The organism is Acidovorax sp., assembly GCF_046314175.1.
In the GTDB taxonomy this organism is placed as follows: domain Bacteria; phylum Pseudomonadota; class Gammaproteobacteria; order Burkholderiales; family Burkholderiaceae_C; genus Acidovorax.
This window is the reverse complement of sequence record NZ_JBKBXG010000033.1, coordinates 1-53,227: the sequence shown is the minus strand read 5'-3', so window position 1 is coordinate 53,227 and position 53,227 is coordinate 1. Positions and strand designations below refer to the sequence as shown.

The 53,227-nt window shown below is 64.8% G+C and carries 52 protein-coding genes, 1 pseudogene and 2 riboswitches; of the genes and pseudogenes, 44 read left to right on the top strand and 9 right to left on the bottom strand.

Annotation, left to right across the window (positions count from 1 at the left end):
* The first annotated feature begins 153 nt into the window (after nt 1–153).
* From ACK4OE_RS11595 to ACK4OE_RS11570, 6 genes are all read left to right on the top strand, one after another.
* On the top strand, nt 154–1,386 hold the full coding sequence (locus ACK4OE_RS11595) for an amidohydrolase family protein (RefSeq protein ID WP_409884959.1): 1,233 nt from the start codon (nt 154–156) through the stop codon (nt 1,384–1,386).
* 55 nt (nt 1,387–1,441) lie between these two features.
* A complete protein-coding gene (locus ACK4OE_RS11590) occupies nt 1,442–2,662 on the top strand; it encodes an ABC transporter substrate-binding protein (RefSeq protein ID WP_409884958.1) in 1,221 nt (406 codons plus the stop codon).
* 76 nt (nt 2,663–2,738) lie between these two features.
* Nucleotides 2,739–3,614, top strand: coding sequence for a branched-chain amino acid ABC transporter permease (locus ACK4OE_RS11585; RefSeq protein ID WP_409884957.1), 876 nt, complete (start codon nt 2,739–2,741; stop codon nt 3,612–3,614).
* A 12-nt stretch (nt 3,615–3,626) separates the two neighbouring features.
* Nucleotides 3,627–4,508, top strand: coding sequence for a branched-chain amino acid ABC transporter permease (locus ACK4OE_RS11580; protein ID WP_409884956.1), 882 nt, complete (start codon nt 3,627–3,629; stop codon nt 4,506–4,508).
* Nucleotides 4,505–5,275: an ABC transporter ATP-binding protein gene (locus ACK4OE_RS11575; RefSeq protein WP_409884955.1), complete on the top strand. Its 771-nt coding sequence runs from the start codon at nt 4,505–4,507 to the stop codon at nt 5,273–5,275. The genes ACK4OE_RS11580 and ACK4OE_RS11575 overlap by 4 nt, the downstream gene beginning before the upstream one ends.
* Nucleotides 5,272–5,985 carry an ABC transporter ATP-binding protein gene (locus ACK4OE_RS11570; RefSeq protein ID WP_409884954.1) on the top strand — a complete coding sequence of 238 codons (714 nt, stop codon included), beginning with the start codon at nt 5,272–5,274 and terminating at the stop codon, nt 5,983–5,985. Before ACK4OE_RS11575 ends, ACK4OE_RS11570 begins: the two co-directional genes overlap by 4 nt.
* A gap of 134 nt (nt 5,986–6,119) precedes the next feature.
* On the opposite strand, the gene ACK4OE_RS11565 is transcribed toward ACK4OE_RS11570, so the two are convergent.
* Nucleotides 6,120–6,563 carry a universal stress protein gene (locus ACK4OE_RS11565; protein ID WP_409884953.1) on the bottom strand — a complete coding sequence of 148 codons (444 nt, stop codon included), beginning with the start codon at nt 6,561–6,563 and terminating at the stop codon, nt 6,120–6,122.
* A 107-nt stretch (nt 6,564–6,670) separates the two neighbouring features.
* Between ACK4OE_RS11565 and ACK4OE_RS11560 the strand changes: the two genes are divergently transcribed.
* The 9 genes from ACK4OE_RS11560 to ACK4OE_RS11520 all read left to right on the top strand — a co-directional run bounded on the left by ACK4OE_RS11560 (nt 6,671) and on the right by ACK4OE_RS11520 (nt 14,773).
* Nucleotides 6,671–9,139 carry a heavy metal translocating P-type ATPase gene (locus ACK4OE_RS11560; protein ID WP_409884963.1) on the top strand — a complete coding sequence of 823 codons (2,469 nt, stop codon included), beginning with the start codon at nt 6,671–6,673 and terminating at the stop codon, nt 9,137–9,139.
* The gene (gene ccoS, locus ACK4OE_RS11555) at nt 9,139–9,276 is read left to right on the top strand and encodes a cbb3-type cytochrome oxidase assembly protein CcoS (RefSeq protein ID WP_409884952.1); all 138 of its coding nucleotides are present in this window, start codon (nt 9,139–9,141) and stop codon (nt 9,274–9,276) included. The genes ACK4OE_RS11560 and ccoS overlap by 1 nt, the downstream gene beginning before the upstream one ends.
* A 65-nt stretch (nt 9,277–9,341) precedes the next feature.
* Complete coding sequence (gene ccoN / locus ACK4OE_RS11550; protein WP_409884951.1) at nt 9,342–10,781, top strand: cytochrome-c oxidase, cbb3-type subunit I; 1,440 nt, start codon at nt 9,342–9,344, stop codon at nt 10,779–10,781.
* A gap of 21 nt (nt 10,782–10,802) precedes the next feature.
* Nucleotides 10,803–11,444, top strand: a complete 642-nt coding sequence (ccoO, locus tag ACK4OE_RS11545; protein WP_409884950.1) for a cytochrome-c oxidase, cbb3-type subunit II — start codon at nt 10,803–10,805, stop codon at nt 11,442–11,444.
* A gap of 15 nt (nt 11,445–11,459) precedes the next feature.
* Nucleotides 11,460–11,597: a cbb3-type cytochrome oxidase subunit 3 gene (locus tag ACK4OE_RS11540; RefSeq protein ID WP_409884949.1), complete on the top strand. Its 138-nt coding sequence runs from the start codon at nt 11,460–11,462 to the stop codon at nt 11,595–11,597.
* A gap of 27 nt (nt 11,598–11,624) precedes the next feature.
* Nucleotides 11,625–12,539, top strand: coding sequence for a cytochrome-c oxidase, cbb3-type subunit III (gene ccoP / locus ACK4OE_RS11535; RefSeq protein ID WP_409884948.1), 915 nt, complete (start codon nt 11,625–11,627; stop codon nt 12,537–12,539).
* A 79-nt stretch (nt 12,540–12,618) separates the two neighbouring features.
* Nucleotides 12,619–14,064: a cytochrome c oxidase accessory protein CcoG gene (gene ccoG / locus ACK4OE_RS11530; RefSeq protein ID WP_409884947.1), complete on the top strand. Its 1,446-nt coding sequence runs from the start codon at nt 12,619–12,621 to the stop codon at nt 14,062–14,064.
* Nucleotides 14,065–14,137: 73 nt separating this feature from the next.
* Entirely contained in the window at nt 14,138–14,410 is a 273-nt protein-coding gene (locus ACK4OE_RS11525; RefSeq protein ID WP_409884946.1) for a FixH family protein, read from the top strand.
* A 66-nt stretch (nt 14,411–14,476) separates the two neighbouring features.
* Nucleotides 14,477–14,773, top strand: a complete 297-nt coding sequence (locus ACK4OE_RS11520) for a hypothetical protein (protein ID WP_409884945.1) — start codon at nt 14,477–14,479, stop codon at nt 14,771–14,773.
* 47 nt (nt 14,774–14,820) lie between these two features.
* On the opposite strand, the gene fnr is transcribed toward ACK4OE_RS11520, so the two are convergent.
* The gene (fnr, locus tag ACK4OE_RS11515) at nt 14,821–15,543 is read right to left on the bottom strand and encodes a fumarate/nitrate reduction transcriptional regulator Fnr (protein ID WP_409884944.1); all 723 of its coding nucleotides are present in this window, start codon (nt 15,541–15,543) and stop codon (nt 14,821–14,823) included.
* Nucleotides 15,544–15,741: 198 nt separating this feature from the next.
* On the opposite strand from fnr, the gene hemN reads away from it, so the two are divergent.
* From hemN to ACK4OE_RS11495, 4 genes are all read left to right on the top strand, one after another.
* The gene (gene hemN, locus ACK4OE_RS11510; RefSeq protein WP_409884943.1) at nt 15,742–17,124 is read left to right on the top strand and encodes an oxygen-independent coproporphyrinogen III oxidase; all 1,383 of its coding nucleotides are present in this window, start codon (nt 15,742–15,744) and stop codon (nt 17,122–17,124) included.
* A gap of 164 nt (nt 17,125–17,288) precedes the next feature.
* The gene (locus ACK4OE_RS11505; protein WP_409884942.1) at nt 17,289–18,008 is read left to right on the top strand and encodes a sulfite exporter TauE/SafE family protein; all 720 of its coding nucleotides are present in this window, start codon (nt 17,289–17,291) and stop codon (nt 18,006–18,008) included.
* Nucleotides 18,009–18,244: 236 nt separating this feature from the next.
* Nucleotides 18,245–19,543, top strand: a complete 1,299-nt coding sequence (locus ACK4OE_RS11500; protein WP_409884941.1) for an HD-GYP domain-containing protein — start codon at nt 18,245–18,247, stop codon at nt 19,541–19,543.
* Nucleotides 19,540–21,984, top strand: coding sequence for an EAL domain-containing protein (locus tag ACK4OE_RS11495; protein ID WP_409884940.1), 2,445 nt, complete (start codon nt 19,540–19,542; stop codon nt 21,982–21,984). The genes ACK4OE_RS11500 and ACK4OE_RS11495 overlap by 4 nt, the downstream gene beginning before the upstream one ends.
* A gap of 34 nt (nt 21,985–22,018) precedes the next feature.
* On the opposite strand, the gene ACK4OE_RS11490 is transcribed toward ACK4OE_RS11495, so the two are convergent.
* The 3 genes from ACK4OE_RS11490 to ACK4OE_RS11480 form a co-directional block, all read right to left on the bottom strand.
* Nucleotides 22,019–22,834 carry a sulfite exporter TauE/SafE family protein gene (locus ACK4OE_RS11490; protein WP_409884939.1) on the bottom strand — a complete coding sequence of 272 codons (816 nt, stop codon included), beginning with the start codon at nt 22,832–22,834 and terminating at the stop codon, nt 22,019–22,021.
* Between the two features lie 474 nt (nt 22,835–23,308).
* On the bottom strand, nt 23,309–23,668 hold the full coding sequence (locus ACK4OE_RS11485) for a cell division protein ZapA (RefSeq protein WP_409884938.1): 360 nt from the start codon (nt 23,666–23,668) through the stop codon (nt 23,309–23,311).
* Entirely contained in the window at nt 23,665–23,892 is a 228-nt protein-coding gene (locus ACK4OE_RS11480) for a DUF904 domain-containing protein (RefSeq protein ID WP_409884937.1), read from the bottom strand. The genes ACK4OE_RS11485 and ACK4OE_RS11480 overlap by 4 nt, the downstream gene beginning before the upstream one ends.
* Before the next feature lie 36 nt (nt 23,893–23,928).
* A riboswitch (cobalamin riboswitch) is annotated at nt 23,929–24,166 on the top strand.
* A gap of 82 nt (nt 24,167–24,248) precedes the next feature.
* On the opposite strand from ACK4OE_RS11480, the gene ACK4OE_RS11475 reads away from it, so the two are divergent.
* The 19 genes from ACK4OE_RS11475 to cobT all read left to right on the top strand — a co-directional run bounded on the left by ACK4OE_RS11475 (nt 24,249) and on the right by cobT (nt 46,311).
* Complete coding sequence (locus ACK4OE_RS11475) at nt 24,249–26,120, top strand: TonB-dependent receptor domain-containing protein (protein ID WP_409884936.1); 1,872 nt, start codon at nt 24,249–24,251, stop codon at nt 26,118–26,120.
* 97 nt (nt 26,121–26,217) lie between these two features.
* Nucleotides 26,218–27,585, top strand: coding sequence for a cobyrinate a,c-diamide synthase (locus tag ACK4OE_RS11470; RefSeq protein WP_409884935.1), 1,368 nt, complete (start codon nt 26,218–26,220; stop codon nt 27,583–27,585).
* Complete coding sequence (locus ACK4OE_RS11465) at nt 27,582–28,181, top strand: bifunctional adenosylcobinamide kinase/adenosylcobinamide-phosphate guanylyltransferase (RefSeq protein ID WP_409884934.1); 600 nt, start codon at nt 27,582–27,584, stop codon at nt 28,179–28,181. Before ACK4OE_RS11470 ends, ACK4OE_RS11465 begins: the two co-directional genes overlap by 4 nt.
* A 13-nt stretch (nt 28,182–28,194) precedes the next feature.
* Entirely contained in the window at nt 28,195–29,097 is a 903-nt protein-coding gene (locus tag ACK4OE_RS11460) for an ABC transporter substrate-binding protein (RefSeq protein WP_409884933.1), read from the top strand.
* An 11-nt stretch (nt 29,098–29,108) separates the two neighbouring features.
* The gene (locus tag ACK4OE_RS11455; RefSeq protein ID WP_409884962.1) at nt 29,109–30,128 is read left to right on the top strand and encodes a FecCD family ABC transporter permease; all 1,020 of its coding nucleotides are present in this window, start codon (nt 29,109–29,111) and stop codon (nt 30,126–30,128) included.
* Nucleotides 30,125–30,940, top strand: coding sequence for an ABC transporter ATP-binding protein (locus ACK4OE_RS11450; protein WP_409884932.1), 816 nt, complete (start codon nt 30,125–30,127; stop codon nt 30,938–30,940). The genes ACK4OE_RS11455 and ACK4OE_RS11450 overlap by 4 nt, the downstream gene beginning before the upstream one ends.
* Entirely contained in the window at nt 30,937–31,404 is a 468-nt protein-coding gene (locus ACK4OE_RS11445) for a hypothetical protein (protein ID WP_182119060.1), read from the top strand. Before ACK4OE_RS11450 ends, ACK4OE_RS11445 begins: the two co-directional genes overlap by 4 nt.
* The gene (locus ACK4OE_RS11440) at nt 31,401–31,790 is read left to right on the top strand and encodes a DUF2149 domain-containing protein (RefSeq protein WP_409884931.1); all 390 of its coding nucleotides are present in this window, start codon (nt 31,401–31,403) and stop codon (nt 31,788–31,790) included. The genes ACK4OE_RS11445 and ACK4OE_RS11440 overlap by 4 nt, the downstream gene beginning before the upstream one ends.
* Nucleotides 31,787–35,989: a cobaltochelatase subunit CobN gene (cobN, locus tag ACK4OE_RS11435; RefSeq protein ID WP_409884930.1), complete on the top strand. Its 4,203-nt coding sequence runs from the start codon at nt 31,787–31,789 to the stop codon at nt 35,987–35,989. The genes ACK4OE_RS11440 and cobN overlap by 4 nt, the downstream gene beginning before the upstream one ends.
* A gap of 29 nt (nt 35,990–36,018) precedes the next feature.
* The gene (gene cobO / locus ACK4OE_RS11430; protein ID WP_409884929.1) at nt 36,019–36,588 is read left to right on the top strand and encodes a cob(I)yrinic acid a,c-diamide adenosyltransferase; all 570 of its coding nucleotides are present in this window, start codon (nt 36,019–36,021) and stop codon (nt 36,586–36,588) included.
* Between the two features lie 9 nt (nt 36,589–36,597).
* The gene (cbiB, locus tag ACK4OE_RS11425; protein ID WP_409884961.1) at nt 36,598–37,599 is read left to right on the top strand and encodes an adenosylcobinamide-phosphate synthase CbiB; all 1,002 of its coding nucleotides are present in this window, start codon (nt 36,598–36,600) and stop codon (nt 37,597–37,599) included.
* Complete coding sequence (locus ACK4OE_RS11420) at nt 37,596–38,693, top strand: aminotransferase class I/II-fold pyridoxal phosphate-dependent enzyme (protein ID WP_409884928.1); 1,098 nt, start codon at nt 37,596–37,598, stop codon at nt 38,691–38,693. Before cbiB ends, ACK4OE_RS11420 begins: the two co-directional genes overlap by 4 nt.
* Nucleotides 38,690–39,484: a HipA family kinase gene (locus ACK4OE_RS11415; protein WP_409884927.1), complete on the top strand. Its 795-nt coding sequence runs from the start codon at nt 38,690–38,692 to the stop codon at nt 39,482–39,484. The genes ACK4OE_RS11420 and ACK4OE_RS11415 overlap by 4 nt, the downstream gene beginning before the upstream one ends.
* On the top strand, nt 39,471–39,863 hold the full coding sequence (locus ACK4OE_RS11410; protein WP_409884926.1) for a DUF3037 domain-containing protein: 393 nt from the start codon (nt 39,471–39,473) through the stop codon (nt 39,861–39,863). The genes ACK4OE_RS11415 and ACK4OE_RS11410 overlap by 14 nt, the downstream gene beginning before the upstream one ends.
* A 35-nt stretch (nt 39,864–39,898) precedes the next feature.
* Complete coding sequence (locus ACK4OE_RS11405) at nt 39,899–41,365, top strand: cobyric acid synthase (RefSeq protein WP_409884960.1); 1,467 nt, start codon at nt 39,899–39,901, stop codon at nt 41,363–41,365.
* Between the two features lie 375 nt (nt 41,366–41,740).
* On the top strand, nt 41,741–43,489 hold the full coding sequence (locus tag ACK4OE_RS11400) for an AMP-binding protein (protein WP_409884925.1): 1,749 nt from the start codon (nt 41,741–41,743) through the stop codon (nt 43,487–43,489).
* A gap of 36 nt (nt 43,490–43,525) precedes the next feature.
* On the top strand, nt 43,526–44,437 hold the full coding sequence (locus ACK4OE_RS11395) for a bile acid:sodium symporter family protein (protein WP_409884924.1): 912 nt from the start codon (nt 43,526–43,528) through the stop codon (nt 44,435–44,437).
* A gap of 36 nt (nt 44,438–44,473) precedes the next feature.
* Nucleotides 44,474–44,829: riboswitch (cobalamin riboswitch) on the top strand.
* Between the two features lie 45 nt (nt 44,830–44,874).
* Nucleotides 44,875–45,072, top strand: a complete 198-nt coding sequence (locus ACK4OE_RS11390) for a hypothetical protein (protein WP_409884923.1) — start codon at nt 44,875–44,877, stop codon at nt 45,070–45,072.
* 180 nt (nt 45,073–45,252) lie between these two features.
* Nucleotides 45,253–46,311, top strand: a complete 1,059-nt coding sequence (gene cobT, locus ACK4OE_RS11385) for a nicotinate-nucleotide--dimethylbenzimidazole phosphoribosyltransferase (protein ID WP_409884922.1) — start codon at nt 45,253–45,255, stop codon at nt 46,309–46,311.
* A gap of 12 nt (nt 46,312–46,323) precedes the next feature.
* On the opposite strand, the gene ACK4OE_RS11380 is transcribed toward cobT, so the two are convergent.
* A complete protein-coding gene (locus tag ACK4OE_RS11380) occupies nt 46,324–47,454 on the bottom strand; it encodes a GGDEF domain-containing protein (RefSeq protein ID WP_409884921.1) in 1,131 nt (376 codons plus the stop codon).
* 190 nt (nt 47,455–47,644) lie between these two features.
* On the opposite strand from ACK4OE_RS11380, the gene ACK4OE_RS11375 reads away from it, so the two are divergent.
* Complete coding sequence (locus tag ACK4OE_RS11375; RefSeq protein ID WP_409884920.1) at nt 47,645–47,914, top strand: hypothetical protein; 270 nt, start codon at nt 47,645–47,647, stop codon at nt 47,912–47,914.
* A gap of 16 nt (nt 47,915–47,930) precedes the next feature.
* Complete coding sequence (locus ACK4OE_RS11370; protein ID WP_409884919.1) at nt 47,931–48,668, top strand: aspartate/glutamate racemase family protein; 738 nt, start codon at nt 47,931–47,933, stop codon at nt 48,666–48,668.
* A 239-nt stretch (nt 48,669–48,907) separates the two neighbouring features.
* Here the strand turns inward: ACK4OE_RS11370 and nth are convergent, their stop codons facing one another.
* Complete coding sequence (gene nth / locus ACK4OE_RS11365) at nt 48,908–49,546, bottom strand: endonuclease III (RefSeq protein ID WP_409884918.1); 639 nt, start codon at nt 49,544–49,546, stop codon at nt 48,908–48,910.
* A 66-nt stretch (nt 49,547–49,612) separates the two neighbouring features.
* Nucleotides 49,613–50,092 (bottom strand): GyrI-like domain-containing protein, encoded by a 480-nt coding sequence (locus tag ACK4OE_RS11360; protein ID WP_409884917.1) that lies wholly within the window; start codon nt 50,090–50,092, stop codon nt 49,613–49,615.
* A 107-nt stretch (nt 50,093–50,199) separates the two neighbouring features.
* On the opposite strand from ACK4OE_RS11360, the gene ACK4OE_RS11355 reads away from it, so the two are divergent.
* The 3 genes from ACK4OE_RS11355 (at nt 50,200) to ACK4OE_RS11345 (ending at nt 52,040) form a co-directional block, all read left to right on the top strand.
* Complete coding sequence (locus tag ACK4OE_RS11355; RefSeq protein WP_409884916.1) at nt 50,200–51,390, top strand: PLP-dependent aminotransferase family protein; 1,191 nt, start codon at nt 50,200–50,202, stop codon at nt 51,388–51,390.
* Between the two features lie 7 nt (nt 51,391–51,397).
* The gene (locus ACK4OE_RS11350) at nt 51,398–51,625 is read left to right on the top strand and encodes a SlyX family protein (RefSeq protein WP_409884915.1); all 228 of its coding nucleotides are present in this window, start codon (nt 51,398–51,400) and stop codon (nt 51,623–51,625) included.
* Between the two features lie 70 nt (nt 51,626–51,695).
* The gene (locus ACK4OE_RS11345) at nt 51,696–52,040 is read left to right on the top strand and encodes a hypothetical protein (protein ID WP_409884914.1); all 345 of its coding nucleotides are present in this window, start codon (nt 51,696–51,698) and stop codon (nt 52,038–52,040) included.
* Nucleotides 52,041–52,043: 3 nt separating this feature from the next.
* Here the strand turns inward: ACK4OE_RS11345 and ACK4OE_RS11340 are convergent, their stop codons facing one another.
* Nucleotides 52,044–52,676 (bottom strand): TetR/AcrR family transcriptional regulator, encoded by a 633-nt coding sequence (locus ACK4OE_RS11340; protein WP_409884913.1) that lies wholly within the window; start codon nt 52,674–52,676, stop codon nt 52,044–52,046.
* A 98-nt stretch (nt 52,677–52,774) separates the two neighbouring features.
* Here ACK4OE_RS11340 and fadH point away from each other — a divergent pair.
* Nucleotides 52,775–53,227, top strand: a pseudogene (fadH, locus tag ACK4OE_RS11335) (NADPH-dependent 2,4-dienoyl-CoA reductase); the annotation flags it as partial.

The following is a 53,227-nucleotide window of genomic DNA, read 5'->3' as shown; positions in this document are numbered from 1 at the left end:
CCCGATAAATGCGTCCTGTGACAGCAACGTGTCAAGCGCCACACTCTGTAGATGCTGCAATGCACCAGATGGATGCTTGATGGTCTTCATGGCCCCCTGAAAAAAAAGGCTATGAGTAATTTTGAAGCCATCGCGCCCACTTTGACGAATCTCATGACCTCTTTGTTAATTGAAAACAGCCGTGTGCTGGATGTCCACGCACTCACCCTGCGCACCGGCTTGTCCGTTCTGGTGCAGGACGGCCGCATTGCGGCGATAGGCACCAACCTGGAGGTGCCCGAAGGCACAACCACGCTCGACGCCAAGGGCATGACCCTGATGCCCGGCCTGATCGACTGCCACGTGCATGTGGTGGCGTCGTCGTTCAACCTGGGCGCCGTGGCCAAGATGCCCAATGTGTTCACCATGATGCGCTCGCTGCCCATCATGAAGGGCATGCTGGAGCGGGGCTTTACTACCGTGCGCGATGCGGGCGGGGCCGACTGGTCGCTGGCCGAGGCGGTGCGCACAGGGCTGGTGCAGGGGCCGCGCATCTTCCCTGCGGGCAAGGCGCTGTCGCAAACCGGCGGGCACGCGGACTTTCGCCAGCGCAACGATGACCTGGATGTGTGTTCGTGTGCTTACAAGCTGGGCAACATTGGCCGCGTGGTCGATGGTGTGGATGCTTGCCGCCTGGCGGTGCGCGAGGAAATTTTGAAGGGTGCCACGCAGATCAAGGTGATGGCATCGGGCGGCGTGGCATCGCCCAACGACCCGATTGGCAACCTGGGCTATTCCGAGGCCGAGCTGCACGCCATTGTGGAAGAGGCATCCAACGCCAACACCTACGTAATGGCCCATGCCTACACCCCGCGCGCCATTGCCCGCGCGGTGCGCTGCGGTGTGCGCACCATTGAGCATGGCAACCTAGTGGATGCGCCCACGGCAGAGTTCATGGCCGAGATGGGCGCTTTCATGGTGCCCACGCTCATCACGTATGAAGGCCTGGCCAATGAGGGTGAGCGCTATGGCTTGCCCGCAGCCTCGGTCGCCAAGATTGACAGCGTGCGCGGGCAGGGCAAAGAGGCCATCAAGATTCTGGCCAAGGCGGGCGTGAAGATGGGCTTGGGCAGCGACCTGCTGGCCGAAACGCACTACCTGCAGTCTGACGAGCTGCGCCTGCGCGCCGAGATTCTGGGCAACGGCCCGGTGCTGCAGCAGGCCACGCTGATCGGCGCGGAGATTCTGGGCCAGCAAGGCCAGCTGGGCGAAGTCACGGCCGGTGCCATTGCAGACATCTTGCTGGTCGATGGCGACCCGCTGACCGACATCACCTGCCTGCTGAACCAGGGCGAGCGTATTCGCGCCATCGCCAAGGACGGCGTGTGGGTCAAGAACACCCTTTGATTCCTCCCACACCACACCACACAACCCCCATCCTACCCCTTCACCGGAGAACACCATGCAACGTAGAAATTTCGTCAAGCTCGGCGGCGCGGCTGCTGCCCTGCAGTGCCTTCCCTCCATCGGCTTCAGCCAGCAAGGGGACGTGTTCCGCATTGGCTCGCTCACGCCCATCACGGGCGCAGGCAGCCCCTACGGCCCGGGCATGCAGCAGGCCATTCGCTTGGCGGTGGACGAGGTCAATGCCGCTGGCGGCGCCGGTGGCCGCAAACTCGAACTCTTCACCGAAGACGACCAGACCAAGCCCGACGCGGCCGTGCTGGCCGCCAAGAAGCTGATCGAGGTGAACAAGGTGCAGGCGGTGCTGGGCACCTGGGCATCGGGCGTGACGCTGGCGGTAATGCCGCTGACCGATGCCGCGGGCATCATCCAGATGAACGTGTCGGGTGCACCCGCCATCTCCACGCTGGACACCAAGGATCTGGTGTGGCGCTTTCAGGCCACCAACGACCGCTTTGGCGCAGCCTTTGCCGAGATCTGCACCAAGCGCGGCTTCAAGCGCCCGGCCACCATGGCGTTCAACAACGCATCGGGTCTGGGCAATGTGGAAGGCTTTACCCGTGCCTGGGAAAAGCGTGGCGGCAAGGTGGCAGCGCATGTCACCTACGAGCCCAGCCGCCCCAGCTACCGCAGCGAGCTGCAGAAGATTCTGGCGGCCAAGCCCGATGTGATTGTGATGGGTTCGTACCTGCCCGACACCACCATCATCCTGCGCGAGTGGTTCCAGTCGGGCGCCGATAACAAATGGGTCATCCCCGGTTGGGCAGCTAATCCCGACTTGGTGAAGGCACTGGGCGCAGAAGTGTGCGAAGGCATCATTTCGGTGGAGACGGTGTCCAACGAGAAAAGCACGTCGTATGCGCAGTTTGATGCGGCGTTCACCAAGGCCACGGGCAAGGCCGCGTCCACCAACATCTACGCCGCCATGGCCTACGACATGGTGATCTCTCTGGCCCTGGCCATGGAGGCCGCAGGCCCCAAGGCCACGGTGGAGCAGATCAACGCCAAGCTGCGCGAGGTGTCCAACGCCCCCGGCACCGCCGTCTACTCGTTTGCCGATGGCAAGGCGCAGTTGGGCAAGAAGGCCAAAGTGAACTACGAAGGCGCGTCCAGCAAGCTCGACTTCGACAAGTTCGGTGACGCGACGCCCGACTTCGGTGTCTTCATCATCGAAAAGGGCCAGCTGGTGCGGCGCGACGTGGTGTCCATCGCGGCGTGAGCGTGTGTGCCCCAGGCTGCCATGGTGATGGCGCCTGGGGCTTTTTGACAAGGTGGGGTAAGCAAGAGATGACGCAATGACCTGGATCGATTTTGTAAACCTGTTGATCAATGGATTGATCGAAGGCCTGGTGGTGGCACTGCCCGCGCTGGCCATGACCCTGGTGATGGGCGTCAACCGCTTTCCCCATGCCGCCACGGGCGACGTGATGACCACGGGTGCCTATGCAGCGGTGGCTGTGCAGATGTTGGGTGGCTGGCCGCTGTGGGCTGCGGCCTTGGGTAGCATGGCCATCACGGCCGTGGTGTCGGCGGGCTCGTACACGCTGATTTTTCGCAAGCTGGCAGGGCGGCCCATGGTGTCTTCCATGCTCGCGGCCATTGGCCTGGGGTTTTTGCTGCGCAGCCTGATCGGCTTTTTTGCCGGGCATGACCAGCGCACGTTTGACTTGCCTTTGGTGCGCGCCTGGAACTTTGGCGGCATTCGCATCTTGCCGACTGATCTGGTGATTGCCGCCGTGGCTGCTGCGTGCCTGGTGGTGGTTTTTGTGCTGATCTACCGCACCAGTTTTGGCCGCCAGCTGCGTGCCGTGGCCGACAGCGCAGACCTGGCACGGGCCAGCGGCATCCGCGCCAATGGGCTGATGCTTTACCTGTGGCTGCTGGTGGGGGCGCTCTCGGCCCTGGGCGGCGTGCTGCTGGGCATGAAGGCCGTGGTCAGCCCCGAGATGGGGTGGGAGAGCTTGATCCCCGCGTTTGCCGCCATGGTGCTGGGCGGCATTGGCAGCCCAGTGGGCGCGGTGCTGGGTGCGCTGCTGCTGTGTGTGGCGCAAGAACTGGCGGTGCCACTGATGGGGCCGTCGTACAAGCTGGTGCTGTCGTTTGTGGTGTTGGCGCTGGTGCTGCTGGTGCGCCCAGCGGGCATCATGGGCCGCGTGCAGCTGGTGCGGTAAGGAGTCCGATTCATGATTGCTTACCTTTGTGCCATTGGCATCGTTGCCCTTATTTACTGCCTGCTGGCGCTGGGCCTGAACCTGCAGTTCGGCCTGACCCGGCTGGTCAACTTTGGCGTCGTGGCGTTCTTTGCCGTGGGAGCCTACACATCTGGCCTGCTGGCGCTGCAGGGCGTGCCGCTGGTGCTGTGCTTTGTGGCGGCGGGCGTGCTGTCGGGCTTGATGGCGTTGCCCATTGGCCTGCTGTCGCTGCGCTTGCGCGACGACTATCTGGCCATCGTGACGCTGGGCTTTTCAGAAGCCGTGCGCATTTCCATCCAGCAAGAAAGCTGGCTGACCAAGGGCGTGCAGGGCCTGCCTGGCCTGCCCAAGCTGTTTGCATCGTTGGGCAGTGGCGTGTCGGACATGGCGATTTTTGCCACGCTGCTGGCTGTGGTTGCGGTGGTGGCCTGGGGCACGGTGCGCCTGGCGGCCAGCCCGTTTGGGCGGCTGCTCAAGGCCATTGGCGACGATGAGCCTGCTCTGTCGGCCCTGGGCAAGGACCCAGCCTGGTTCAAGGTGCAGGTGTTCATGCTGGGGGCTGCGTTGGCCGGGCTGGCGGGTGCGTTTTACGCGCACTTCATCACCTTCATCACGCCAGAGCAGTTCATCCCGCTCATCACGTTTTACGTGTGGATGGGCCTGGTGATGGGCGGCTCGGGCACCGTGCGCGGTGCGGTGTTTGGATCGCTGCTGCTCATGGTGTTTCTGGAAGGCTCGCGCTTTGCCAAAGACTGGGTGCCGGGCGTGTCAGAGGTCGGCATGGCCAGCCTGCGCCTGGCGGCGGTGGGCCTGGCGCTGATCTTGGTCACCTTGTACAAGCCCAATGGCCTGTTTGGAGGCAAAACCCAATGACCGCAACAACGATGCTGAAGGTAGAGGCCGTGACGCGGCAGTTTGGTGGCTTCAAGGCGGTGGACGGGGTGTCGCTGCAACTGGCTGCGGGCGAGATATTGGGCATTGCGGGCACCAACGGTGCGGGCAAGAGCACGCTGTTTGCCGCCATTGCCGGGCAGCAGCCCGCAGACGCGGGGCAGATTCACTTTGAGGGGCAGGACATTACCCGCATGCCGCCTTACCGCCGGGCGCGGCTGGGGCTGGTGCGCACGTTCCAGATTCCGCGCGAGTTCAAGAGCCTGACGGTGCACGAGAACCTAATGGCGGCTGCCGCCAACCCTCAAGGGGAGCGGTTGCTGAACGCCTTCTTCCAGACACGCAGCCTGCGCGAGCACGAGGCGCAGCTCTCCATCAAGGCCGACCGCATCCTGCAGTTTTTGAACCTGGCGCGGGTGCGAGACGCGCGCGCGGGAGGCTTGTCGGGCGGGCAAAAGAAGCTGGTGGAACTGGGCCGGGTGCTGATGCTGGACCCGCGCTGCATCTTGCTCGACGAGCCGTTTGCCGGGGTCAACCCGGTGTTGATCGAAGAGATTTGCGACCGCGTGCGTGAGCTGAACGGGCAGGGCATTGCGTTCATCGTGATCGAGCACCACCTGCAGGCGCTCAAGGCGTTGTCTAATCGCATGATCGTGATGGACCGGGGCAGCATCCTGGCCGAGGGTGACCCGCACACTGTGCTTGACGACCCGCGCGTGCAAGAAGCCTACATGGGAGGTTTGGTATGAGCGGCGCAGACAACTTGCTGCAGATCGCGCAGTTGCGCGGCGGGTATTCCGAGGTGGACATCATCCACGGCATTGACCTGGCTGTGGCGCAGGGCGAGATCGTGACCATTGCGGGCACCAACGGGGCAGGCAAATCCACCCTGGTGAAAGCGCTGCTGGGCTTGCTGCCGCGTGTGTCGGGCAGCATTCACTTGGGCGGCCGCGACATTGCGCGGCTGTCGGCCGAAGACCGTTTTGACGCAGGTCTGGCCTATGTGCCGCAGGTGGCGAATGTGTTCCCGTCGCTCACCGTGCGCGAGAACCTGCTGGTGGTACGCGGCGTGGCAAACATCAAGCGCCGCATGGACGAGGTGCTGGCCGACTTCCCAGCGCTGATGGAGCGCCTGCCGCAACCCGCCAGCAACCTCTCGGGCGGCGAGCGTCAGCAACTGGCCTTTGCCCGCGCGCTGATGCCGTCGCCCCGCATCATGGTGCTGGACGAGCCCACGGCGGCGCTGGCGCCGTCACTCGTCGGCAAGGTGTTCGACATGGTGCAAAAGTTGCCCACTACAGGCGTGGCGGTGTTGATGGTGGAGCAGCGCGCACGCCAGGCGCTGCAGATCAGCCAGCAGGGCTACATCCTGGACCAGGGGCGCTGCGTGCTGCAGGGCCCAGCGCAGGGGCTGCTGGCCGATGAGCGCATGGCGCAGCTCTACCTGGGCAATCACTGAGCTGTCGGCAATCCAGCCGGGAATGAAAAAACCCCGAAAAGGCGTTGTGCCTTTTTGGGGTTTGCTATTAAATTAATAGCTTATAGCGCTTGTTGGGTAGGCGCTAGAGCCTGTTTTGATGCTTGAATTAGTGCTTAACGCAGCACCAGCACCGGGATGTGCGAGTGCGTCAGCACATGCTGCGTCTCGCTGCCCAGCAGCAGGCGCTTGAGGCCCTTGCGGCCGTGCGATGCCATCACGATCAAATCGCACTTGTGTTTTTTGGCCGCAGAGATCACGGCCTCTGCCACCAGGTCTGACTTGGCGATGACGGCCTTTACCGTCACACCGTGCGCGCCGCCCTGGGCCTTCACGCCGTCGACCATTGCCTGTGCTGCGTCGCCCCACTGGGCTTCGATGCGTTTAACGTCGTTCATGTCCACGGGCATGCCGCCTTCAAAGTAGCTGCGCGGGTAGCGGGGCACGACCTTGAGGGCCACCACCGTGGCGCCGGTCAGCGCTGCCAGCGACAGGCCATGTTCCACCGCTTTGCCCGAAAGGGGCGAACCATCGGTGGCGATCAGGATGCGTTTGTACATAAAGAGCTCCTCAAAGTGATGGAAGAAGCTTAGGATGAATCATGTCCCGCGGCTTGATCCAGGTCAATGTACCTGTTGGGCTGCAACGATAGGCTTGAACCATGTCAATGTTTCGACCCGGTGCGCCGACCTCTTTGCCCGAGCTCCCGCCTGACGCTCCGCTGGCCTGCGGGCCTGCGACGCAGCCCGCAGTGCTGCTGCTGGACGATCCGCAGGAGTGGTTGGCGTTTGGTCGCCCCTGCACCTCGGCGGGCAGCCCCTTGGCCGTGGCTGCCGATGCATCCATCCCGGCAGACCCAACGTCGCAGTTCTGGGACTCGCACGTGGTACTGGAAGGCATGCACTGCGCGGCATGTGCCCTGACCATTGAAGACGCATTGCGCGCCGTGCCCGGCGTACTGCAGGCCGATGTGAGCGCCGCCACGCGCCGTGCTCGCGTGGTGTGGCACCCGGGGCAGGTGCGCCCCTCGGCGTGGATGGATGCGGTGCAAAAGGCCGGTTACAGCGCCATGCCCGCCATGGATGCGTTTGCGCGCGAGCAGCGCCTGCGTGAAAGCCGCCGCGCCCTGTGGCGCTGGCTGGTGGCAGGCTTTTGCATGATGCAGGTCATGATGTATGCGTGGCCTGCGTACGTGGCGCAGCCCGGTGATCTGACGGGCGAGATGGAGCAACTGCTGCGCTGGGCCTCGTGGGTCATCACGCTGCCCATGGTGGTGTTCTCTTGCGGGCCGTTCTTTTCCAGTGCGCTGCGCGACATCCGCCTGCGCCGCGTCAGCATGGACTTGCCGGTGGCGCTGGGCATGGCCATCACGTTTGTGGTCAGTACGGCGGGCACGTTTGACCCCGCAGGCATCTTCGGCAAGGAGGTGTACTACGACTCGCTGACCATGTTCGTGTTCTTCCTGCTCACCGGACGGTGGCTGGAGCTGCGCCTGCGCGACCGCACCGCGGGCGCGCTGGAGGCCGTGATGAACCGCTTGCCGGACAGCGTGGAGCGGCGCGACGCCGACGGCACTTTTGCTCGCGTCGCCACACGCCGCGTGGTGGTGGGCGACACCATTCGCGTGCTGCCGGGTGAGGCGTTTCCGGCGGACGGGCGCATCACGGTGGGCAACACGCATGCCGACGAGGCATTGCTGACGGGTGAATCGACGCCCGTGGCCCGCCCCCTCGGCAGTACCGTGATCGCAGGCAGCTACAACCTGCAGGCGCCAGTAGAGGTGCTAGTAGAAGGCACGGGGGGGCAAACCCGGTTTGCGCAGATCGTGGCGCTGATGGAAAGCGCGTCGCTGCAAAAGCCCCGCCTGGCCCAGTTGGCCGACCGCATTGCGCGGCCTTTTTTGGTGGCGGTGCTGGTGGCGGCGGTGCTGGCGGCGGTGTACTGGTGGCCGTCGGACCCAGGCCATGCGCTGATGGTGGCGGTGGCGGTGCTCATCGTTACCTGCCCCTGCGCGTTGTCGCTGGCCACGCCAGTGGCCATGTTGACTGCGGCGGGCACGCTGGCGCGTCATGGCGTGCTGGTGCGCAACCTGCAGGGGCTGGAAGCACTGGCCCGTGTGGACACGGTGGTGTTCGACAAGACCGGTACGTTGACCCGTGACGGCATGGCGTTGCAGGCGGTGCACACCGCTTCGGGGTGGGCGGCGGATGAGGCGCTGTCGCTCGCCGCTGCGCTGGCGCGCCAGTCGATGCACCCCGCATCGCGGGCGGTGGTGGCAGCGGCACCCGCAATGGATATAAGGTGGGCTGTGAGCGAATTGCACGAAGACGCAGGGTTGGGCTTGGTCGCCACCGTACGCGACAGCAAAGGCGTGCAGCCGATGCGTACCGTCCGGCTGGGCTCCGCCACGCATGCGGGCGTCGCGGTGCAGGATGGCCGCGATGCGTTGCAGGTGGTGTTGGCCGAGCAGCTGGCAGATGGTCAATGTCTGGAGTTGGCGCGCTTCGACCTGGTGGAGCAGCTGCGTACCGAGGCCCCGGCCGTGGTTAAAGCCCTGGAGCAAGACGGTGTGACCGTGCATCTGCTGTCTGGCGACCGCATGGGTGCCGTGCAGCGTGTGGCGGGGCAGGCGGGTATTGCGCAGGCGCAAGGCGAATGCACGCCCGGCGGCAAGCTGGCGGCGCTGCAGGCATTGCAAGCTGGTGGCCGCCATGTGGCCATGGTGGGGGATGGCCTGAACGATGGGCCGGTGCTGGCTGGCGCCCATGTGTCTTTTGCATTTGGCCGCTCGGTGCCGCTGGCGCAGTCACAAGCCGACTTTGTGGTGCTGGGCGACAGCCTGGCCCTGGTGCCGCAGACGGTGTTGCTGGCGCGCCGCACGCTGCGGGTGGTGCGCCAGAACCTGTGGTGGGCGGCGGGCTACAACGCGCTGTGCGTTCCGCTGGCGGTGGTGGGCTGGATGCCTGCCTGGCTGGCGGGGCTGGGCATGGCGCTCAGTTCGCTGCTGGTGGTGCTCAATGCGGCGCGCCTGGCGCGTGATCTGCCTGCACTGCCTTCATCCATAGCTACGGGCCCCTCTGTGGCCAGCGCCGCGGTGACCATCGCCAACCCAACGACAACCCTGGAGCCCGTCTGATGGACATCCTCTATCTGTTGATTCCGCTGTCCGTGGTGCTGGTGCTGATGGTGTTGGCGGGCCTGTGGTGGGCGGTGTACCACGGTCAGTTCGAGAGCGTCGAGCAAGAAGGTGAACGGATTCTCCGAGACGATTGACTTGTGTCAATGCCCGATGGCCGCTACTGCAACAAACTCTTACTGCAATACAAAAGAGGTGCCTGATGGATTCTCAAAAAACAATGGCTGCGCACTACAACGACACGGTGGTGAGGCAGTTCTCTATTCTGGCCGTGGTCGTGGGCGTGGTCGGCATGCTGGTGGGCGTCATCATCGCCGCCCAGCTGGCTTGGCCTGAACTCAACTTCGGCGTTCCGTGGCTCAGCTATGGCCGCCTGCGACCCCTGCACACCAATGCGGTGATCTTTGGTTTTGGCGGCAGCGCGCTGTTCGCCACCAGCTACTACGTGGTGCAGCGCACTTGCCAGGTCCGGCTGTTTGCCGGGCCGTTGGCCACCTTCACCTTCTGGGGGTGGTTGCTGGTCATTGCAGCGGCTGTCGTCAGCCTGCCCATGGGCTACACCCAGGGTAAGGAATACGCTGAACTCGAATGGCCCATCGACATCCTGATCACGCTGGTCTGGGTGTCCTACGCCATCGTGTTCTTCGGCACCATCGGTGTGCGCAAGGTCAAGCACATCTATGTGGCCAACTGGTTCTTTGGTGCGTTCATCCTGGCTGTGGCGCTGCTGCACGTGGTCAACGCTGCGGCCATTCCGGCAGGCTTCATGAAGAGCTACTCGGCCTATGCCGGTGTGCAAGACGCCATGGTGCAGTGGTGGTACGGCCACAATGCGGTGGGCTTCTTCCTGACCGCAGGGTTCCTTGGGATGATGTACTACTTCATCCCCAAGCAGGCGGGTCGCCCGGTGTACAGCTACCGCTTGTCCATCGTTCACTTCTGGGCGCTGATCTTCACGTACATGTGGGCGGGCCCACACCACCTGCACTACACCGCGCTGCCAGACTGGACGCAATCGGTGGGTATGGTGTTCTCGCTGATCCTGCTGGCGCCCAGCTGGGGCGGAATGATCAACGGCATCATGACCCTGTCGGGTGCCTGGCACAAGCTGCGTGACGACCCCATCCTGCGCTTCTTGATCGTGTCGCTGTCGTTCTACGGCATGTCCACGTTCGAAGGCCCGATGATGTCCATCAAGACCGTCAACGCGCTGAGCCACTACACCGACTGGACCGTGGGTCACGTGCACTCCGGCGCCCTTGGGTGGGTCGGCCTGATCTCGATGGGCTCGCTGTACTACCTGGTGCCCCGTCTGTTCGGCAAGGACAAGATGCACTCCATCAAGGCGATCGAGTTGCACTTCTGGATGGCCACCATCGGCATCGTGCTGTACATCGCCGCCATGTGGATCGCCGGTGTGATGCAGGGCCTGATGTGGCGCGCCATCAACCCCGACGGCACGCTGACCTACACCTTTGTTGAAAGCGTCAAGGCGACCTATCCGTTCTACGTGATCCGTGTGGCCGGTGGTCTTCTGTACCTTGGCGGCATGATGATCATGGCCTGGAACGTGTGGATGACAGCGATCTCGGGTCGCTCGGTCAAGGTGCCAATTCCTGCTGTGAACGCGGCCCACGCCTGAGCCTCGAAGGAGAGATAACCCATGTCTGACAAAAAAACATCTGCTTCTACCGGCTCCACCGGTTTCACCCATGAAAAGGTGGAGACCAACAACTTCCTGATGATCGTGCTCATCCTGCTGGTGATCGCCATTGGCGGCCTGGTCGAGATCGTGCCCCTGTTCTTCCAGAAGTCCACGACCGAGGCCGTCAAGGGTGTGGAGCCCTACACCTCGGTGCAACTGATCGGCCGCGACGTGTACATCCGCGAGGGTTGCTACAACTGCCACTCGCAGATGATCCGCCCGTTCCGCGCTGAGACGCTGCGCTATGGCCACTACTCGGTGGCGGGCGAGTTTGTGTATGACCACCCCTTCCAGTGGGGCAGCAAGCGCACCGGCCCCGACCTGCACCGTGTGGGCGGCAAGTACAGCGATGAATGGCATCGCATCCACCTGGTCAACCCCCGCGATGTAGTGCCTGAGTCGAACATGCCTGCCTACCCATGGCTCGAAAAGAACCTGGTGGATCCCACTGATGTTGCTCCTCGCATGAAGGCGCTGCGCACTGTCGGCGTGCCTTACACCGACGAGCAGATTGCTGCGGCGCCTGCCGATGTGAAGGGCAAGACCGAGATGGACGCCCTGATCGCTTATCTGCAAGTCATGGGCCGCGCGCTCAAGTAGCCAAGGAGATATCCCATGGACATCACCACCATGCGCATCGTGGCCACCCTGGCTTCGATGGCCTGCTTTATCGGCATCTGGGTCTGGGCCTACAGAGGCCGCAACAAAGACCGGTTCGACGAGGCAGCCCAGCTGCCTTTCGAGACAGATTGATGACCTTCACCAGAACGAGAACACCCCATGAGTGACTTCACCAGCAATTTCTGGTCGGTCTTTGTGACCACGATGACCCTGGGCGGCATCATTGCCTGCGGCATTCTGCTTTGGTTAGCAGGCCGTAAAAAGGTAGTCGCCAACGCCGACAACACCACCGGCCACGTCTGGGACGAGGACCTGGTCGAGATGAACAACCCCCTGCCGCGCTGGTGGGTGTGGCTGTTCGTCATCACCATCATCTTCGGCCTGGGCTACCTGGCCGCTTACCCTGGCCTGGGCAGCTTCACCGGCAAGCTCAACTGGACACAGAAGGGCGAGTACGAGGCTGAAATGGCCAAGGCCAAGACTGAGCTGGAGCCGCTGTACGCACGCTTCGCCTCCATGAAGCCCGAAGACATCGCGGTGGACCCCCAGGCCCATGCCATCGGTGAGCGCCTGTTCATGAACAACTGCGCACAGTGCCACGGGTCTGACGCCCGCGGCAGCAAGGGTTTTCCGAACCTGGCGGACAACGACTGGCTGCACGGCGGTGCCCCTGACAAGATCCGTGAGACGCTGGAAAAGGGCCGCATCGGCAACATGCCCCCCATGGCGGCTGCTGTGGGCACGCCTGAAGACGTGCGCAATCTGTCGCACTATGTGCTGAGCCTCTCGGGCAGCCCACACGACTCATTGCGGGCGTCGCTGGGCAAGTCCAAATTTGGGGCCTGCGCCGCCTGCCATGGCATGGACGGCAAGGGCAATCACGCGCTGGGCGCTCCCAACCTGACGGACGACATCTGGCTGCATGGCTGGGGTGAGACGGCGATTGCCGCCATCATCAACAACGGCAAGGTCAATGAAATGCCCGCACAGGTGGACAAGCTGACCGAAGCGCAGATCGGTGTGCTGGCAGCGTACGTGTGGGGCCTGTCGAACAACAAACAGGCGGCACGTTGAGCCACCGTGGGCAGTGCCAGTCGCTGCCCACGGTTGATTTTTAAAAGACACCCACGCAGTACAACGAATCGACACCACCATGAAGCCACCCAGCGAGCCTGCTCGCAAGGTCATTCCGATTACGCCCGTTGCAGCAGATGCCTCGTCCGAGGGCGAGATTGTTTCGTTGTACGAGGCGCAAAAGAAGATATATCCCCGCTCCATCAGTGGCTTGTTTGCACGCTGGCGCTGGGGCATGGTGTTCCTCACGCAACTGGTTTTTTACGGCTTGCCGTGGCTGGAGTGGGGGCAGCGCCAGATGGTGCTGTTCGACCTGGGCGCGCGGCGGTTTTACATCTTCGGGCTGGTGCTGTACCCACAGGACTTCATCTACCTGACGGGCCTGCTCATTATTTCGGCGCTGTCGCTGTTTCTATTCACGGCAGTGGCGGGGCGTCTGTGGTGCGGGTTTGCCTGTCCGCAAACGGTGTACACCGAGATGTTCATGTGGATCGAGCACAAGATCGAAGGCGATCGCAGTGCCCGGTTACGACTGGACAAAGGCCCATGGACGTTTGAGAAGGTTCGCAAGAAGTTTCTCAAGCAAGTCGTATGGCTTACCGTGGCGCTCTGGACGGGCTTTACCTTTGTCGGCTATTTCGTGCCCATCCGCGAACTGGGCGGCGAGCTGCTCGCCTGGCAGGGCAGTTGGCAGATTTTTTGGGTGCTGTTCTACGGGTTTGCCACCTATGGCAATGCGGGCTACATGCGGGAGCAGGTGTGCAAGTACATGTGCCCCTACGCCCGGTTTCAGAGCGCGATGTTCGACAAGGACACGTTGATCGTGACCTATGACCCTGAGCGCGGTGAAATGCGCGGCCCGCGCAAGAAGAACGTCGACTACAAAGCGCAGGGCCTGGGTGATTGCATTGACTGCTCGCTGTGCGTGCAGGTCTGCCCCGTGGGCATCGACATCCGCAAGGGGCTGCAGTACGAGTGCATCGGTTGTGGACTGTGTGTGGACGCATGCGACACCGTCATGGACAAGATGAGCTACCCAAGGGGACTTATCCGGTTCTCTACGCAGAACGGTGTGGCCCAGCGCTGGAGCCAGGCTCAGATCTTTAAGCGTGTGCTCAGGCCCCGGGTGCTCATCTATTCCGCAGTGCTGGTGGCGTTGTGCGTCGCGATGCTGGCCAGCCTGGTCACGCGCACTCCGCTCAAGGTAGATGTGGTGCGCGACCGCGCGGCGCTCTCGCGCATCGTGGCCGGTGGCAAGCTGGAGAACATCTACCGTCTGCAGATCATGAACGCGACCGAAGGCGCACAGCGCTATCGCATCAGCGCACGCGGTCTGGAGGGGCTTGAGGTGGCGTCTGATGCCGAAGTGGATATTGGTGCAGCCGAGTCCCGCTGGGTGGCGGTGCGCTTGCAGATCCCATATGGCTCGGCACCGTCGGGCTCGCACGCTGTTCAGTTTGATATCCAGGCCCTGGGTGCCGCCGCCCATGTGTCCGAGAAGTCTGTGTTTCTGGTGCCGCGATAGGCGAGCACCTAGGGGCGGCGCCTTTCAAGGCGTTGCTGAATTTAATTTAGAAGCGTTTTTAGGAGTACACACCATGCCATCGACCCCCGCGATTGAGACGCCGTCCGCACCCTGGTGGAAGTTTGGCCACGTGTGGCTGGTGATCTCTGGCCCGGCGATCGTGATCGTTGCCGGCTTTGTCACCCTGTGGCTTGCAATCTCGCGCCCAGACCCTGTGATTGCGGAGGACTACTACCGCCAGGGTATCGAGATCAACAAGACGCTGGAGAACCCGGAAAAGAGCCTTGCTCCGGCCATGAAGGGTCGCAACCATGCAGCTACCCCAGTGCAGGACCAGCCTCGTTAAAGCCAGCGAATCACAACACCGGGCCACCAGCAAAGCGCTGAAATCCCTGCAAGGAGACACAACCGTATGTGGACGCAACGCCTGATGTGGATTGCATGGCCCGCCTTTTTGATGGCGGGTGTACTGGAGATGCTGGTGTTTGCCATGGTGGATCCGCAGGATCTGCACTGGTTTGGCCAGCCGCTGGCGCTGTCACGCCAGGGCGTCTACACGCTGGCATTTTTTGTGTTTTGGGCCATCACCGCGGCAGCCAGCGCGTTGACCACCATGCTTGCGATGTCACCCTTTGAGGTCAACCGCTGCCCGGTGCCAGATGCTGAGCGGCCGGATGACTGCCGCAAGACCAACCCCACCTGCCACTGAGCACCAGGGGTGTTGGGTGGGCAGAGCAGGTCGCGACGAGTGGCGGCTCAGTGGCAAGGCTGCTGGCTGTTGACGATGCGCTTGAGCGCATCGGTTTCCAGAATGCGCACATGCCGCTGCTTGACTTCCACGATGCCTTCTTCGACAAACTTGGAGAACGTACGGCTGACCGTTTCGAGCTTCAGGCCCAGGTAGCTGCCGATCTCCTCGCGGGTCATGCGCAGCACCAGTTCAGACTGCGAGAACCCGCGGGCATGCAGGCGCTGTACCAGGTTGAGCAAGAAGGCAGCCAGGCGTTCTTCGGCGCGCATGCTGCCCAGCAGCAACATCACGCCGTGTTCGCGCACGATCTCGCGGCTCATGATTTTGTGAACATGGTGCTGCAAGGCCGTGACCTCGCGCGAGAGTTCTTCGATGCGGTCAAACGGCATGACGCAGACTTCGGCGTCTTCCAGCGCCACGGCATCGCAGGTGTGGTGGTCGTTCACGATGCCATCGAGGCCGATGATCTCGCCGGCCATCTGAAACCCGGTGACCTGGTCGCGTCCGTCTTCGGTGGCCACGCAGGTCTTGAAGAACCCGGTGCGGATGGCATAGAGCGACGTGAAAGTCTCGCCATTGCGAAACAGTGTGCTGCCCCGTTTGATCTTGCGGCGCACGGCCACGATGTCATCGATGCGCTGCAACTGGTCGTCGCTCAGGCCGACGGGCATGCACAGTTCTCTGAGGTTGCAATTGGAGCAGGCGACTTTGATGGTGAGCGGGGTCATTGCGCGTGATCTGGTTGGTTTTCGAGCATATCGCGCCCGATGGTCGGAGCGGTGGCGCTCCGGGCTGCGGTGGGCGACTGACGTGAATCAAGAATGAATCAAATTGTCGCCGTTCGGTCCGCATCGTTACTTGATGTGGGTCAAGGACAGTAGGGGTAGCCTACGGCACAGTCACGGTGTACGCAAGGATATTCGCCCATGACTGCTGTAACGCCCGATCTTCTGCGCCGTTTTGACGTGCCAGGGCCCCGCTATACCTCCTACCCCACCGCTGACCGGTTTGTCGAAGCGTTTGGGCAGGATGACTATGTGCTTGCGCTGGAACAGCGCCGCCTGGGCACCACGGCCAAGGCGCTGCCGCTGTCGCTGTATGTGCACATACCGTTTTGCGAGTCGCTGTGCTACTACTGCGCCTGCAACAAGATCATCACCAAACACCACGACCGCGCCGAGGTGTACCTGCGCTACCTTAGTCGCGAAGTGGATCTGCACACTGCGCATTGCGGCACAGGCCAGGTGGTCAGCCAGCTCCATCTGGGCGGAGGCAGCCCCACGTTTTTGTCAGACGCCGGGCTGCGCGAGTTGATGGCCATGCTGCAGCGCAACTTCACCCTGGCGCCGGGAGGGGAATATTCGATTGAAGTGGACCCTCGCACGGTCGATGCAGGCCGGCTGGCCTTGCTGGCAGAGCTGGGGTTCAACCGGCTGAGCTTTGGTGTACAGGATTTCGACCCAGAAGTGCAAAAGGCAGTGCACCGCATGCAACCCGCTGAGCAGGTCTTCGCCTTGGTGGAATCTGCGCGTGCGTTGGGGTTTGATTCCATCAATGTCGATCTGATCTACGGCCTGCCGCGCCAGACGCCGGAGTCATTTGACCGCACACTGGCGCAGGTCGCGCAGTTGCGGCCAGACCGTATCGCTCTGTATGCGTACGCCCATCTGCCAGAGCGCTTCAAACCCCAGCGCCGCATTGTCCCGGCCGAGTTGCCTACGGCGTCGGGCAAGTTGTCCATGTTGTCGCGCTCACTCGACGCGTTTATGGACGCGGGTTACGTGTATGTGGGCATGGACCACTTCGCGTTGCCCACCGATTCCCTGGCTGTGGCCAAGCGGCAGGGGCGCTTGCACCGCAACTTTCAGGGGTACAGCACCCAACCCGATTGCGATCTGATTGGCCTGGGGGTGTCTGCCATCGGCCGAGTGGGCACCACCTACAGCCAGAACGCCAAGACGCTGGACGATTACTACGACTTTTTGGACCAAGGGCGTCTGCCTGTGGTGCGCGGGTTGGCCCTGACCCGAGACGACTTGGTGCGCCGCGCTGTGATCATGGCGTTGATGTGCCAAGGCGAGTTGCTGTTTGAGCCCATGGAGCAAGCGTGGCTGATCGACTTTCGCCAGTATTTCGCTAACGAGCTGGCGCAACTGGAAGACATGGCAGAGCAGGGGCTGGTGTGCCTGGGCCCAGACGGTGTGGAGGTGACTGCCACGGGGTGGTTCTTTGTGCGCGGCATTGCCATGCTCTTTGATCGGTACCTCCAGGCAGATCGCAACCGCGCGCGGTTTTCGCGCATCATCTGACGGCGATGCTGCAGAGGTGCAGATTGCTCCCAAAAGAGTAGCTGGTGGCGCTTGTATCTAGTAGGTTCTACATCGTTTTATGCATGAAAACCAATGAAAACAAGCGCTAGCAGCTATCTTTTTTGAATTCTGTGCCATTCAATTCCCTTTTTATTCATCTCTAGATGCTTGCAACGCTTGCCTGGACTGCTTTGCTGATGGGGCTCGCCGGAGGATCTCACTGCTTGGTCATGTGCGCCGCGCCTTGCAGCGTCCTGGCCGGGCAAGGCGGTGCGCCTGCGGATGGCGGCGCGCAGACCGTGCACTGGGTGCCCCGAGGCGGCGTGATGCGACGGACGGCGGCTTTCCATGTGGGCCGACTGGCTGGCTATGCGGCAGCGGGCGCCCTGGCCGCCTTGGCGATGGACAGCCTGGCGTGGCTCACACAGCGAACCACGGCCTTTCGACCCGCTTGGACTCTGATGCATGTTGCCGTCATGGCCTGGGGCCTGATGATGATGGTCCAGTCACGCCAGCCCGCGTGGGTAGAAAACGCTGGGCGCGCCGTGTGGGGTCGTGTGAGGCCTCTGGTGGGCTCGCCAGCGGGCGTGCTGGGAGCGGGTTTCCTGTGGGCGCTGATGCCGTGCGGTCTCTTGTATTCCGCTTTGCTGGTGGCCGCCCTCAGTGGCGGGCCTGTGGAAGGGGCGTTGACCATGGCCTTGTTTGGCATTGGCAGCGGGCTGTGGCTGGTCAGCGGCCCCTGGGCGTGGAGTCGGCTCAAGGGGCGCCTGGACGCCGCCCGTTCGCAATGGGGCACGCGCGTCGCGGGGGGCTTGCTCTGCGCTGTGGCCGCTTGGGCGCTGTGGATGGACCTGATCTACAAGCCGTCCCTCTGGTGCCGTTGAGTATCGGCTGTTGGGCAATCAACCCGAATGGCACTGTGCAGGGTGACCTGCGGTAGGTTGCATTGCGTAAGTGCTTTCCCTGACAAGCACGGAGCGTGCCAGCGCAGAGGATGTCACACAACTGCTGCCTCGCCGCCGGGGTGTCACAGGTGCTTCCTCAGACCGTCTTCTGAACTGGGGATAATGTGTGTAACCATTGGTGGCATTGAAGTCTCCGTGTTACGTGTGCTCTCGAAGTGAACTCATCCATCCTCATCGACATCAGCCAACTGCGTGTAGGCATGTACATCCAGCTCGATGTGGGCTGGATGCACCATCCTTTCCCGGTGAGTAGCTTCAGGGTGGCTTCGCTCGACCAGATCGCAACCTTGCGAGAGCTCGGACTCACCGAGGTGCGCTACGTCCCCAAGAAAAGTGACCCGGACCTGAAAGAGCTGGTGCCCGCCGCCTGGAGCGTTCCCGCCATGGACATGCCGGTGTCCAACGGGCTCGACGCGCCGGTTGTCAATGCACCTGTCGACCACGAAGCCGTGCGCCGCCGCGAGCTGCTCGAAGCCCAGAATCGCACGCTGGCGGTCTGCAACCAGCGTTTTACGGAGGCCACCCGGCAATACCAGTTACTGGAGCGTGCGGTGTCCGAACACCCCGACCAGGCGCGCACCAAGGGCGACGCCCTGGTGTCGGGCTGTGTGACAGAGCTGCTCGAAAACGGCGACTCGGTCATCCGCCTGCTGTCGGAAGGGGTGGGCGAGCGCAACGCCCTGCACCCCATCAATGTGATGGTGATCTCCCTGCTGCTCGGCCGCTCGTTGGGCATGAAAAGTGTCGAGCTGCACGACCTGGGCGTGGCAGCGCTGATCCATGACCTGGGCAAACTCAACCTGCCCCCGAATTTGCGGCAACCCACGCCATCGATGATTCCGAGGGAGCGGTCCCGGTACGAAACGCATGTGGGTGAGTCGGTGGCGTTTGCAATGCGCATGGGGTTGCCCGATTCGGTGCTGACCGCTATTGCGCAACACCATGAAATGGCCGACGGCAGCGGGTTTCCCCTGCGGTTGTCCGGGCCCGCCTTGGGGCGCAGTAGCCAAGTGCTGGCTCTGGTCAACCGCTACGACCGCATGTGCAATCCTTCCATTGGCGTGGACTCGCTCACGCCGCACGAGGCTCTGTCGGTTATCTTTGCGCAGCTCAAGTCGCGGTTTGATTCGGTGGTGCTGGGCGCCTTCATCCGCATGATGGGGGTGTATCCACCGGGCTCCATCGTCCAGCTGGTCAATGACCGGTACGCCATCGTTGCGTCCGTCAACTCGTCGCGGCCCTTGCGTCCCAAGGTGATTGTTCACGACTCGCGGGTTCCTAAAGACGAGGCGCCGATTCTTGACCTGGAAACGGTGCCGGAGCTGGGCATCCGCCGCAGCCTCAAGCCGGCCCAGTTGCCGCGCGACGCGCTGGACTATCTCTCTCCCCGGCAGCGCATCTGTTACTTTTTTGAGCGAGCGGCCAGCCCCGGTCCTGACGAGGCGGATGCGTGACCGATAGGCAACCCTACGCGTGGCTGGACGGGCTGCAGGAAGCTGTCTGGCTGGTCGATGAAGGCAGTCTGATCATTCTGCACGCCAATGACGCCGCGCAGAGGTTGGCAGGCTTGCCGCTGTCCACCATGGTGGGGGCGCCTGTTTTCAGCCTGGCGGCCACACCGCAAGACCAGGCCTATTGGAGCGAGCCTGCAGATGTAGTGGCAGCGGGTATTCATTCGCACACCAGCCTGCTGCGGGCCGACGGGGTGCTGGTGCCGGTAGACCGGCGTGTCACCCGCGTGCCGCATGGGGCCGAGGCGGACACGGTGTTCATGCTCACCATGTTGGACCGCAGTGTGCAGGACGCCACCGAGCGCGAACTGGAAACCTTGCTGTCCGAGTTGCGCGCCACGCTGGACTCTGCGGCAGACGGCATGCTGGTGTGCAGCCTGGACGGCCGCGTGCGCGCGTTCAACCAGCGGCTGGCGCAGTTGTGGAGCATTCCGCGCAACCGCCTGCTGGAGCGTGACGATGCCGCAGTCTACGAGCACATGGCCAGCCAGGTGGTCGATGCGCGCCACTATGCCGAGCGTCTGGCTGCCATTGCGCGCGAGCCCATGGCTGAGAGCACGGACATTGTGGAATTGCTTGGTGGGCTGGTGCTGGAGATGCGCACCGTGCCGCAGTTCAACCAGGGCAGGCCGGTGGGTCGGGTGTACTCATACCGCGACATCACACGGCAGACTGAAATACAAGCCAGCCTGCGCCTTGCGGCGCGCGTGTTCGAGTCCAGCCTGGACGCCATCTTCATCGCCGACAGCCAGCACCGGGTGCTGCGCATGAACCCCGGCTGCGAACGCCTGGTTGGTCCGTCTGCCAAGGCGTTTGAGGGCTCCATGGCTGCCTCGCTCTTTGGGGGCGGGTCGGACGCCACCTTTATGGAACAGGTGCTTCAAGGCTGGGCCGATGAAGGCTTTTGGGAGGGTGAGCTTTGGCTACCTCGCGACAACGGCGCCTATTGCGCTGTGCAGCTGTCGTGGGTGGCTTTGCGGGATGACGAGGGGCGCCTGGTGCAGAGCATTGGTTTCATGCGCGACCTGACGCTGCAACATGCCGCGCAAAAGCGCATCGAAGAACTGGCCTATAGCGACGTTCTCACGGGGCTGCCCAACCGTCTGCTGCTGTCCCAGCGGGTGGACACCGCCATCCAGGGCGCGCGTCAGACCGACACCGGCTTTGCCATCCTGTTCCTGGACCTGGACCGTTTCAAGATCATCAACGACTCGCTCGGCCACCCGTTTGGTGACCGCGTGCTGCAACTGGTGGCAGAGCGCCTGCAGACCTGCCTGCGCCAGACCGACATGTTGTGCCGCCTGGGCGGGGATGAATTCGTCATCTACCTCCATGGTGGCGACGCGGTGGTGGCCGAGAGCGTGGCGCGCCGCATTCTGGACGACATGCTCAAGCCCTTCACGCTCGATAGCATGGGCTTCTCCATCCAGTGCAGCATTGGCATGGCGCTGTACCCGCAAGACGGCGCTACGCTGGACGACCTCATCAAGCAGGCCGATACCGCCATGTACCGCGTCAAGGAGCGAGGCCGCGGCAGCTATGGGTTCTATCAGCCACAGATGAACGCCAACCTGCTGTCGCGCATGCAGATGGAGCACGCCATGCGGCAGGCGCTGGGCTTGCATCGCATGGCCGTGCACTACCAGCCCCAAGTCAACATGGCGACCGGACGCATCACTGGCGCCGAAGCGCTGATCCGCTGGACCGACCCCGAGTTTGGCGCGGTGTCGCCCGCGCATTTCATCCCGCTGGCCGAAGAGTCCGGCTACATCGTGACCCTGGGCGCATGGGTGATGGAGCAGTCGGTGCGGGAGGCTGCGGTGTGGATGCACAGCGGCACGCCCATCATGATTTCGGTCAACGTGTCGGCGCTGGAGTTCAGGCAGCCTGATTTTGTGGAGCGCATCACAAGGCTGCTCGCCGTGCACCAGTTGCCGCCCACTTTGCTGGAGCTGGAACTGACGGAAACCATCCTGCTGCAGGACGCGCAGGAAATGGAGCAGCGCGTTCGCGTGTTGGCAGACCTGGGCATCGGCCTGGCCATTGACGATTTCGGCACCGGTTACTCCAGCCTTGCCTACCTCAAGAAGCTGCCTATTCACAAGCTCAAGATCGACCAGTCATTCGTGCGTGGTCTGCCCGACGACGACGGCGACCGAGCCATCGTGAGCGCCATCATCAGCATCGGCCGCGCCATGCACATCGAGGTGGTGGCGGAAGGCGTGGAAACGGAAACCCAGCAAGCAGTGTTGCAGACAATGCACTGCGACCACTACCAGGGATTCTTGTGTGCGCCGGGCCTGCCCGCTGAACAGTTTCGCGCCCTGCTCAGCAAGCCCTTGCCGCTGAAGGCGCAGGGCAAGCGCAGTCCCTTGAAGACCTGATTCAGGCAAGCGGAGGAACCGTTGCCTGCCTTGGTCAGGCCGCCATGATGCCTTTCCAGAACATGTAAGCGGCCAACCCAAACAGCAGCGACGCAAAGACACGCTTGAGTTGTTTGACCGGAAGGCTGTGCGCGGCCTTGGCACCCAAAGGTGCGGTCAGCACGCTGCAGGTCGCAATCACCGCCAGTGCAGGCAGCCAGATATAGCCCAGCGAGGCGGGTGGCAGGCCGGTAACGCTCTGCCCGCTGATCACATAGCCAACCACATTGGCCAGAGCAATCGGAAACCCGAGCGCGGCACTGGTAGCGACTGCGTAGTGAATGGGCACGTTGCACCAGGTCATGAACGGCACGCTGACAAAGCCACCGCCAGCGCCCACCAGTCCCGACAGAAAACCGATCACACCACCTGCCGCCACCTGGCCGGCGCCGCCAGGCATCTGCCGTGCAGGTGCAGGCTTCTTGTCCAGAAACATCTGCGTGGCCGAAAAGCTGACGAACAACCCGAAGAAGATCGCCAGGAACGAACCCTTGAGAAGCGCAAACACGCCCAGGCTGGCAATGATGCCGCCCAGCACGATGCCAGGCGCCAGGCGCTTGACGATGCCCCATTGCACGGCGCCGCGCTTGTGGTGCGCACGCACGCTGGAGATTGATGTGAACATGATGGTTGCCATCGATGTCGCAATGGCCATCTTCACCGCCAGGTCTGGCGCCACCTGCTGCCCGCCCAGGATATAAGTCAGGAACGGCACCAGCAGCATGCCGCCGCCAATGCCTAGCAAACCAGCCAGAAAGCCCGTCGCAAGTCCGAGCACACCGAGTTCAACGATCAGGAGAGGATCCAGCATGGTGAAAAAAGAGAGATGAAAAAACGAAACGAGGCGCGGGAGATTGCAAGAACGCGCGAGGTGCGATGCGCCCTGTCAGTGCTGCAGCGGCAAGTGAAAGCGGTGACAGGGGCATGAGAAAGAAGGTGTCTGCGAATGCCACCGGACCCTCATCCTGAACCGGGGTTCAGGTGGGCGAGGGCAGCCTGGCGTTGGGTTCATCTAACGCGAGATGATCACGCTCGCCAAGGCGATGTACCAAGCCCGAGCTCGTTGAGCATTGGTTCAAGGAAATATTAAGCCCGGCGGCACCGCAGACGCGTCGATTGTAGGCTCTGACGACACTGGCTGCAGGTGTGGGGGCATGTAAAGACCGCAAGTCCGCGCCGTGCTGTCGGGTGAATGAATTCCGTGCCGCGCACACAGGGTTTGCAGGGCTGCTCACGCAACAGAGTTGTCTTCAGAACGTGAACGAGGCACGTTCTTCGCGCTTGTTTAGAGCAGTCGACCGTCGTCGCCCAGTGCTTGGTCCAGACGTTCTACAAGCGCCTCCAGGCGCTGGTTGTCACCATCGGGCAAAAGAGACTCCTGCGCGCCGCTGCCTGTCGCCGGTGTGGTGCGCTGGACCGCTGCTCCGGCCGCGAGGTCTGCGGCTTCGCGGTCAGCAATTTCAAAAGCGAGGTTCAGCGCAGCCAGCACCGCAATCCGCTCACGCGAGCGAACCTTGCCTGCGTCGCGGATGCGCGTCATGGCCGTGTCCACGCGCTCCACCGCGTCGAGCAAGCGGCTTTCATGGCCTTCGGGGCAGGTCAGCAGGTAGCTTTGCTGCAGTATCTGCACCTCGATTTGCTTCATTCGGATTCTTTCGTGACGGCGGGGGCCACCGCGGGCAGGCGCTCCAGCAGGGCATCCACGCGGGCGCGGGCTGCACTCAGGCGCGATTTGAGCGAGTCCCGCTCATGCGTCAGCGCAGCCACTTGGTCGGTCAGCAGCGCATTGGTGCGTTGCAGTTCTGCGTGGCGCACCAGCAGGCGTTCAACGCGCTCGGCGATCTGGTCGGGGGTGAATGGTGTTGCCATACAGCCGCTGATTGTAGGGTTGGGTGGGGTAAACGGTCGTAAAATCCCGCTGTTGGTGCTCGCGGTGTGGTTCACATGCCGCAGTTCAACGGGAAGCAGGGAGGATGCGCCAAACATGGCGCACCCAGCCTGCGCTGCCCCCGCAACGGTCAGCGGACGAATCACTTGATTCTCTCTCCATCCATACGCCACTGTGTGCCTTGAACAAGCGCATGGGAAGGCATTGGGGGGTGTTCCGCCAGCCCGGATACCGGCCAACACGGTGGCTGCGTGCGCCTTTTTTGGGCAGCGCAGCCGTGTCACCCATTTGCTGGCGGGGAGGCCAGCTCGGGCTTTGTTTGTTGACGATGATCCCCATGAATATACGTACACCTCGTGCGCGCATAGCTGCGCCCCCGTGCCTGCGTCCCGCCCTGATCGCTTTTGCCGTGGTGGGCGCTTGTTCGGCCCATGCTCAGCAGAGCGATGGCAGCATGCAACTGGCGCAGAACCTGCGCGCACCCTCCTTGACCGAAACTGTGGTGACGGCCACCCGCACGGCCCAGCCTTTGTCCGACCTGGTGGCCGACGTGACAGTGCTGGATCGGGAGACCATTGAAACCAGCGGCGCGACCGGCCTGGCCGACGTGCTGGCGCGCGTGCCCGGCATTGAAATCTCGCGCAATGGTGGCCCCGGCACCACCACCAGCGTGTTTCTTCGTGGGGCTGAATCGCGCTTCACTGCCGTCTACATCGACGGCGTGCGCATGGATTCGCAGTCCACCGGTGGCGCTGCGTGGGAGTCGATTCCGCTGGCATTGATTGACCGCATTGAAGTGCTGCGCGGCCCTGCTGGCGCGGTGTATGGCTCAGACGCCATGGGCGGCGTGGTGCAGATCTTCACCAAGCGCGGTGAGAACGGCGTAGCGCCCTATGTGGGCGTAGGCATCGGCACGCACAGCACCCGCAAGCTGGAAGCTGGCATCAGCGGAGCCAGCGGCACCATCGACTACGCGCTGGGCATTGCGCGCGAAGAAAGCAAGGGCTTTAACGCCCGCACCATTGCCACCGCCAACCCGGACCGTGATGGCTACGAAAGCACCTCGGCCAACGCACGGCTGGGCTTGCAGATCAATGCCACGCACCGCCTGGAAGGCACGTTGCTGGTGAGCGACATGGACAGTGGCTACGACACCAGTCCGGTCAATGACGACCGCAACATGCACAAGGTGCATGCGCTGGGCCTGAACTGGCAGGCGCAGTGGACCACGCAGTACAAGACCCGCCTGCAGGTTACCGATTCACGCGACAAATACGAGACAAAACCGTCCATCTACCTGAGCGACACGCACCTGCGTGGCTATCTCTTTCAGAACGAATGGCGTCAAGGTGCGCATCTGGTCACGGCGGCTCTAGAGCGCCGTGAAGACAACCTCGAAAACGCCCCCATCGACCGCCAGCGCTCGCAGAATGCCATTGCACTGGGCTACGGCTACAGCGCAGGCGGCCACACCCTGCAGGCCAATGTGCGCCACGATTCGGACAGCGAGTTCGGCGGCAAGGGCACTGGCAGCCTGGCGTATGGCTACGCTTTTGCGCCCCAGTGGCGTGCCACCGCATCGGTAGGCACGGCCTTCCGTGCGCCCACGCTGTACCAGCGCTTCAGCGAATACGGCATCGGCTCGCTCAACCCTGAAAGCAGCCGCAATGTCGAGGTCGGCCTGCGCTGGGCCGCTGGCACCAGCAGCTTCTCGGCCACGGCCTACCGCAATCGCGTGCAAGACCTCATCACGTTTGGTGCGGCCGGACCTTGCCCATCGACCTTCGGTTGCTACACCAACACCGCGCGCGCCGAATACCAAGGCGTGACGCTGGCTGGCTCGCACCGTCTGGGCTCGGTGCAACTGCGGGGTTCGATCGACCTGCAAAACCCGCGCGATCTGGCCACGGGCAAGCAGCTGGCCCGCCGCTCCAAGCGCCACGGTACTTTTGGCGCCGACACCCAGGTTGCCGGATGGACAGTGGGCGCAGAGGTTCAAGCGTCTGGCCGCCGGTTTGACAACGCAGCCAACACCAACGTGCTGGGGGGCTATGCCTTGGTCAACCTGTACGCCAGCACCCGCATTGCACGCGATTTCACGCTCTTGGCGCGCTTGGACAACGCCGCAGACAAGAACTACGAGTTGGCACGCACCTATGCCACGCAGGGTCGCGTCGCATACCTCGGTGTGAAGTGGGCGCCACAGTGAAAGTGATGGTGGCCTCCACGCTCCAGCACTGCGTATCGCTGCTGCCCCCAAAGGGGACGCAGCATCTGTTTTCAGAGAGAGGTAGAGAGGAAGAAGAATGGTCACCCCAGCGCGTTGCCCAGCGATCCTGGTGGCTGCCCCGGCCTCGGGCCAGGGCAAGACCACCGTTACTGCGGCCCTGGCGCGTTTGCACGCGCGCCAGGGTCGGCGGGTGCGGGTGTTCAAGTGTGGGCCGGACTTTTTGGACCCGCACTGGCACCAACTGGCCAGTGGCGCCCCGGTGCATCAGCTCGACCTGTGGATGACGGGTGAGGCGGACTGCGCCCAGCGCTTGCATGAGGCAGCGCAGTCTTCGGACCTGATCTTGATTGAAGGGGTGATGGGCCTGTTCGACGGCACCCCGAGCGCTGCGGACTTGGCACAACACTTTGGTGTGCCTGTGCTCGCTGTGGTGGATGCATCGGCCATGGCGGGTACCTTTGGCGCGCTGGCATTTGGCCTGCGCCACTACCGCTCTGGTCTGCCTTGGGCGGGCGTGCTGGCCAACCGCGTGGGCAGCGCGCGCCACGCCGACATGCTGCGTGATGGCCTGCACGACGCCGACGACTGGATGGGCGCGCTGATGCGGGTGCCTTTTGACGCAGCGCCTCTTGCTGGCAAGGCCGGTGCTGCGCTGCTCCCCGAGCGGCACCTGGGCTTGGTCGCAGCGCATGAACTGGCCGACAGCATGGAACGGCTGGACGCCGCAGCGAATGCGCTGGCGGCTACGCCCCTGGGGCAGATGTCGGCCGATGACCTGCAGCGTTGGGCCGTGGACTTTCCGGCGCCCGCATTGGCTGCAGCCGTGCCGCCGCTGCTGGCAGGCCGTACGGTGGCGGTGGGGCGAGACGCCGCGTTCTGCTTTATCTACGCCGCCAACGTGCAATGTCTGGAGCAGATGGGCGCACGGGTGGTGTTCTTCTCGCCCTTGAACGATGCAGCGGTTCCCGATTGCGATGCGGTATGGCTGCCGGGCGGTTACCCCGAGCTGCACGCGTCGCAAATCGCCGCAAATACACGCATGCAAGCCAGCCTGCGCGCCTACGTGGCCGCAGGCAAACCGCTGTGGGCCGAGTGCGGCGGCATGATGGCGCTGTTTGAATCCATCACTTTGGCCGACAGCGACACGGCTCCGCTGTGGGGCCTGCTGCCCGGCAATGTGACCATGCAAAAACGCCTGGCGGCGCTGGGGCCGCAGCAGCTGACCGTGGCGGGGCACATCCTGCGCGGCCATACGTTTCACTATTCGACCAGCGCCAGCAGCGCCCCGGTGGTGGCCCGTACGAGCCGCCCCAACGAGGCAGCTGCGCCCGACGCTGGCGAGGCGTTGTACCAGCAAGGCAGCATCCATGCCAGTTACTTTCATGCCTGGTTCCCTTCCAGCCCTGAGGCGGTAGCGCAGCTGCTTGGCGGAGTCTCGGCATGACCGTTGCGCAGAACCCCATCACCACTGAACTCATCCTGGGTGGCCAGAAAAGCGGCAAGTCACGCCGCGCCGAACTGCTGGCGCGCGACTGGCTGGCTCAGTCAGGTGACCGCTGTGCCGTGCTGATCGCCACAGGGGAGGCCTGGGACGATGAGATGCGCGAGCGCATCGCCCGCCACCAGCGCGACCGTGCCGACCGTGTGCCCGGCTTGCAGACGGTGGAAGAGCCGTACGACGTGGCAGCGGCCGTCGCTTTGCACAGCACGCCGCAAACCCTGGTGGTGGTGGACTGTCTCACGCTGTGGCTCACCCACTGGAGCATGCCCATGGGCGCTGAAGCCATGAGTTTTGAACAAAAACAGGCTCTAGCGCTTGATTGGCAAGCGCAAGCAGCTATGTTTTTAGTAGCGGTTCGGAAATCCCCTGGCCCCGTTGTTCTGGTGGGCAACGAAATTGGCCTGGGGGTCATCCCGATGGGGCGCGAGGTGCGTGCGTTTGTGGATGCCTTGGGCATGTTGAACCAGCAGGTGGCGCAGGTGTGCCCCCGCGTCACCCTGATGGCGGCCGGATTGCCATTGACTCTGAAAACACCTTGAAAGAACTCTGTCGATGAAACCAACCCCCGTGCGCCGCATCCTGTGGGTGATTGCGATCCTTATGGTGCTGGGCCTGCTGATGGCTGGGCTGGCGCAGGCACAACCGGTGCAGATCACCGACGATCGGGGGCGCGTGGTGTCGCTTGCGCGCTCGCCCCAGCGCATCGTGAGCCTGCTGCCATCGTTGACCGAGAGCGTGTGCGAGCTGGAGCAATGCCACCGCCTCGTGGGGGTAGACCGCTATTCCAACTGGCCCGAGGATGTGATCGGCAAGCTGCCCAAGGTCGGGGGCGGGATTGATCCCAGCATTGAAGCCATCGTGGCGCTCAAGCCTGACGTGGTGCTGTTGGCCACCAGCTCACGCGCCAGCGACCGCCTGGAGGCCCTGGGTGTGAAGGTGGTGGCACTGGAGCCCAAAACACATGCCGATGTGCGCCGTGTGCTGGGCACGGTGAGCGACCTGCTGGGCGTGCCCCGCGCGCAAGGCTCCGACCGCCTCTGGCGCGTGATTGATGCAGGCGTTTTTGCGGCGGCGCAGTCCCTGCCCCCCAAGGCCAAGAATGTGCGCGTGTACTTTGAGGTCAGCCGCGGGCCCTATGCGGCGGGCGAGTCGTCGTTCATCGGCGAGACGCTCACCCGGCTGGGTGCGCGCAACGTGGTGCCCGCGTCGCTCGGGCCGTTTCCGCGCCTGAACCCCGAGTTCGTCGTGCGCGCCAACCCCGACATCATCATGATCGGCAACCGCAGCATGCAAGCCATGGTGCCGTACCCGGGCTGGGCCAGCATGCGTGCCATTCGCGACAACCGGCTGTGCGTCTTTGGCGTGGGGGACTCCGACGTGGTGGTGCGCCCCGGCCCGCGCATGGCCGAGGCGGCCCGCATCATGGCTAGGTGTCTGGTGGAGAAAGCCTCGTGACCTACGCCGCCATGGACTTGCCAACCGGTTCCACCAGCCGCCGCGCGGCATGGTGCGCCGCCTGGCTGCTCCTGGCCAGCGCCGTGCTGGCCGTGTGTGGCGCCAGCGTGGGCAGCACGGGTTTTGACAGCGTTCTGCGCATGCACGGCGACCCCGTGGCCTGGCAGATCGTGTGGGACATCCGCCTGCCGCGCACGCTGGGCGCGTGGCTGGCGGGCGCGCTGCTAGGCCTGGCGGGCGCGGTGGCGCAGGGGCTGTTTCGCAACCCGCTGGCCGACCCGTATTTGCTGGGCAGTGCCTCGGGCGCGGCGTTGGGCGGGGCGGTGGCCATGGCGCTGTTTGGTGTGTCGCCGGTGGCGGCGCAGTGGCTGGCGCGCATTGGCATCACGGGCATGGCGTTTTTGGGTGCGGCGGGGGCGGTGGTGCTCACGCTGATCTTGGCCCGGGGTGTGCAGCACACGCTGCGCCTGCTGTTGGCGGGCGTGATTGTTGGCGTGGTGCTGGGCGCTTTGCGCGACCTGGTGGAGCTGGCCTCGCCCGACATCCTGCAGGCCATGCAGGCCTTCACGCTGGGCAGCACGGCCTTTGTGGGCTGGATGGCCTGCGTGCTGATGGCCTTGGCCTGGGGGCTGTGCTCGGTGGTCGCCTGGATGCTGGCACGTGCGCTCGACGGGCTCACGCTGGGCGAGGCCACTGCCGCCAGCCTGGGCCTTCCGCTGATGCCGATGCGTGTTGGGCTGGTGGCCGCCATGGCGCTGGCCACCGGCACGGCGGTGGCGCAGACGGGTTTGATTGCGTTTGTGGGGCTGGCCGCGCCACACCTGGTTCGATCCATCGTGCGCGTGACGCACGAGCGGCACATCGTGCTCTCCAGCCTGATGGGCGCAGTGCTGCTGCTGGCGGCCGACATCCTGGCGCGCTGGCTGCTGGCGCCGCAAGAGCTGCCGGTGGGCGTGCTCACCGCCGCACTGGGCGGCACCTATTTGCTCTGGCTCATGCACCGGCGTACGTCGCAGGGTGGTGCACTATGAATTTAATAGCTATTGGCGCTTATGGAATAAGCGCTAGCATCGGAAATCACTTGATTTTGCAGGGCGTTGACCTGCAGTTGCCCGCCGGGCGCTGGACCAGCATCGTCGGCCCCAACGGCGCGGGCAAGTCCACCTTGCTCAAGGTGCTGGCAGGCCTGCTGCCCCGCGCGTCGGTGCAGGGCGATGTGCAACTGCTGGGGCGGTCCCTCATACAGATCCCTGCGCGCGAACGTGCCCGGCAACTCGCCTGGCTGGGCCAGAGCGAAAGCTCTGCCGACGACCTCACAAGCTACGACGTGGCCATGCTGGGCCGCCTTCCGCACCAGGCCTGGCTGGCCCCGCCGGGGGCTGCTGACCACGCAGCGGTCGAGCAGGCACTGCGCACCACGCAGGCCTGGGACTGGCGCCACCGCCCGTTGTCGCAGCTGTCGGGTGGCGAACGCCAGCGCGTGCTGCTGGCCCGCGCGCTGGCGGTGCAGGCGCAAGTGCTGCTGATGGATGAGCCCCTGGCCAACCTCGACCCACCCCACCAGACCGACTGGCTGCACACCATGCGCGCGCTGGTCGATGGGGGGGGCACGGTGGTCAGCGTGCTGCACGAGGTGTCGCTGGCGCTGCAGGCCGACGACATGGTGGTGATGGACCAGGGCCGCGTGCTGCACCAGGGCGCGTGCGATGCGCCCGATACGCACGCCGCGCTGGAGAGTGTGTTTGACCACCGCATCCATGTGCGGCATCTGGATGGCATGTGGATGGCGTTGCCATCGCTGCAACGCAAGAAGAACAAACCAATCAAGGGAGTGGACGCATGAACATCGAATCGGGCTTTGCGCAGGTCGCGCAGTCGTTGCTGTGGCCGGTGCTGGTGCTGGTGGGGCTGGCGTTTGTCTACGCGCTGTGGTCGGGCGGCGCCACGCTCATGGAGGCGTGGCAACGCTGGCGCCAGCCGCAGTACCGCTCGCTGCGCGTGGCGCCGGGCCTATCGATGGAAGAGCTGGAGCTGCAACTGGTGCGCCAGGTGGAGCCCGTGCGCCTGCTCAGCCGCCTGTCGCCCATGCTGGGGCTGATCGCCACGATGATTCCGCTCGGCCCCGCGCTGCAGAGCGTGGCGGCGGGCAACGGCCAGCAAGCCCTGGCGGTGTTCAGCGGCGCATTTGCGGGCGTGGTGCTGGCGCTGGCCGCCGCGTCGGTGGGCCTGGTGGTGTACTCGGTGCGCCGCCGCTGGCTGCTGGCCGAGCTGCTGGTGGTGCGCAAGGAGCGCGGGGTGGCGCAATGAGCTTGCGTCACCTCAATGTGCTGGCCGAGGACGACGACGACCCCATGCTGTCCGCCGTCAATCTGGTGGACGTGTTCCTGGTGCTGGTGGTGGCGCTGCTCACGGCCGTGGCCGTGCAGACCCAGACCAGCGCCAACGAAAGCGTCACCATCATCCGCAATGCGGGTCAGCCCGACATGGAAGTGGTGGTGCGCGAGCAGGGCAAAGAAGTGCGCTTCAAGGGCGCAGGCAGCGCTGCGCAAGGGCAGGGCGTGCGCGCGGGCGTGGCCTACCAGTTGGAAGACGGCAACATCGTCTACATCCCTGAAACGGGCGCTGCCCCTGTCAATACACCAGCGGCAGGCGGTGCAGGTGGCGCCGCCGCAGCGGCACCCGCCAAGCCATGAAGGCGCTGATCTTGCGTGCGGCACTGTGGTGCCTGCTGCTGGCTGCGCCGCTGGTGCAGGCCGCGCAGGCGGACAAGACCCAGGGCGCAGAGGGTGCCAACAAAGCCGCGCCCGTGCTGCTGTGGCTTACCTCCGACATCACCACGGCCACGCGCACGGCCATGGTGCAGCGCCTGGCCATTGAGGCGGGCCTGGGTTTTGCGCACATCGACTACCCACTGGCCGGTCCAGCGGTGCTGGATGTCGCGCAGGCGCAGAGGTTGGAGCGCGCGCTGGCGGGCACTGCCATGGTGTGGGTGGATGCACCGCACGCCAGCGTGGAGGCGCGCTTGCGCCGCATGGTCGGCGCGCAGCTCGGTGCCCGCGCCGCACGCGCCCCGGGCCGCGTGGTCTGGGTTCCAGCGGGCACACCCGCCGCTGACCTGACCGCGCTCGACGCACCCGCCCGCATGGTGGCTTACCTGCAGGCGGGCGGCCCGCGCAACCTGAAGAACGCTATCGCCCTGGCGCGCGCCACGGTGGCAGGTGTTGCGATGCCGACCTTGCCCGCGCCCGACATCCTGCCCCCCCGGGGCATCTACCACACCGACGCGCCCCGCCTGCTGCCCAACGCCGCTGCCCTAGAGGCTTGGCGCCAGGGCCAGCCCACGCTGCGCAGCCTGCCCGCCGTGGCCGTGCTGGTGCATCGCCACCACTTCATCGACGGCAGCACCGAATGGCTCGATGCCTGGCTGCGCACTTTCCGCCAGCAAGGCCTGTTCGCCTATGCCGCCTTTGGCCAGCAGGTCACGGCGCAGACCCTGGCCGAGGTGCTGGAGCTGCCCCCCGAGAGCGGCACCGGCCCCGGCCGCCTGCATGCCTCGGCCCTGGTGCTGCACCAGCTCGTGCCCCAGGCCGCCGCGTTGCAGCCGCTGCTGGCCCGCTGGGGCGTACCCCTGCTGGGCACGCAGCCCTACCGCGCGGGTGATGCCGCGGTGTGGGAGGCGAGCGCAACGGGGTTGTCGCTGTCCGACGTGCCGTTCTATCTGGCGCAGCCCGAGGCCGCGGGCGCCATCGATCCGGTCCTGGTCACAGCCCACGGCGCCGAAGGCCGCGATTACCGCCTCATCGAGCGCCAGGCCCAAGCAGTGGCCGCCAAAGCGCGGCGCCTGATCGCGCTGCAAACCAAACCCGCCGCCGACAAGCGCTTGGTGGCCATGGTCTACAACTACCCGCCGGGCGGCACCAACTTCGGCGCCTCGTTCCTCAATGTGCCGCGCAGCCTGGAACAGGTATCGGGCGGCCTGGCCCAGGCGGGCTACCGCACGCAGGAGGTGCCCGAGCAGGGCTGGATCGACGGCCTTAAGCCCTTGTTGGCCGCCTACTACCCCGGCGCCGATGTGCGTAAGTTGTTGGAGTCGGGCCAGGCCGCCGCGCTGCCGCTGGCGCGCTATGAGCAGCATCTGGCCACCTTGCCCAAGGCCGTGCGGGAACGCATGAACGCGCACTGGGGCGCGCCCGGAAAGAGCCGCTACGTGGTCGACTGGCAGGGTGAAAAGGTCTTCGCCATCCCGCGCCTGCAGGTGGGCCAGCTGGCCGTGCTGCCCCAGCCCCCGCGCGAGGAAACTCTGCGCCTGGGCCAGAACCCGTTCATGCACAAGTCCAAGGCGCCGCTGTCGCACCACTATCTGGCCGTGTACCTGTGGGCGCAGCGGGAGGCCGATGCGCTCATCCACTTTGGCACGCACGGCACGCAGGAGTGGGCCGGTGGCAAGGCGCGTGCGCTCGATGTGCACGACGACGCGCTGCTGCCCCTGGGCGACCTGCCCGTGGTCTACCCCTACATCGTGGACAACCTGGGCGAGGCGCTCACCGCCAAGCGCAGGGGTCGCGCCGTGCTGGTGAGCCACCGCACGCCCGTGTTTGCCCCGGCAGGCTTCGAGGCGCGCATGGCCCATATGCACGAGGTGATGCACGAGTGGGAAACCGTGGACGAAGGCCCCACGCGCCGCGCGCTCGAAAAGCAGCTGGTGGCGCAGTTTGTAGAGCATCAACTGCACCGCGACCTGGGCTGGAGCGCAGCGCGCATCGCGGCCAACTTCGAAGGCTTCCTTGAGATTCTTCACCCCTACATGGACCAGCTCGCGCAAAGCTCGCAGCCCAAGGGCCTGGCCGTGTTCGGCCGCGTGCCTGCGCCAGAGCAGCGGCGCGAAACGATCCTGCAGGCGCTGCGCAAGCCGCTCATTGAGGCGCTGGGCGAAGACATTGACGAAGCCTTCCTCATCAAGCACGACGCGGTGCTGGCCGCGCGCCCCGCGCGCTGGCTGGAGGTAGCATTGAAGGACGCCGAGGCCGCCAGCGTGCTGGACCTGCGCCCCGTGTTGCACGCACAAACCTCATCCGACGTGGTGCGCGCCGAAGACCACGTACCCAACCGCGCCGCGCGCAAGCCCATCGACACACCCGCGCTGCTGCAGCTGGCACAGCGCGCGCAAGATCTGGAGCGCCTGCTGGCCACCGAAGGTGAAATGCCTGGCCTGCTGGCCGCGCTGGAGGGCCGCTACCTGCCCGCAGCCTACGGCGGTGACCCCATCCGCAACCCCGACAGCCTGCCTACCGGCCGCAACCTCACAGGGCTCGACCCCAGCCGCCTGCCCACGCGCCAGGCCTACGCCGTGGCGCAGACGCTGTTCAACGACTGGTTCAAGGATTACCGGGCGCGCCATGATGGCCAGGCGCCACAGCGTTTCGCCCTGTCTCTGTGGGCAGGCGAAACACTGCGCCACCAGGGCATCATGGAAGCCCAGGCCCTGGTGGCGCTGGGCATGCGCCCGGTGTGGGACGACGCGGGCCGCCCGGTGCGCGTGGAAACCATTGCGGCTGATGAACTCAAGCGCCCGCGTGTCGATGTGCTCATGAGCATCACCGGGTCGTACCGCGACCAGTTCCCCGCGCTCATGGCGCTGCTCGACCGCGCTGTGGCTCAGGCCGCAAATGCAGAGCCCGGCAATGTGATCGCCCGCAACACCGCGCAGATCGGGCAGGAGCTGCGCAAGCAAGGCGTGCCCCGCGCCCATGCCGAGCAACTGGCTCGCGTGCGCTCGTTCGGCAATGCGGTGGGCGACTACGGCACCGGCCTGTCCGACGCGGTGCAGAGCGACGGCCTGCAAACCAACGATGCGCGCCTGGGCCAGATGTTCCTCGACCGCATGAGCCTGCCTTATCTGGATGGCGAGCCGGTGACGGGGGTTGCGGGCGGCACGGCGGCAAAGGCGCTGGGTGCCCACTTGCGCCGCACCGATGCCGCCATCCTGTCGCGCAGCTCCAACCTGTACGCCATGGTCAGCTCGGACGATCCGTTCCAGTACCTGGGTGGCCTCTCGGCCGCCGCCCGCGTGGCCGGCAGGCCGCAGGGGCTGGAGCTGCATGTGGCGCAGCTGCAGGATGTGAGCGAGCCCACCACCGAGACCGCGCAGCGCGCCATTGCGCTGGATATGCAGTCACGCTACCTGCACCCGGGCTGGCTTAAGGCGCAGAAGGCCGAGGGCTATTCGGGCACGCTGCAGGTGCTCAAGGCCGTGCAGTTTGCCTGGGGCTGGCAGGCTGTCGCGCCCGACACGGTGCGCAGCGACCACTGGCAGAGCTTTTTCGACGTGCTGGTGCGCGACAAGCACCAGCTGGGTTTGCCCGAGTGGCTGAAAGAGCATCCGCAGGCCTACGCCCAGTCGCTGGAGCGCCTGGTGCAGGCACAGCGCCAGGGCTACTGGCAGGCCGATGCCGACACGCAAAAGCAACTCGCGCAGGTGTACCAGGAACTGACGCGCGCCGCGCCACTGGCGGCCGAGCTGCCCAGTGTGCGGCGCTGGGTGGAGCAGGCTGCGCGGGGTGTGCCCACAGCGGACGCAGCGCCCGTTGGCATGGCGGTGGCGACGCCACAGTCGCCTGCCCCGGCGCCACAGCCTGCGCCTGCTGCTGCGGACCTGCCCGCGCCGCCAGCCCAGGCAGAGACCCCGCCCGCCGCACCCACCATGCCCGCCATGGGCGTGCTGCTGGAGCGCCAACCCGAACACGATGCGCCCACCGCTAAGCCCACGCCCGTCGAGCGCATGGCCGGCATCTTGGCGATGCTGGTCATGGCGCTGGTTGTGCTGGCAGGCGCTGCCTGGCAGGCGCGTCGTCCTTCGTCGCTGCCTCCACCGTTGCAACCGGCCGGGCTGTGATGCCCGGCCTCTCTGAAAGAATGAACACCATGCAGATCGAAAATCCTCCTACCGAGAAGCGCTACGAAAAGGCCGAAGGCGAACGCCGTGGCCTCGTCATCGTCAATACCGGCGACGGCAAGGGCAAGAGCACGGCCGCCTTTGGCCTGGCCCTGCGCGCCCATGGCCGGGGCAAGGCCGTGAAGATTTTCCAGTTCATGAAAGTGCCCACGGCGCGCTTTGGCGAGCACCGCATGTTCGAGCAGATCGGCATCCCCATCGAGGGCCTGGGCGACGGCTTCAGCTGGAAGAGCAAGGACCTGGAGCACTCGGCCCAGTTGGCGCGCGACGGCTGGGAAAAGGCGCGCGCCGCCATCCTGTCGGGCGAGCATTTTCTGGTGGTGCTGGACGAGATCACCTACCCACTGATCTACGGCTGGCTCCCGCTGGAGGGCGTGTTGCAGACGCTGCGCGACCGGCCCCAGGAGGTGCATGTATGCCTCACCGGCCGCCGCTGCCCGTCCGAGATCATCGAGCTGGCCGACACCGTGACCGAGATGCAGATGGTCAAGCATGCGTTCAAGGCGGGCATCCCGGCGCAGCGCGGCATTGAGGACTAGACCCCCGTGTTGGACCACTGGTTTGCGCCGCTGCTGCCTGCCTGGGCTTTGCCTGCCGCGGCGGTGTGCCTGGGCGTGCCGGTGTTGGCGCTGGCTGTCGACTGGTGGCTGGGCGAGCCCCCCGTCGCCTGGCACCCCGTGGTGTGGATGGGCAAGGTGCTGCAGTGGTGGGGTGAGCGGCTGGCACCCACATCGCCTGTGGCGCAGGATTTCAAGACTTTTTGGCGCTCAGCGCTTATCTGGTGTGCGCTAGTAGCTATTATTTTTATAGTGACTTGGGCGGTGCAGCAGCTGGTGCTGATGTTTCACGGGTTCCTGGCGGCGGCATTGCTCGCGCTGCTGCTCAAACCGCTGCTGGCCTGGCGCATGCTGCGTGACGAGGTGTTGGCGGTGGAGGTGGCGCTGGGCCAGTCGCTGCCTGCGGGGCGCGCGCAACTGTCTCGCCTGGTGAGCCGGGATGTAAGCGCGCTCACTGCCGTGCAGGTGCGCGAGTCGGCTATCGAGTCGCTGGCCGAAAACCTCAACGACTCGGTTGTGGCACCGCTGTTCTGGTTTGCGCTGCTGGGATTGCCGGGCGCTGCGCTGTACCGCTTTGCCAACACGGCCGACGCCATGTGGGGCTACCCCGGCATGCGCGGCGGGCGTTACTGGCAATGGGCGGGCAAGTGGGCGGCGCGGGCAGACGACGTGCTGTCGTGGGTGCCCGCGCGCATCACGGCTTTGTTGTTGGCGGTGATCGCCAAGGGCCTGCCGTTTTCCACACTGGCGCGCCAGGCGCGCAAGACGCCATCGCCCAACAGCGGTTGGCCCATGGCGGCCATGGCGCTGGCGCTGAACGTGCGCCTGGCCAAGCCCGGTGTGTACACGCTGCACAGCAAGGGCCGCAGGGCGGGGCCGCTCGATACGCGGCGCGCTGCACGCCTGGGTACCCACGTGGTGCTGGCCATGGTGCCGGTGGTGACGGCTATTCAGCTGCTGGCGCTGGCGGCCTTTGCGTGGGTGCAGGTATGACATCCTATGGTCTCTTGCTTACCTCGTCATCGCTGCATGGTGGCCCGGACGCTGCGGGCATCCCGGTGTTTGATTTCTCCACCAACAGCAATGCTTGCGGGCCATGCCCCGAGGCGCTGCATGTCGTGCAGGCGGCCGATGCCACGCGCTACCCCGACCCGGCCTACACGGCCCTGCGCGAGGCCCTGGGCGCCTTCCATGGCGTGGCACCCCGGCGCATCGTGCTGGCAGCGAGTGCCAGCGAGTTCATTCACCGCATCACCGCGCTGGCGGCGCAGCAGGGCGCGGTGCAGGTGGCCGTGCCGCTGCACAGCTATGGCGACTATGCCCAGGCTGCGCAGGTGCGCGGGCTGGAGGTGCTGCGCGGTGGTGGAGCATCGGTGGGTTTGCAATGGGCGTGCGAGCCCTCCAGCCCTTTGGGCCAGGAAGATCCCGCAGTGTGTGGGTGGCGGGAAGGGGAGGGCGGGGGCGAAGACGGCGACGCTGCCAGTGCCTTGCGGGTGCTCGACTGCGCGTATGGGCCCTTGAGGCTGGATGCCGAGGCTGCGTGGAAGGGCGCACCGTCGCCGCACCTGCCATCGGCCTGCTGGCAGCTCTGGACCCCCAACAAGGCCCTGGGGCTCACGGGCGTGCGCGCGGCCTATGCCGTGGCACCGCCTGGTGGCGAGGATGCTGTGCAGGCGCTGACGGCCCTGGCGCCTTCCTGGCCCGTGGGCGCCCATGGCGTGGCCTTGCTGCAGGCGTGGACGCAAGCCACCGTGCAGCAATGGCTGCTGCACAGCCTGTGCACCCTGAGCGACTGGAAGGCTCGCCAGCTGGCTCTGTGCATCGACCTGGGTTGGACCCTGCACGCAGGCAGTCTGGCCAACTATTTCTGCGCCCGGCCAGCTACGGCGACGCTGCAGAGCGATCTGGCGGCGCTGCGCGCCAGTGGCATCAAGCTGCGGGACGCAACGTCGTTTGGCCTGCCCGGCACCGTGCGCCTGGGGGTGCTGGCGCCCGCTGCACAAGATGCGCTGCAGGCCGCATGGCTAGCGTTGCGGCGCCGTACCATCCCCAGCAGCATTTCAACCGGTTCAGGAGATATCTCGTGAGAACCATCACCGTCAACCGCTACGTCACGCCGCTGCGTGAAGGTGGCTCCATGCCCGCCATCGTCGAGGGCGATGACCTGGGAACCTACGTGCTCAAGTTTCGGGGTGCAGGGCAGGGCGTGCGCGCGCTGTTGGCCGAGATCATCGCGGGCGGCATCGCCCGTGCGCTGGGCCTGCCCGTGCCCGAGATCGTGCTGGCCCAGCTCGACCCCGCCCTGGCGCAGACCGAGCCCGACCCCGAAATCCAGGACCTGGTCCGCGCCAGCGGCGGCCTGAACGTGGGGCTGGATTACCTCTCAGGTGCGCTCAATTTCGACCCGGCGGTGGACGACGTGTCCGACGATTTCGCTTCGCGCCTGGTGTGGTTCGACGCTTTGGTGGGCAATGTGGACCGCACGGCGCGCAACACCAATCTGCTCATGTGGCACCGCAAGCCCTGGCTCATCGACCACGGCGCTGCACTGACGTTTCACCATGCGTGGAACGGCGTTGTGGCGCTGCCTGCCAAGCCCTTTGCTCCGATTGCCGACCATGTGCTGCTGGCCCAGGCCACGGCGCTGGCGCAGGTGGATGCCGAGCTGGCCGCACGCCTCACGCCCGATGTGGTGGGCGGCATCCTGGCCGAGGTGCCCGATGCGTTTTTGCTGTTGGCTGGTGCAGACCACGACGAAGGGCTGCTGACCGCAGCCATCACCCATCGACAGGCCTATGTGGATTACTTCTGCGCGCGCCTGGCCGGGCGCGCAACCTGGGTCAATGCGTTGAAGGAGGCTGTCGATGCACGCGCCTGAGGTGTACGACTACGCCATCGTGCGCGTGGTGCCGCGCGTGGAGCGCGAGGAATTCATCAACGCGGGCGTGATCCTCTCGTGCCAGCGCACCGGCTTTCTGCAGGCCGCCATCGCGCTGGACGAAGCGCGTCTGCTGGCCATGGACCCGCACGCCGACATCGACACCGTGCGTCGCCACCTGTCCGCCATCGTGGCCATCTGTGCGGGCGACGAAGGCTGCGGTCCCATTGCGCGCCTGCCGTACCGCCAGCGCTTTCACTGGCTCACGGCCCGGCGCAGCGCCATCATCCAGACCTCGCCCGTGCACACCGGCCGCTGCACCGATGCGGCGGCAGCACTCGAACACATCATGGACCGCATGGTCCGCCCACTGCCTTGACTTCAACAACCTCTTCCCCACCGGCCCGTTGCGTGATGGTGCTGGGCACCACCAGTGGCGCGGGCAAAAGCTGGCTCACCACCGCGCTGTGCCGCTACTACAGCAACCAGGGCCTCAAGGTGGCGCCATTCAAGGCGCAGAACATGAGCAACAACGCGCGTGTGGTGCCTGGTCCTGTTGGCGTGATGGGCGAAATCGGCAGTGCCCAGTATTTCCAGGCCCTCGCGGCCCGCGCCGAGCCCGAGGTGCGCATGAACCCGCTGCTGCTCAAGCCCGAGGCCGACACGCACAGCCAGGTGGTGCTGATGGGGCAGGTGAGTGCGGAGCTGACAGCGATGCCCTGGCGCGGCCGCAGCGAAAAGGTGTGGCCGCAAATAGCGGCAGCGCTCGACGCACTGCGCGCCGAGAACGATGTTGTGGTGATTGAAGGCGCAGGCTCGCCCGCCGAAATCAACCTGCACGCCAGCGACATCGTGAACATGCGCGTGGCGCGGCACGCCAATGCGCGCTGCCTGCTGGTGACCGACATCGACCGTGGCGGAGCCTTTGCCCACTTGTACGGCACCTGGGCCCTGCTGCCCGAGGACGAGCGCGCGCTGATCTATGGCTTTGTGCTCAACAAGTTCCGGGGTGACGCCAGCCTGCTGGCTCCGGCGCCGCAGATGCTGCAGGACCTGACCGGTGTGCCCACCGTGGCTACCATCCCTATGCACTGGCGCCATGGCCTGCCCGAAGAGGATGGTGTATTTGACGACCGTAGCACCGCTGCAGGCGCCGTGCACACCACCGTGGCCGTCGTCGCCTACCCGCGCATCAGCAACCTTGACGAGTTTCAGCCGCTCAAAAACGTGCCCGGCGTGCGGCTGCTGTGGGCGCGCAGCCCGGCGGACCTGGGCGGCCTCAAACCCACCGACTGGGTGGTGCTGCCTGGCTCCAAGTCCACTGCCGCCGACCTGGCCTGGCTGCGCGGTCAGGGGCTGGACCAAGCCATTGCGCACCACGCAGGGCAGGGCGGCACCGTGCTGGGCGTGTGTGGTGGCCTGCAGATGCTGGGCGAGGCGCTGATCGACACGGCGGGTATCGACGGCAATGCGCCCGGCCTGGGCCTGTTGCCCCTGGTTACCACCTTCGAGGTCGCCAAAACCGTGCAGCGTACACAGGCGCAGTTTGGTGCGGTGCAGGGGGCTTGGGCGGCATTGGCAGGGGTACCCGTCACCGGCTACGAAATCCACCACGGCCAGACGGCCCAGCACCCGGCCATGGCGGCGAAGGGCGATGTGGCGCGAGAGGTCATCCGTGGCATCGCCTGGCAGAACCCGGCGGGCAATGTGCTGGGCGTTTACCTGCACGGCTTGTTTGAAGACCCTGCCGTTATGAAAGCCCTGTTTGGTGCCCATGCGCCCACGATGGAGGCTGTGTTTGATGGGCTGGCCGATGGCGTTGCCCGGCACTTCGAGTCCGATGTGCTGGACTCCCTTGTCGCGCAATGCGACGCTGAATAGACCCCCAGCGATGGCGCTCGCCTGGGATGCGATGCAGGAACTTCAAGCCAAAATGGCATCTAGCGCTTATCCATCAAGCGTTAGCAGCTATTGAAAAAAGAAGTATCGGCGCATCCCTGGGGTTACGCCAGCGTTGATGCAGCCCTTCATCGACACCGTGGCGATCTGCACCGTGACGACCCACGTGATCATCGTCACCGGGTTTGTTGATGCAGGCGCGCTCACCGCTGCGCGCACGGCCATGCGCGTTCGCCACAAGCGGGAAAACCCCGGCGTAAAACTGAGAACTGAGTCCAGAAATACGGACCGGGCTTGGCTAACATCCGCCAGTTCCGAACGACCGTTCGATTTTTCAACCCTTCCGCGAAGCACTCCATGACCGAATTGCCTGTAAGGCCCTGGCACCCGTCGTACCAGCAGGTGGGCATTGCCCAGGCACTGGAGTCGATACCACATCGCAACCTGGCCGAACTGACCCACGAATGCTGCAAGAAGTGGCAGGCTGAAAGCAAAGTGAAGGCGGCCTTCAGTTGCGTGGTGCCCAACGGCATGAATGGCCGCCTGAGCTTTGAGCAGGTGGACGAACTTTCCGACGCGTTTGCCGGTTACCTGCGTGCCGTGGCGGGCCTGAAGGCGGGCGACCGTGTGGCGGTGCAAATGCCCAATAGCCTGGGCTACCCGGTGGCAGCCCTGGGGGTGTTCAAGGCCGGCTGTGTGCTGGTGAACACCAACCCGCTCTACACCGAGACGGAAATGATCCACCAGTTCAACAACGCTGGCGCCAAGGTGCTGGTGATGGTGGACATGTTTGCCGACAAGCTGCCGGCGGTGCAGGCCAAGACGGGCATCGAGAAGGTGGTGCTGGCATCGATTTCGGAGTTCTTTCCGACTGTGCCGGGCGCTATTGTGCGCGGCGTGCAGCGCTACTGGAACCGGGTGCTGCCGCCGGTGTCGGTGCCCCATGTGCGTCTGAAGGATGCGTTGACCCAGGGGCGCGCCACGCTGGCCAAGACACCTGCCCGCACCTATTGGGAAACCGTGGGCCGCCACGACCTGGCCCTGCTGCAGTACACCGGCGGAACCACCGGCGTGAGCAAGGGCGCAATGCTGACGCACGACAATTTGCTGAACAACATCCAGCAGACCCGCGCCATGGGCCAGACCCACATGGCCATGGGCGAGGAATGCGTGCTGACGGCTCTGCCGCTCTATCACATCTTCGCCTTCACGGCCAACCTGCTGGGCTTTCTGTCGATTGGCGGGCACAACGTGCTGATCCCCAACCCACGGCCGGTGCAGAACCTGCAACGCGCCATGGAGAATTTCCCCGTCACGTGGATGACGGGGGTCAACACCCTGTTCAACGGCCTGCTGAACGAGGAGTGGTTCGTGGCCTACCCGCCCAAAACCCTCAAGGCATCCATCTCGGGCGGCACCGCGCTGCACACCACGGTGGCGCAGCGCTGGCGCGAGCTGACCAAGACGCCGATTGCCGAGGGTTACGGCCTGACCGAGACCGCGCCGGTGGTGAGTTTCAACCCGCTGACCGGCACGCCCCGCGACGGCAGCATCGGCATTCCCGCCCCGGGCACGGACGTGCGCCTGGTGGACGACCACGGCCAGGACGTCGCAGCCGGCGCGCCGGGCGAGATCTGGGTGCGCGGCCCGCAGGTGATGAAGGGCTACTGGAACGCCGAAGAAGAAACCGCCAAGGTGATGAACAACGGCTGGTTCGCCACCGGCGACGTGGCGGTGATGGACGAAGGCGGCTTCATGCGCATCGTGGACCGCAAGAAGGACATGATTTTGGTGTCGGGCTTCAACGTGTACCCCAACGAGGTGGAGGACGTGATCGCCGACATGGACCATGTGCTGGAGGTGGCCGTGATCGGCGTGCCCGACGCCAAGACCGGCGAAGCGGTGCGTGCTTACGTGGTGCAGAACCCGGACCATGCCAAGGAGGTGATGCCGGCAGACGTGATCGCCCACTGCAAGCAGCACCTGGCGGCCTACAAAGTGCCCAAGCTGGTGGTGGTGCGCGACGAACTGCCCAAGAGCCCCGTCGGCAAGGTGCTGCGCAAGGACCTGCGCAAGGCCGTGGCGCAAGAGCTGAACCGCGGTTGAGCCCCACCCCTTCACCCTGACAAAGAGAACTCCAACATGATCTCCGAATTCGAGACCAAGCTGCTGGGCATCATGATGATCGTCATCATGCTCGGCATGGGCGCGTCGCTCACCTGGCGCGACTTTCGCATCGCCTTTCGCAAGCCCAAGGGCGTGATGGTGGGCCTGCTGTGCCAGTACGGCATCATGCCGCTGCTGGGCTTTGTGCTGGCCAAGGCACTGGACCTGTCACCCGGCCTGACGGTGGGCCTGATCCTCATGGCCTGCATGCCGGGCGGCACCACCTCCAACATCTTCACCTACTTCAGCAAGGCGGTGCTGGCGCTGTCGATCATGATGACCTCGGTGTCCTCGCTGGTCGCGCTGGGCATGGTGCCCGCGCTGCTGGAGTTTTACTCGCAGCTGGCCGGGCTGAGCGGCGACTTCAAGATCCCGGCGGGCAATGTGGCGCAGGTGCTGTTCGTGCTGCTGGTACCCACCGTCCTCGGCATGGTGCTGCGCAAGCTCAACCCCAACATCGGAGCCACGATTGAACTGCTGGGTGGCATGCTGGGGGTGGCGGTGATTCTGTTCCTGGTGTTCACCTGGATCCCGCGCAACCACATGCTGCTGGCCGGCACCCCGTGGTACGTGTTCTTTGCCGCCATCGGGCTGGGCATCTTCGGCATCGGGCTGGGGTATGTACTGGCCCGGCTGCTAAAGCAGGACCCGAACCGCAGCCGCACCATCGCGCTGGAGACCGGCATTCAGAACGGCCCGCTGGCCGTGCTGATCGTGACGCTGACCTTCACCGGCCCCATGCAGCAGGAGGTGCTACTGATCCCGGTGCTGTACTCGCTCTTCATCGTGATCACCTCCAGCATCGTGACGGTGTTCTTTCGCCGCAAGAGCGTGGCCGAAGCACTGGCCCGCGACCGCGCCAAGGACGGTTCGGTGCTGGCCAGCTGAGGGCCGGTACTTGAATGAATGGGGTGCACTGGGCTGCTACCATTCGCAGCCTCAGGTGCCCAATGCCGCTTGGCGGCAACGGGAGAATCGGGAAGGCGGTGCAAATCCGCCGCGTGCCCAACGCTGTAAGGACGATGCCCCGCACAAATGCCACTGGCGGCCTGGTGCAGTGTTTCACGCTATCTGACACATAAAAAGGCGTCTTTTCGGCCCTGGCTGCATTGCAAATCCTCGCGATACCGTCTGGTATCGCTGTGGTTTGCGCCTTGCCAGAACCAAAAATCCATCCTTTTTATTTGTGCCATCCAGCGCAAAACACTGCACTCGCCGGGAAGGTGTGCGCAGGCAGACGACTCCAAGCCAGAAGACCGGCCTGAGCAATTCTTGGCGCTGCAAGGCCGGGCAGCGCTGCCACTATTCACGCTCAGGGGACTGCCATGAATACCACTGCGGCGGCGCAAGCCACGCCCAGCGTTCACGCCTACACACAACAGGCCTGCGACGCCCTTACCACTCCATCTTTCCACGCCATCGTGTTACGCCGCGATGTGCGCGGGCAGTTTCTGCCCACACCCGTGCCCGATGAGGTGCCCAGCCGCATCCTCACCGCCGCGCACACGCCCCGGTGGGCTTGATACCACCCTGGATCTTTCTGCTGGTGCAGCGCGACCCATCGGCCGCCCCGCGCAGGCGCGAAGCTGTCGCCTGACACTGAATCCAAGCACCGGCCTGGCTGGGCCTGGTGCGCACCGCCATCCACGCGCGGGCCCCTGTGTGCGGGCCGCGCCTCACACCCATTGAATATTGAACACGCCATGACCGCCAACCTCCCTCTGATTGCCGACATTGCCAATCCCATGCTCACCCAGGCGCTGCAACACAAGCTGGACCACAAAACCAAACCCCTGGGCTCGCTCGGGCGCCTGGAAGCCCTGGCGCTCACGCTGGGGCAGATTCTGGGCACCGAAACACCGGTGCTGGAGCAACCGCAGATGGTCGTCTTCGCCGCCGACCACGGCCTGGCCGCGCGCGGCGTGTCGGCTTTTCCGAGTGACGTGACCTGGCAGATGGTCGAAAACTTTCTGGCGGGCGGCGCCGCTGTCAGCGTGCTCGCGCGCCAGCATGGCCTGGGCCTCACGGTGGTGGATTGCGGCGTGGCCCGCGACATCTCTCCGCGTGAATCTGCCCCCTGCCAGCCGCGCCTGCTGCTGCGCAAGGTGGCGCCCGGCTCGCAGGATGCATCCGTCGGCCCCGCAATGAGCGCGGAGCAATGTGCGCAGGCCCTGGCCAACGGGGTGGACGTGGTGCGAGGGCTGCCCGGCAACGTCTTGTTGCTGGGCGAGATGGGGATTGCCAACACATCGGTGGCATCGCTGCTGCTAGCACGCCTGGCGGGCCTGCCGTTGGCCGAGGTGACGGGCGCGGGCACAGGACTGGACGCGGCGGGCATTGAACGCAAGCGCGCCGTGCTGCAGCAGGCGCTGGACGCCAACGCCCGCGCAACCAGCCCGCTGGATGCCCTGGCTGCCCTGGGCGGTTACGAGGTGGCGACCATGGTGGGCGCCGTGCTGCAGGCCGCCGCCGAGCGACGCGTGATTGTGGTGGACGGCTTCATCACCAGCGCCGCGGTGCTGGTGGCCAGCCGCCTGCAGCCTGCGGTGCTGCAGCGCTGCGTGTTTGCCCACCGCTCGGGCGAGCGCGGTCACAGCCTGATGCTGGCGCAGATGCAGGCTGAGCCATTGCTGGATTTGGGTTTGCGGCTGGGCGAGGGGTCGGGCGCCGCGTTGGCTTGGCCGTTGCTGCAGTCGGCGTGTGCGGTGCTGGCAGAGATGGCTAGTTTTGAGTCGGCCGGTGTAGCCACCCAGACGGCTTGATTCTCCAGAGGATCAAGCCACCACGGTACGGTTGCGCCCGTCATCCTTGGCACGGTACAGCGCTGCGTCCGCACGCGACAGCATGCCATCTAGTGTTTCGTGTGGTCCCGTCCAGCTGGTCAGCCCGATGCTGACTTGGCAGTCCAGGGGATGACCCGCGGCCAGCGTGGCGTGGATGCGCTGGGCCACACCCTGCGCGGCGGCGGTGTTTGCGCCGGGCAGCAGCACCAGAAACTCCTCGCCGCCGTAGCGCCCCAGCCGGTCTGCGCGGCGGAGCACTTGGCGGGTGCGCTCGGCAAAGTGCACCAGCACTGCATCCCCGTGCTGGTGGCCACGGGTGTCGTTCACGGCCTTGAAGTTGTCCAGGTCCAGCATCATGATGGATGGCCCGTTGCCGTAGCGTTGCGCCCGCTCCAGTTCGTCTTCACAGCGTTGCAGCAGTGCGCGGCGATTCAGGGTGTTGGTGAGGGAGTCGTGGGTGGCCAGGTGTTCCAGCTCGGTACGCAGGCGGTCGGTGGCCATCAGCACCGCGCCGATGGAGAGCATCAGCACCGTGATCACATAGGCCCCGATATATAGCGTCTGCAATAGCGAGGGCTCCATCAGGTCTGCGCCAGCATTGCCGGTCAGGATGGAGATCAGCCGCATCGCCAACACCACTATGTGCAAGGCCAGCACCACTTCCACCAGCCTGACCGGAAAGTTGCGCCCGCCATGGCGCAACATAAAGCGCATCTGCGCAACGTAGATGACCCCCATGACTACGGTGAAAAAGCCGACCCGCAGTGCGTAGTTGGGCATCCAGTAGGTGAGCACGATGAACACGAACGTGGTGCCTACCATCAGCCAGTTCCAGGGGCGCCAAGTGGTGGGCTGACCCATAAAACTGCGTGTGCCCATGTAGTAGGTGACGGTGCCCAGCACCAGCAATTGGTTGGCCAGCACCAGGCTGAGCCAGTCTGGGATAAGCCCGCGCGCGCCGAACAGCGCGGTGGATAGCAGCCACAGCAGGGGTGCTGCCGCCCAGGCACCCACGCCCCGGATCGATGGCGGGTAGTAGCGCCGCATGAACAGCAGCACGATGGCCATGATCGCGGACATGACGCCCGCCATGGCGATCATGGAACGTGGGTCGAGGTTCATGCGTGGAGCAGTGACGTGGCGTGCCTACGTAAGAAATTGTTTCTTTGTCCCGAGGCCAGTATAGCGACGCAACTGCTGCTGGTGGTCGCGTGATTTTTGGCACCCAAGATCCCTTTGCGGGCCATTGGTGGTGCAGCCACGTCGTCCCACCGAGGGCCGTCCTGCACGAAGTTGGTGAAACTTTGATGCAGTGTTCAAAAACATTGTGTGCAAATTTGGCACGGGGTTTGCGTACATCCGTGGCATGCACACCTTCAGCCCCAGCCACGCACGCGAACGCGACGAGGCCACGGCCTGCGGCTGCCGCGAGCGCCGGGCGCTGAGTGACGCCATGCACCTGCGCGATGCCCGCGAGGCCGCGCGCCTCATGCTCGCGCATCTGGTGCGTATCGAAACGCAGCGGGAGTTCACGCCCCCGGCCAGCGATGTGCGCGATCGTGCGCAACTCCTGGGCTTCTGAATCGCGATACATCGCCATGCGCCAGCTGCTCGTCATCAACCCTAACACCTCGGTCAGCGTCAGCAACTTGCTGCAGCAGCATGTGCAGGCGGCAGCAGGTTCGCATGTGGCGGTGCGTACGGCCACGGCCCGCTTTGGTGCGCCCTACATCGCTTGCGAGGCCAGCTACGCCGTGGCTGGCCATGCAGCGCTGGATGCCTGGTCGAACGAACTGGCGCAACCCCACCCGCAACCCGACGCCGTGCTCATCGGCTGCTTTGGCGACCCGGGCCTCATGGCGCTGCGCGAGAGCAGCCCCGTGCCCGTGACGGGCCTGGCTGAAGCCTCCTTCATCGAAGCTGCCCGCCATGGGCGGTATGCGATTGTCACGGGGGGCGAGCGCTGGGGGCCCATGCTGCAGCGCCTGGCACAGGCATTGGGCCACGCGCACGCGCTGGCTGGCATCCACACGGTGGCGCCCACTGGCGCTCAACTTGCCGCCGACCCCGAAGCTGCCCGCACGCTGCTCTCCCAGGCCTGCAGCGATGTGGTGCGTCAGATGGGCGTGCAGGCCGTCATCCTGGGCGGCGCGGGGCTGGCGGGCATGGCCGCTCTGGTGCAGCACCAGGTGGCGGTGCCGGTGATTGACAGCGTGGTGGCGGGGGCGACCTGGGCGCTGAGTGCGCACCCCGTGTCGCCGGAGCGCAAGATGGCGGGATTCGATGTGGCGTGGGCGGGTGTTTCGGGGGAGATGGCGGCGCTGGGCTACGCGTGAGATTGTTGACATCTGAAACACGTGGCGCTGGAGTCTCAGCCATGTCTACCGCGAAACAATACGTGCCATCCTAGACAAACGCCCCAACGTTTTGCGGCATCTTGCCGATTGACATCTGCAACGACTATCGCGCGGGCATCCAGAAGTTTGTGGACAAGAATTTTGAGTGAAATATGCTCCTAGCGCTTATCCATAAAGCGCTAGGAGCTATATAAATAATAGCAATCTAACGTGTTTAACTAGGGCGTCAACGTCTTCGGCTGGTAGTCGCAATACGGCACCACCGCACATTCCCAGCAACGCGGCTTGCGTGCCTGACACACATAGCGGCCATGCAAGATAAGCCAGTGGTGTGAATCCACCGCATAGGCAGGCGGCACGCGCTTCATCAGCTGCATTTCCACCGCCAGCGGGTTCTTGCCTGGCGCCAGGCCCGTGCGGTTGCTCACGCGAAAGATGTGGGTGTCCACCGCCATGGTGGGCTGGCCAAAGGCCACATTCAGCACCACGTTGGCGGTCTTGCGGCCCACGCCCGGCAGGGCTTCGAGTTCTTCCCGGGTGCGCGGCACCACGCCGCCGTGTTGTTCCACCAAAATCTGGCAGGTCTGCATCAGGTGTTTGGCCTTGCTCTTGTACAGGCCAATGGTCTTGATGTAGCCCTCCAGCCCTTCGAGGCCCAGGTCCAGGATGGCCTGCGGTGTGCCCGTTGCGGGGAAGAGTTTGCGGGTGGCCTTGTTCACGCCCACATCCGTCGCCTGTGCAGACAGCAGCACGGCGGCCAGCAACTCGAACACCGTGGTGTATTCCAGCTCCGTGTTGGGCAGGGGATTGGCGGCCTTCAGGGTGGCGAAGAAGGGTTCGATCAGCGCAGTTTTCATCGTGTGGTTGGGGTGGTACCGGGAGCGGCAATTCAAGGCTACTGCATTGAACGCGGAAGCAAGAACTCAGCGGCTGCGTTGTATCGGCACGCACAGCCAGCAGGGGAACCGGCCGGTGGCCGGGTCCACCGCAAAGTCTTCGTCATAGATTTCCAGCGCCGAGCGGGGCGCCCATTCCCAGCCTTCGGGGATCTGCCCCGGGACGGCCATTTGCGCCCACGCAGCGGCGATCTCGGACCCTGTGCCCTCGAAGTCCAGGCAGGCGTAGTCGCCGCCCTCATAGTCCATCACCTGCACATCGGGCCCGGTGCGCAGGCCCACACCGACCTGCACGGCCGCATCGTAGCGGCACTGCTCGGGCGGAGTGCAGGCCGGGTTGTCGTGGCTGAAACCGTAGAACTTGGGGCGGGGCTCATCCAGCCGGTTCGCAGCGCACCAGGCGCCAAAGCGCTCCCACAGCTGGGTCAGGCCGGGATGGCCGGACGCGCCAGTGTGGCGCATGGTGGCCAGGCGCATGCGGGGGAGGGTGCGGATGGTAAGAGGCATGGGGCGTCCTGAGGTCCGTGAATAGGCCGACGCAGTGTAAGCCGCAGGAAACCTGCACGCCAATTGGCGACAATGCGTGATCCTTTGAAAACCACCCCGTCCACGCCATGCAATTTGCCGACCGCCTGAACAACGTAGAAACCTCCGCCATCCGTGAGCTTTTCAAGCTGCTGGGCAAGCCCGGCATCATCAGCTTTGCAGGCGGCTTCCCCGACAGCGCCATGTTTGACGTGGACGGCATCCGTGCAGCCAGCAATGCGGCCTTGACGGAAGAGCCCGGCGCTGCGCTGCAATACGGCGCGACCGAAGGCTACAACCCGCTGCGCGAGCAATTGGCTGCCTTCATGGCCAGCAAGGGCGCCCAGGACGTGGCGGCCGATAACCTCATCGTCACCACCGGCAGCCAGCAGGCGCTGGACTTGCTGGGCAAGACGCTGATCAGCCCCGGCGACAAAGTCATCGTGGAAGGACCGACTTTCTTGGCCACCATCCAGTGCTTTCGGTTGTATGGCGCCGAGCTCATCAGCGCGCCCATCGACGGCAACGGCGTGAAGACCGACGAGCTGGAAAAGCTCATCGCCGAGCACAAACCCAAGTTCGTCTACCTGATCCCCACCTTCGGTAACCCCAGCGGCGCCATGCTGAGCCTGGAACGCCGCAAGGCCGTGCTGGAGATGGCTGTGAAGCACAACACCCTGATCGTCGAGGACGACCCCTACGGTGACCTGTACTTCGGCGAAGCCCCTCCTCCCAGCCTGCTCAACCTGTCGGCCACGGTGCCCGGCAGCCGCGAACTGCTCGTGCACTGCGGCAGTTTGAGCAAGGTGCTCTCGCCCGGCCTGCGCGTGGGCTGGATGATTGCCCCGGCCGAGCTGCTGGGCAAAGCCACCATGTGCAAGCAGTTCAGCGACGCGCACACCAGCACCTTTGCTCAGGCCACAGCCGCGCAGTACCTCAAGGCCGGCCGCATGCCTGCCACGCTGGCCAACGTGCGCAAGGTGTACGCCGAGCGCGCCCAGGCCATGGGTGATGCGCTGCGCAAGGAGCTGGGCGATGCCATCGAGTTTGTGCAGCCCCAAGGCGGCCTGTTTGTGTGGGCGCGCCTGACGGGTGCGGGCGGCAAAGTGGCCGACGGCAACGTGCTGGCCAAGCGCGCCATTGAAAAGGGCGTGGCCTTTGTGCCCGGCACGCCGTTCTTCTGCGCCAATCCGGACCACGCCACGTTCCGCCTGTCGTTTGCCACCGCCGACGTGGACAAGATTCGCGAAGGCGTGGCGCGGCTTGGTCAGGCGATCTGAAGCGTCGATGTCAGACGACAACGACACCGCCGACATCCTCCAGCGCCTGGAAAGCCTGGAGATCAAGGCCAGCTTCACCGAAGACCTGCTGGACCAGCTGAACATGACCATCTACCAGCAGCAGCAACTGATCGACCGGCTCACGCATGAGGTCATTCAGCTGCGGCAGCAGGCGCCTGATGGTGGCGCGGGCGGGCCGCGCAACCTGCGTGACGAGTTGCCGCCGCATTATTGAAGAGAGAGAACGCCCGCCCATGCCATTCCCCACGCTCCACAAATCAGCGCTGACTCTGTGCGCAGCGGGCGTGGCACTGCATCTCTACACGGTCTTTGTCAAGGCGGATGGCGGGATGGGCGTCGGCGCCTTTCTGATCGGCCTGTTTCTTTGGTCTTGCGCGCCTTACGCCATCGCAGCGGTGCTGGCATGGAGACGTCTGACGCCGTGGGGGCTGGGGGCTGCCGCGGCATGCCTGGCGGGCGATGTATTCATGCACTACTCCGTCTTCGTCGCCCCCAAGGGATCGACTGCTGCGATCGGCCTGCTGGTCATGCCGTTTTGGAACCTGGTTGCCATTGGGCCGGCGGGCGCGTTGCTGTTCTGGCTGGCGCACCGGATTTTTGGCCGCCAGCGTGGTGCTGAGGCTGATTGAGCTTCAGGCCCGCACCGTGCGCCAGGCCGCAGCCGCCAGTTCGCTGCGGTAAGTATCCGGTGAGGGCAGGGCGCCCTGGCCGGCGCGCTCTGACAGCCACGCCCTGCAATAGCTCTGCACCGGCCCCATCACCAGCGACGGCATCAGCTCACAAGGCAGGTTGCGCAACGCGCCCGATTGGCGGTGGGGCTCGAACCAGGCCAACAGCGCCTGGTTGCGGCGCCGCGCGGCCTCGGCCAGGTCGGGCGTTCGCGGGCCTGCGGCCACGGCGCCGCGTGCCTGGAACAGAAAACCCGCCCGCTCGGGTTGCGCCACCACCCAGTCCAGATAGCCCGTGACCAAGGCCTGCACGCCCGCTTCGACGCCCTGGGCGGCATCGAGCTGTGCCTGCACGCTGCGCGACTGGTCGTGAAAGATGTCGAAGAACAGCGCGGCCACGATGCCGTCGCGGTTGCCAAAGTGGTGATAAATGCTGCCCACGCTGGCCCCGCAGCGGGCGCGCACGCCGTCGATGGTGACCGCGTCCACGCCGCCTTCGGCCGCGCAGGCGAGGGCGGCGTTCAAGATGTCCTGGCGACGGTCGGTGGGGGCGTCGGCAGGGTTGTTGGAAGGGCTAGGGGTGATTCGGCTTGCCATGGAAGCAGATTCTAGAATAAAGTTCTAGAAAAACCTTCTATACCTCACGAGACGCCATGAATTCCTCTGCCGCCACCGCGCCCGCACCTTCCGTTGCCATGTCACCCACGCCTGGCGCTGCTCGGTATCCGCACCTGCTCGCGCCGCTCGACCTGGGTTTCACAACGATCAAGAACCGGGTTTTGATGGGCTCCATGCATACGGGGCTGGAGGACGGGCGAGACCTCACGCGCATGGCGGCGTACTTCCGCGAGCGGGCTGAAGGCGACGTAGGGCTGATCGTGACGGGCGGCTTTGCACCCAACATCGCGGGCTGGGCCAAGCCGTTTGCGGGCACGCTGGCGACCTCGGGCGCGGCCAAGCGTCACCGGGTGGTGACCGACGCCGTGCACGGTGCGGGCGGCAAGATCGCGCTGCAGATCCTGCACACGGGGCGCTACGCCTACCATCCGCTGGCGGTGGCGCCCTCGCGGCTGTAGTCGCCCATCTCGCCGTTCACACCGTTCGCGCTGTCGGCGCGCGGGGTGGAGCGGCAAATTCGTGCGTTTGTG

Coding starts and splice junctions, on each gene's coding strand:
- ACK4OE_RS11595 (WP_409884959.1), top strand. CDS start 154: ATGACCTCTTTGTTAATTGAAAACAGCCGTGTGCTGGATGTCCACGCA.
- ACK4OE_RS11590 (WP_409884958.1), top strand. CDS start 1,442: ATGCAACGTAGAAATTTCGTCAAGCTCGGCGGCGCGGCTGCTGCCCTG.
- ACK4OE_RS11585 (WP_409884957.1), top strand. CDS start 2,739: ATGACCTGGATCGATTTTGTAAACCTGTTGATCAATGGATTGATCGAA.
- ACK4OE_RS11580 (WP_409884956.1), top strand. CDS start 3,627: ATGATTGCTTACCTTTGTGCCATTGGCATCGTTGCCCTTATTTACTGC.
- ACK4OE_RS11575 (WP_409884955.1), top strand. CDS start 4,505: ATGACCGCAACAACGATGCTGAAGGTAGAGGCCGTGACGCGGCAGTTT.
- ACK4OE_RS11570 (WP_409884954.1), top strand. CDS start 5,272: ATGAGCGGCGCAGACAACTTGCTGCAGATCGCGCAGTTGCGCGGCGGG.
- ACK4OE_RS11565 (WP_409884953.1), bottom strand. CDS start 6,563: ATGTACAAACGCATCCTGATCGCCACCGATGGTTCGCCCCTTTCGGGC.
- ACK4OE_RS11560 (WP_409884963.1), top strand. CDS start 6,671: ATGTTTCGACCCGGTGCGCCGACCTCTTTGCCCGAGCTCCCGCCTGAC.
- ccoS (WP_409884952.1), top strand. CDS start 9,139: ATGGACATCCTCTATCTGTTGATTCCGCTGTCCGTGGTGCTGGTGCTG.
- ccoN (WP_409884951.1), top strand. CDS start 9,342: ATGGATTCTCAAAAAACAATGGCTGCGCACTACAACGACACGGTGGTG.
- ccoO (WP_409884950.1), top strand. CDS start 10,803: ATGTCTGACAAAAAAACATCTGCTTCTACCGGCTCCACCGGTTTCACC.
- ACK4OE_RS11540 (WP_409884949.1), top strand. CDS start 11,460: ATGGACATCACCACCATGCGCATCGTGGCCACCCTGGCTTCGATGGCC.
- ccoP (WP_409884948.1), top strand. CDS start 11,625: ATGAGTGACTTCACCAGCAATTTCTGGTCGGTCTTTGTGACCACGATG.
- ccoG (WP_409884947.1), top strand. CDS start 12,619: ATGAAGCCACCCAGCGAGCCTGCTCGCAAGGTCATTCCGATTACGCCC.
- ACK4OE_RS11525 (WP_409884946.1), top strand. CDS start 14,138: ATGCCATCGACCCCCGCGATTGAGACGCCGTCCGCACCCTGGTGGAAG.
- ACK4OE_RS11520 (WP_409884945.1), top strand. CDS start 14,477: ATGTGGACGCAACGCCTGATGTGGATTGCATGGCCCGCCTTTTTGATG.
- fnr (WP_409884944.1), bottom strand. CDS start 15,543: ATGACCCCGCTCACCATCAAAGTCGCCTGCTCCAATTGCAACCTCAGA.
- hemN (WP_409884943.1), top strand. CDS start 15,742: ATGACTGCTGTAACGCCCGATCTTCTGCGCCGTTTTGACGTGCCAGGG.
- ACK4OE_RS11505 (WP_409884942.1), top strand. CDS start 17,289: ATGCTTGCAACGCTTGCCTGGACTGCTTTGCTGATGGGGCTCGCCGGA.
- ACK4OE_RS11490 (WP_409884939.1), bottom strand. CDS start 22,834: ATGCTGGATCCTCTCCTGATCGTTGAACTCGGTGTGCTCGGACTTGCG.
- ACK4OE_RS11485 (WP_409884938.1), bottom strand. CDS start 23,668: ATGAAGCAAATCGAGGTGCAGATACTGCAGCAAAGCTACCTGCTGACC.
- ACK4OE_RS11480 (WP_409884937.1), bottom strand. CDS start 23,892: ATGGCAACACCATTCACCCCCGACCAGATCGCCGAGCGCGTTGAACGC.
- ACK4OE_RS11475 (WP_409884936.1), top strand. CDS start 24,249: ATGAATATACGTACACCTCGTGCGCGCATAGCTGCGCCCCCGTGCCTG.
- ACK4OE_RS11470 (WP_409884935.1), top strand. CDS start 26,218: ATGGTCACCCCAGCGCGTTGCCCAGCGATCCTGGTGGCTGCCCCGGCC.
- ACK4OE_RS11465 (WP_409884934.1), top strand. CDS start 27,582: ATGACCGTTGCGCAGAACCCCATCACCACTGAACTCATCCTGGGTGGC.
- ACK4OE_RS11460 (WP_409884933.1), top strand. CDS start 28,195: ATGAAACCAACCCCCGTGCGCCGCATCCTGTGGGTGATTGCGATCCTT.
- ACK4OE_RS11455 (WP_409884962.1), top strand. CDS start 29,109: ATGGACTTGCCAACCGGTTCCACCAGCCGCCGCGCGGCATGGTGCGCC.
- ACK4OE_RS11450 (WP_409884932.1), top strand. CDS start 30,125: ATGAATTTAATAGCTATTGGCGCTTATGGAATAAGCGCTAGCATCGGA.
- ACK4OE_RS11445 (WP_182119060.1), top strand. CDS start 30,937: ATGAACATCGAATCGGGCTTTGCGCAGGTCGCGCAGTCGTTGCTGTGG.
- ACK4OE_RS11440 (WP_409884931.1), top strand. CDS start 31,401: ATGAGCTTGCGTCACCTCAATGTGCTGGCCGAGGACGACGACGACCCC.
- cobN (WP_409884930.1), top strand. CDS start 31,787: ATGAAGGCGCTGATCTTGCGTGCGGCACTGTGGTGCCTGCTGCTGGCT.
- cobO (WP_409884929.1), top strand. CDS start 36,019: ATGCAGATCGAAAATCCTCCTACCGAGAAGCGCTACGAAAAGGCCGAA.
- ACK4OE_RS11420 (WP_409884928.1), top strand. CDS start 37,596: ATGACATCCTATGGTCTCTTGCTTACCTCGTCATCGCTGCATGGTGGC.
- ACK4OE_RS11410 (WP_409884926.1), top strand. CDS start 39,471: ATGCACGCGCCTGAGGTGTACGACTACGCCATCGTGCGCGTGGTGCCG.
- ACK4OE_RS11405 (WP_409884960.1), top strand. CDS start 39,899: ATGGTGCTGGGCACCACCAGTGGCGCGGGCAAAAGCTGGCTCACCACC.
- ACK4OE_RS11400 (WP_409884925.1), top strand. CDS start 41,741: ATGACCGAATTGCCTGTAAGGCCCTGGCACCCGTCGTACCAGCAGGTG.
- ACK4OE_RS11395 (WP_409884924.1), top strand. CDS start 43,526: ATGATCTCCGAATTCGAGACCAAGCTGCTGGGCATCATGATGATCGTC.
- ACK4OE_RS11390 (WP_409884923.1), top strand. CDS start 44,875: ATGAATACCACTGCGGCGGCGCAAGCCACGCCCAGCGTTCACGCCTAC.
- cobT (WP_409884922.1), top strand. CDS start 45,253: ATGACCGCCAACCTCCCTCTGATTGCCGACATTGCCAATCCCATGCTC.
- ACK4OE_RS11380 (WP_409884921.1), bottom strand. CDS start 47,454: ATGAACCTCGACCCACGTTCCATGATCGCCATGGCGGGCGTCATGTCC.
- ACK4OE_RS11370 (WP_409884919.1), top strand. CDS start 47,931: ATGCGCCAGCTGCTCGTCATCAACCCTAACACCTCGGTCAGCGTCAGC.
- nth (WP_409884918.1), bottom strand. CDS start 49,546: ATGAAAACTGCGCTGATCGAACCCTTCTTCGCCACCCTGAAGGCCGCC.
- ACK4OE_RS11360 (WP_409884917.1), bottom strand. CDS start 50,092: ATGCCTCTTACCATCCGCACCCTCCCCCGCATGCGCCTGGCCACCATG.
- ACK4OE_RS11355 (WP_409884916.1), top strand. CDS start 50,200: ATGCAATTTGCCGACCGCCTGAACAACGTAGAAACCTCCGCCATCCGT.
- ACK4OE_RS11350 (WP_409884915.1), top strand. CDS start 51,398: ATGTCAGACGACAACGACACCGCCGACATCCTCCAGCGCCTGGAAAGC.
- ACK4OE_RS11340 (WP_409884913.1), bottom strand. CDS start 52,676: ATGGCAAGCCGAATCACCCCTAGCCCTTCCAACAACCCTGCCGACGCC.